Origin of the sequence: Fischerella major NIES-592, assembly GCF_001904645.1 — a bacterium.
Taxonomy (GTDB): domain Bacteria; phylum Cyanobacteriota; class Cyanobacteriia; order Cyanobacteriales; family Nostocaceae; genus Fischerella; species Fischerella thermalis.
Genome location: NZ_MRCA01000013.1, coordinates 1 through 57671, shown reverse-complemented (window position 1 = coordinate 57671; position 57671 = coordinate 1). Strand labels below are relative to the sequence as shown.

Here is a 57671-nt window from a genome sequence, read left to right as displayed (position 1 = left end):
GAGAGGTCGGGTGTGGGGGAGTGGGAGGTGGGGAGGTGGGGGGCTAGGGGTCCCCACTTTGTGGGGTTGGGGGGCAATGGGGAACTCGGGGCCCCCACGACCGACAGGGAGTGGGGATTAGGGGCAGTGGGGGGAGTGGGAGGAGTGTGAGGGGTAGGGGAGGTAAAAATACTTTCTATGTAATCTCCCTTGTCCCCCTTGTCTCCCTTGTCCTCCACTAACGCGGGGGTAAAAACTAACGATTGTAGATACTGGACGATTTGACCGATGGTACGTAGTTCCGCCAGTTCTTCTACATTACTTGGCTTGGGTAGGTCGGGGTATTTTTCTTGCAACGCACCCATGATTTCTACTCGTTTGATTGAGTCAATTCCCAAGTCTGCTTCCATGTCCATATCGAGTTCTAGCATCTCGATGGGATAACCAGTTTTTTCGCTGGTGATGGCTAGCAGAGTTTGATCTAAATCAGATAGATCAATGGTTGGTGCTGGTGTTGCTGGTGGTGTGCTGACGGTCGGTGTCGCAGAGGTGGGGGATTGGGAGGTGGGGAGGTGGGGGGCTAGGGGTCCCCACTTTGTGGGGTTGGGGGGCAATGGGGAACTCGGGGCCCCCACGACCGACAGGGAGTGGGGATTAGGGGCAGTGGGGGGAGTGTGGGGAGTGTGGGGAGTGTGGGAAGATAGATAGGTGTTTTCTTGTGTTGTTTCGTTGACTGGTTTGACTTCTGTTACTTGTGTGAATTCTTTGATAATTTTAACTTCTTCTGGTGTCCCTATTTTCCCATTTGTAGAAATTACTGGTTGAGTAGTCGCACCTTCGTTGATGAGTTGGGAGTATTCTTGCTGAACGAGTTGAAAGAAGTTTTTGGTGTATTCTACCTGTTCTCTGAGATATTGTTCATGAATACGTAGGGTTTCACCTTGTTGGGCGTGAAATTGCATCATGCTACGGTCTAAGCTTTCGATGACGCTTGGTTTCAGCTTACCTGCATCTGCTGAATGTTTGCCGTTAGCAAGCAGGGAATTCTGCTGCTGCATCAGTTGGAAAAAGGTTTTGGCATATTCCATCTGATGGCTGAGATAGTGGGAATGAACTTGTAAATTTTCGCTTTGATTTTGTTGAAATTGTGTCAGGACGTATTCTAAGCTTTCTAAAACTCTTTGGTAATTTACAAGTTTGTCTGGGATTTCTGACTGCATGGGGGAGTGGGGAGCGGGGAACTCGGGAATGGGGAGATGGGGAGTGTGGGGAGTGTGTAGACGCGTAGCGGCTTCCCGTAAGGGTGGAGTGGGGGGGGTGGGGGAGGTAGGGATTAGAGATTGGGAATTACCGTTACCGTTACTTTTTATTTCTTTCCCTTTAACCATCTGAACTGTGTCTTTTACTGAGTGCGGTTGTTTGCTGTGTCCGTTAGTGCCGTTAGTTTGTGGTAATGCGATCGCAGGAGTGGGAACAGGAGTAGAATTTACAATTATGGTTGTTTCACTGGGTTGCAATTTCACTGTTTGCCCATTCTGCAATGCTTGCTCAAATGCCATTTTCGTTTTGTCTGATACATAGTTACTACCGCATAATTTAACGTTCAAACTTTTGTTTTTCGGTGGTTCGGTAATTACTGGTGGTAGTTGGTAGGGATCGAGGTTTTTCAGTGACATACCCGCAACACGCAGTTGTACGGCGGCTTCGCGCAAAGAACGATCGCTGTTCTTTTGGGCGCTGGGGTTGAGTGCGATCGCCATATGGGGGCGATCGCCTAAGATATCTTTGATTAAGTTGGTAAGAATATTTCTTGGCCCAAATTCCACGAAGCAGTAACCCCCAGCTGCGTAGATATTTTCGATCTCCTGCTTAAATAGTACGGAGTTAGAGAGGTGGGTTTCGAGAGTTTTTTGAATTAATGCAGGTTCTTTGGGATATTCCTTACCTGTAACGTTGGTGTAAACAGGGATTTGGGGAATTTGGAAGGTAACATTTTTAATGGCGATCGCAAAAGATTTTTGCGCAAAGGCAATTAGCGGTGTATGGAAAGCTGCGGATACTGGTAGGGAAACGGCTGCATATCCTTGTTTGTGTAATGCATCCTTTACTTGGGTAATGGCATTGGTCGGACCTGCTAAGACGACTTGGCGGGGTGAATTAAAGTTAGCGATCGCCACCTGGGGATAATTCCTCAGTACTGCTTCTACCTTACTCAGGTCTTCTTTGACCGCCAGCATCGCTCCTGTATCATAATTCGGATCTTGGGGCGCTGCCATTGCCTGTCCCCGTGCTTTCACGAGCAAACAGTAATCTGTATCACTCAACACTCCTGCTGCCCACAAGGCTGTCAGTTCACCAAAACTATGTCCAGCGACGAAATCTGCCTTAAATCCAGATTGTTGCAGGATTTTATACATCCCTGCACTCAACATCCCGATGGCAGGTTGAGCGTATTGTGTCTTTTGTAATGCCGCAACTTGGGCATTCTTTTCTGTGTCTTCAAATACGGGATGGGGAAAAACGATCTCAGATAGTGGCTGTAAGTTATCTTTGCGTAACAAGCTATCCATATAGCCATAGAGATTCCGCATTTCCGGGAAATTCATGACTAATTCCCGACCCATATTTAAGTATTGCGAACCCTGCCCGGAAAATAAAGCTACTACTTTTCCGGCTAATTCCATACCAGAAGCGCGGTAGTAAACACCTTGGGGATGTTCCCAGGATGTCGCAGTCGGTTTGTTTTTGAGCCAGTCAATACTAATTTGCAGTAACTTGCAAGCTTCAGCACTATTCTCAGCTACAAAACCAACCCTAGCAGCACCTTGGGGAATTTCTTTGGTTTTGCAAGCTTCCACTAATTCGACATAATTCTTATTACCCGCCTCAGACTGCAATTGAGCTAAAGTTTCCTGACAACTGCTTAATAACTCTGCTGGAGTTTGAGCAAATAGTACTATTTCGCTAGGAGCAGCGTGCAAGCGGTAAGCTTGGTTGTGTTCACCTTCGTATTCTTCCAAGACGACATGGTAGTTTGTACCACCAAAGCCAAAGGAACTGACACCCGCCCGTCTTGGCGCTTCCCCTTCTGAGCGAATCCAAGGTCTTGTTTCCGTGTTCAAATAGAAGGGGGAATTCTTGATGTTAAGTTTGGGGTTGGGTTCAGTGACATTAATTGTGGCTGGTAGGATCTTGTGGTGGAGTGCCAAAGCTGTTTTGATTAAACTCGCCGCACCAGCCGCCGCTTTTGTATGCCCAATTTGGGATTTGACTGTACCAAGGGCGATGTGATGTCTTTTAGAGTTGTTTTCGGTGAAAAATTCTCGTAAAGAGCCAAATTCGGTTGGGTCACCCGCCATAGTCCCTGTACCGTGGGCTTCAATTAAACCGACAGTTTCTGGCGGAAACCCTGCATCTTCATAAGCACGACGCAATGCTTGTACTTGCCCTTCCTGGCGAGGAGCGTAAATACTTTTATAGCGTCCATCGCTGGATGTACCAATGCCCTTGATGACTGCATAGATTTTATCGTTGTCTCGGACTGCATCTTCTAAGCGTTTGAGAACAACTATACCGATACCTTCACCCAACATCATGCCATCGGATTGAGCATCGAAAGGTCTCACCGTCCCACTGGGAGTCACTGCTGGGGTTTTGCTAAAACTGATATAAGCTGTGATTGAGTTATCAGTGTCAACACCGCCAGTCAGCATCATGTCACAGCGATGCTCAACTAACTCGCTAATTGCCATTTTCAAGGCTGCAAAGGAACTAGCACAAGCAGCGTCAACTGTACAATTTATCCCACCTAAATTCAAACGGTTGGCAATACGTCCGGAAATGACGTTCGCTAACATACCGGGGAAAGCATTTTCATCCCACTTGACGTAAGCACTTTTGATTTTCTCAATGATTTTTTGGGTATCTTCATCAGACAAGCCACTGCTTTTGAGGGCTTTTTTCCAAATTGGATATTGTAGACGGGCAGAAAGAGGAATTCCTAATTTGAGGGCTGCTGATCCTAAGATGACACCGACAGTTTCGCGATTAAATTCCCGGCTTTCGCCGTAGCCAGCATCTTCCATTGCTTGTTTGGCAACTAGCAAGCTCAATAGTTGCGAAACATCTGTAACTTCCAAGATATTTGGCGGAATCCCAAAATCCATTGGGTTAAAATCAACATGGGGGAGAAATCCGCCTCTTTTGCAGTAGGTTTTGTCTTCTGGTGTTCTGGGGTTTGGGTCGTAGTAATCTTCCACACTCCAGTGTGTGGGTGGAATGTCGGTTATACAGTCCAATTTATTAACAATATTTTGCCAATATTCCCGCAAGTTTTTAGCTTGGGGAAACAAAGAAGCCATACCAATAATAGCAATAGGATTATACTGCAATTTTCTGTTCATTTTTTCGATTCCCATAGAATTATCCGACATCCTTTTTTTGACCTCAACAAACCTCGTCACTGCTTTTTCGCAATTGTTTATCTGTTCTTCCAATTGCGCTAAGGCAATCTCAATTGAATGAGCAGACATAGAAGATAGATTAATTTTTGGTAATGTGGATGATAGAACTGCTACTATTTCTGTAGCGAATTAATGCAGCAGTTATCCTATGCACAAAAGCTAAATACTTGTACGGACATCAGCACCCAATAGCAAATGTCACCCTGAGAATTTTGGATTTTGGATTTTGGATTTTGGATTAATAGTTTTCGGAACATCAATTCTAAAATCGCAAATCTAAAATCTCAAATCAGTTCGTTAAATGAAAATAATTTTGCTTGTGTCTGTTGCAATTAGATCAAAAATATTACACAACGCTCGACTCCTGAGATTGTGGTAATAAATCGATGACGTTGTTGTAACTAGTAAAGTAGTCTTGTAGCGCGTTAGCAGCCTGACCTGTGAACTCTATCCATTCATAATTATGGAGATTGGGGGAGATGCTCTCACACTGGAATAGTGGAAACTTCGGAGTAACTATGAGCACAGAAACGCTTTTTACTTCTGAGCTAGTTTGATTATCTAGCTTAACTGCGGCAATGTAATTTGTGTTAATAATAATGTTCTGAATCTTGATGAATGCCATAGCAGTTTCGACTTCCAAGATAATATATTCTATGAATTTAGTCAAACATTATTTGACAAATTTGTTACAGAAAAACACCTCTTTTCATCTGAATTAATAAGCCATTTGTACAAATGATTGAACTAAGTAGAAGGCAGTATCTCTGAAACAAGTTTCACCGCCAGGCATGAACAAAAACCTCACCTCCAGCCCCTCTGCTTAGCAAGGAGAGGGTTGTCCAATAAGCGGGTTGAGGTTACTTTTAAGTCAAAATACAGAAGAAAAAAGCTGCTTGTTGATTTGATTTCAATAGTTGGCATTTTACGTTTAATTATGTCCACTTACTGAATCATTAATGATGGCATTGAAGCTTTTTTTAGTGTTAGTTGTTTACTCTCAATAAATTAATTATTAACTCACTAATAAGCTTTATTGCCTAAAAGAATGACAATTAATACCAAGATTAGCATAAGCAGCATAAACTGGATTGTTCGTAGAAGGCAATTTTGCAAAAAATCTCATCTAAATTTGAAAATTTCTCAAAAAGTAACATTTATTACTATTGAAGAAACGAGGGAAGTAGAAAGCTGTTATGAGTTATTTATAAATTTCCTGAATAACTATTGGTTTGGGAATTAAATTAACAAGGTTATTAATTAATTTTTGTAGGTGATGAATATCAGTATATTTTTCATGACAAGCCGATGATTCAGCTAGACATGATGCTGTTTTTTTAATAAAAATCAACTAGACATATTAAGAGGTTATTTAAGTCAATATTTATTTACATTATTGGGATTGGTTAGTTGTTGGTTGGTTGTTGTAGAGACGTGGCATGGCACGTCTGTACAGTGATTAGTAGTTATTGCGTCACTACTCCTCACACTCCCCACTCACTGCACCCGCCTTCCCCACCGCCCCTAATCCCCAGAGGGGACCCCGAGTCCCCCACCTCTACTGGCTTTTTTCCCAGTCCACTTTTCCCAACGGATAATTTCGCGACTGACTAATTCTGGGTTTTGATCTCCGATAAAACAGATACGCCCCATCCTTTCACAGGCGTTTAGAATTTCACCATTGCCCATAAATGGCGCAATGACAAATTGATCTTTGTGACTTGTATAAAGATTGATGAGGTAATTGATTATTCCCTCTATACCTTCAATATGAATTGGTGTTTGTGGCTTAGATATTGATTGATGAGAAAAGATGCCAATATACATGTTACTAATGATCAATTCATACTGATATGGCATTCGAGTTTGGCTGCAAAACTCATAAATGTTATCTTGGGAACGTACTACTGCGACTATTCTTGCCTCATCGACCAAGTAATCATGGTTCCAAGTATGTGATAGAGTAGCGATCGCTAAAGCTGCATTTGAGGGTAAAAGTTGTCTAAAACTTTGACTACTGGTATCGCCACAATAAACTAAATGTCTACCCAGTATTAATTCATCACCAACTTTTACTTGTGCTTCTTTGAGAATAATGTTTGCTTTGTGATCTATCTGTTGTACCCGATTGGCTACTTTTTTCACAGCTGACTTCGCTTGTTTTTGGGCGATCGCACTTTTGAAAGCTAATAATTGTAACTCTTTTTGCTTGGCTCGTGCTTGCGCTGCTAATTGTGCTTGTCGTTCGGCTTCTTGTTCTTCTCCCTTGGCTTTGGCTAATAGTGCAGCTTCTTCCGCTTTTTCTGCTAAGGTACGTTCAGCAGTGGCAGTTCTGGCTATTTCTAGTTGTGCTGTAGTACTTTTAGCTAATGGTGTGTCTTTAATAAGCTGTTTTACATCCGGATGAATCGCCTTAGCGATTTGTAAACCTTGCTGCAAAGTACGTTCAGAGAAACCTGTTTGTTTTGCAATGTCCCGGGTAGTTTTGGCTGGTGGTGAAATGGTTGCACTACCTTTGAGAGTATATTGATTATCTCCTGGTTTCGCCCTCAGTCCCATACGTTGGAGAATCTGTTCCCGTTCTAACCACAACTCATTACGTTCTAAAGGTTCTAGCTCATTGCGAATCAAATTTTCGTCTATTTCCGCTAGACGAGATTGCTCAGCATCTTCATAACTAACAACATTGCACTCAATTTCCTCTAAACCCAGCATCTGGCACGCCGTCAAACGGTGCAGCCCAGCAATCAAGTTATGATTTTGATCTACTGTGATTGGGTTTAAAAGCCCATTTGCCTGAATCGATTCTTTTAAATCCTTAACTTTTTCGCCATTTAATGGACGACGATTCACACCAATTTTGATTTTTTCTATAGGTATCTTAGGCATAATTGCTATTTTTCTATGTCGTCAATGAGAACACCCGCAAGACGATAAACCCGATCTTATTCCACCAGTGTGATTAAAAACATGAATTTTGTGAGAACTGTGATGAGGATGTCTTATGATTCATGGATCTTCGATTTTGGATTGATTCCACAGATAAATTTGGGGGTTGTACCCTTCTTCTTACGACCTTATTGAAGCCAGTGATTCTAAAAAAGTTCCCTATGGCGACTTTTAGTTGATAAAGAAAACTGATAATGAAACGTGACGAGTGTGAGGAGTGTGTAGACGGGCTTTGCGCGGCTTCACGTAGGGTGGAGTGCGGGGAGTGTGCGGAGAGTAACATAGTAACTAATTCCCCTTGTCCTCCTTGTCTGCCTTATCCGATTTCTAATCCCAAATTAACAGCTTGACAAAATCAAACTTTTTTGCCATATTGGAAAGCGAGTTTTTTGATGCTTATATCATTGTCGCTTCGTTTTAGTCTCGATTTCTATTTGGACTTAAAGTTTTTTAGTTTAGTTCTGTATTGTTCAGGGGTTACTTTACCTGCTTTCTACCAAGAGTAAAATTGAGAAAATTTTGGTGCAAAGCTGCTGTTGATTGTGCGAACAATTACATTTATACCAAAACAGTATTTTTGTATTGTTGGGTTTCTGAATTAATTCAGTGAGCAGTGATCAATAACTAATAACTGATATTTCTCCCAGTCATTGTTAGTCTTTTTGATTAGTTGTTAGTTATTTGTAAAAACCATCAACAACCACGATCAACAGCCAACGATCAACAGCCAACGATCAACAATTAACTATCAACCAACAAAAATATGACAGCAGACAAGAAAAACTTGTTCTTCGCAAAACCTGTAACTAGGTGGGGAATTTTTTTGGCGGTTTCTATTGCTTTTGCTACTGGCTTGGTGTCTTTCTTTAGTTTGTTGTTACTTCGCTCTCAGGTTCAAACAGAACCAAAAAAGCTTGCCAAGGCTGCACCTGCAAGAGTTGCGGTGACTGCTTTAGGGCGGATAGTACCTGATGGCGAAATCACTCAGCTGTCTGCTCCGAGTTCATTAACTGGTGTACGAGTAGAAAAACTCTTAGTAAAAGAAGGAGACCAAGTAAAAGCAGGTCAAGTAGTAGCCTTGCTGGAAGGATATACACGTACTCTTGTAGCTGTACAACAAGCTTTAGACAATGTCACGGTTGCTCAAGCTAAATTAGCACAGGTCAAAGCAGGGGCAAAGAGTGGTGATATAGAAGCCCAAAAAGCAGCGATCGCTCGAATAGAATGGCAATTACAAGGAGAAGTAAACACCCAGCAAGCAGCTATAGCTAGTCTCCAAGCCCAAGTACAAAATGCTGAAACCGAAAACAACCGCTATCAACAACTATATAGAGAAGGTGCGATTTCCGCATCTACAGCAGAGAGCAAAGCTTTACAACTCAAGACCTTGCAACAACAGCTTGCTGAAAGTAAAGCAGCCCTAGCCCGCACTGTTGATACTCTCCAAGAACAACTCAGAGAGTCTAAAGCCAGACTAGGAAGTATAAAAGAGGTGCGTCCCACAGATGTGCGCCTAGCAGAAGCCGAACTCAAGAGTGCAATGTCTGCTGTGAAACAAGCACAAGCCCAACATGAACTAACTTACGTAAAATCTCCTGTAAGTGGTAAAGTTTTGAAAACTCACGCCAAATCAGGAGAAGTAGTCGCCACTAACGGTATTGTAGAGATAGGTAAAACTTCTCAAATGTGCGCGATCGCAGAAGTTTACCAAACAGATATTCAGAAAGTACGTATAGGTCAAAAAGCGACCATTACCAGCACCGCCTTCCCTGGTAGAAAATTGCAAGGAACCGTCAGCGAAATCGGTTTACTCGTTGACAGACAAAATATCTTAAGTATTAATCCAGGTGCAGATACAGACCGCAGAGTCGTGCAAGTAAAAATCCGCATCGATAACCCAGCAGATAGTCAACTAGTCTCTGGTTTAACCAATTTACAGGTAGATGTGGCTATTAAAATTTAGCTACTCCCAGCAGTTAAATCACCCACAAAACAAAGTAGTCAAGCTGGTTTTTTACCACTAACCACTAACCACTAACTACCAATTACCAATTACCAATTACCAAATCATGGTGTTTAAAATTCCTCTGGCATGGTTGCAACTAGTCAGAAACAGAATTCGTTCTCTAGTAGCTGTGGCTGGCATTGGTTTTATTGTGATTTTGATGTTTATGCAACTTGGATTTCAAGATGCTCTTTACTCCAGCGCTACCCAAGTGCATCGTAATCTCCAAGGCGATTTATTTTTAGTCAGTTCTCAATATAAATCTTTGACAGCAATCCAAAGCTTTTTTCGGACTAGATTATATCAAGCTTTGGGGTTTGATGGTGTAGAGTCAGTTAGCCCCATATATTTGGGATTTGCTAAATTTAAAAACCCCGAAAATGGTGAGAAATATTCAATTTATGTGATTGGTTTTGAACCAGGAAGACCAATCATGAACATGCCAGAGGTTGAAAAGAACATAGATAAAATTAAAGTGCCTGACGTTGTACTTTTTGATCGTAATTCCCGCCCAGAATTTGGGCCAGTTGCCCAGAAATTTATTCAGGAAAATGCCGAACAGATACTAGAAATATTTCCCTTTGATTCATTGAGAGGTTATAGAGTTAGAGTTGGTGGCTTATTCGGTTTAGGCCCATCCTTCGGTGTGGATGGAAACTTGATAGTCAGTGACACAACTTTTTTGAGGATATTTCCTAACAGCCGTCCCTCAGAAATGATTGATGTAGGCGTGATTTCACTGCAACCAGGTGCTAATCCCCAAAAGGTAAAAGCAGAATTGCAAAGTAATTTACCTGACGACGTGAAACTTTTTACTCACCAAGAGTTTATTGATTTTGAGAAAGAATATTGGGCGACAAGAACACCAATTGGTTTCATTCTTAATCTTATGCTTTCAATGGCTTCAGTTGTTGGTATTGTGATTGTTTATCAAATTCTTTACAGTAATATCTCCACTCAACTCGTCGCTTATGCAACCTTAAAAGCCATCGGCTATGAAAATAATTACTTATTGAATGTTGTATTTCAACAAGCTTTCATATTATCAGTACTGGGTTATATTCCAGGGTTTTTTATCTCCATCTTCTTATATGATTTTGCTATGGAAGCAACTAAACTACCCATTATGATGAGTACTCAAAATGCAGTAATTGTTTTCATCTCAACAATATTAATGTGTATGACATCTGGTGCATTAGCGATCAACAAACTCCGCTCCACAGACCCAGCAGATATTTTTTAATTAGTTGTTAGTTCATGGTTGCTTGTTGTTTGGATAAAAACAATCAACAATCAACAACCAACAATCAAAAACCAACAATCAACACAGGATTAACATGGATCTCAAGCATCAAGCTATCCTCATCACTGGAATTGGCGAATTTATTGGTTTGCGTACTGCTCAATTAGCGATCGCCAAAGAAATGAAAGTCTGTGGAATGCAAAGTTCCGCAGATAAAGCTAAAAAAGCACAGAATTTAGGTGCCAAAGTCATCATTGGTAATATCACCGATTCTGCTAGTGCTGAATTAGCTTGCCAGGGAGTAGATATAGTTGTACACACAGACGAAATTGCCAAAGAAGGTGGTTCACTAGAAGAATTTCGCAAAATCAATGTTGATGGTACTATCAACATAGCTAAAGCAGCTAAAAGTGCTGGTGTCAAAACCTTTGTTTATATCTCCAGTGCATTAGTTTATGGGTTTAATTATCCGAAAAACATCACAGAAGAAGGACCACTATCAGGCGACAATAATCCTTATTGTCAGACAAAAATAGAAGCTGAAAAAGCACTTTTGCAACTGAATAATCCACCCGATTTTGGCACCATTATTCTGAGAGCAGGTGATGTTTACGGTCCAGGTAGTATTCCTTGGATAGTCCGACCATTAATAATGATGCGGCAAAAATTATTTGCCTATGCTGGTGATGGCATGGGAATCATCAATCATGTATATATTGATAACCTAGTTACAGCCATATTTTTAGCAATTGAAAAAGAAGCCCACGGCGAAACTTTCAACATCACCGACGGACAAGAAACCACTTGGAAGGAATATTTTACTTGCTTGGCAGAAATGGCAGGTTTACCAGCACCTTTTTCACTACCAAAAGACGAACTTAAACTATTTCTGAAGCTACGCTATCAGGGACAAAAACTCTTTCGGAAGCAAGCCGATATCTTACCAGAAGCCGTAGATTTTATGACTCGTCCCTATGCTTATTCAATCGAAAAAGCGCGCAAAACATTAAGCTATGAACCAAAAATTAACTTAGAAGAAGGAATGCGCTTAACCCAAGAATGGCTGAAAAAGACAGACCTCAAGAAAATGGTTAATAGTTAGTAATTGTTAGTTAGTAGTTAATGGTTGGTTATTAGTCATTTGGCGTTGCTGAATTTGGTCATGAATTGTGTTTGTCTACATTTTGTAGAGACGTAGCAATCCTACGTCTGGTCACACCCGTAAATTGTAAATTCATATTTTGATTCAGCAACGCCTTATTTTTTCATATCTGCTAACCACTATCCACTAACAGTCATTACGAACAATATATTTATCATGGCACACACAATGTTAGCTAAAGCCTCTAATGTTTTGGCATGTTTACTTCCGAGTTTAGTCAGTATTGGTCTATCTAATACAGTACAAGCAGAACCTACAACTACACTGACTGTAGTAGTAAATGGTATCAAACACCAACAAGGTCAGATTTGCCTGAAAGTATATGCAAGTGAAAAAGGATTTCCTCTTGATGAAACTAGCGGAGTACAAAGTGGCTGTACAAAAATCACAGGAAGTTCTGTTAAAAAACAATTTTTTGGTTTGAAACCAGGAAATTATGCAGTTGCTGTAGTTGATGATCAAAATGGAGATTACAAACTCAACCGAGATTTTCTAGGCATTCCCCAGGAAGGTTTTGGAGTTTCCAATAATCCAACTATATCAGTCATAACCGGTACACCAAAATTTAATAAGGCGAGTTTTCCATTGCAGAAAAATACAACTATTAACATCGAAATGAAGTATGGACTAGATCCATAAAATATTTGTTGTTAGTTAGTGGTTAGTAGTTAGTAGTAATTCCTGGACTCCTCACACCCCCCCACTCCTCACACTCCCCACACCCCCCCACTCCTCACACTCCTCACACCCCCCCACTCCTCACACTCCCCACACCCCCCCACTCCTCACAAATGAAAGAATTGGCGATATCTCTGTCTAGAATGTTGCTAAGTTGGCTGGTCATTCAAACATTGGTTGCACTAGCTTTTTTATGGACATTAAAAACCCATCGCAGAAATTCCTTGCCAGATGAACAACTCCCCAAAACAGCTGTTATTCTTTGTTTGCGGGGAAGTGATCCGTTTCTACCCAATTGTTTAGAATCGCTGCTACAACAAAATTATCCAAGATATGATTTAAAGATAATTATTGATAACCCTGAAGATCCAGCTTGGAAAATTGCCAGCGAAACGATAGCTGCACTAGGTGCAACCAACGTCCAAATTAGCCCTTTGAGTATCAGACGATATAACTGTAGTCTCAAATGCAGTTCTATAGTGCAAGCTGTTTCAGAATTGGATGAATCCTACAAAGTAGTTGCATTAGTAGATGCTGATGCAGTGGTTCATCCTAGCTGGTTACGCGAATTAGTCAGTCCTCTGGCTGATCCAACAGTGGGAGCAACTACTGGTAACCGTTGGTACCTACCCACAGGTAAATACTGGGGTTCACTGGTACGGTATTTCTGGAACTCCTCTGCTGTGGTACAAATGAGTCTCTACCGCATTCCTTGGGGGGGTAGTTTAGCACTGAAAACTGATGTAATTTACGAAACCGAACTACTAGAAAGGTGGGCAAGATCCTATGCCGACGATACTATAATCCCCAAAGTTCTGGCAAATTATGGATTTCAGCTGAAGTTTGTACCATCTTTGTTGATTCTCAATTGTGAAGAATGCAACTTACCAAGACTATTTGACTGGATGAAACGTCAGATGTTATCGTCGCGCCTGTACCATCCCCAGTGGTGGGCGGTAATTGCTGACGCATTGCAAACAGTTCTACTGCCAAATCTACTGTTGGTGTTGTCTATAGCTGCATTATGGACGCAACAATGGGATACTGCAACTCTAGCTTTTGCTAGCTATGGTGGCTACATAGTAGCATTGCTGTTGTTGGCGATCGCTCTTGAAATTGGCGCAAAACCCATAATTCAACACAACGCCAAGGTCAAAACCAAACTATCACCAGCCAAGATCATCAGAATGCTATTTGGCATACCTCTAACACACTGGTTTTATGGGTTGGCATTATTATTATCTTTTTGGATGCCAAAAGTTACCTGGCGCGGCGTCACCTACCAAATTAAAGGGCCTTGGCACATCCGCCTCATCCAATACCGCCCCTATCAAAAATTAGATCAACCCATTGATAGAAAAGTATCTCTTTGAACATCTAACTGGTTAGTGGTTAGTGGTTAGTTGTTAGTGGTTAGTGGTTAGTTGTTACCTATTCTTTAAACTATTTACTCCCCACCTCCCCATCACCCCATTGCCCCCCAACCCCACAAAGTGGGGACCCCTAGCCCCCCATCACCCCACCTCCCCATTACCCTTCGGGTTCGCTACTTTACCATCTCGGCATAAGCCAAGACGGCAAGTAGTCTCACCAATTACCCATTACCGACCTCAACGAATAATACAAGTGTTCAAGCGGACATGATATTAACTATGAAAAAACAACCTCTTCGCATTGCACTCATTACAGGATTGTATGCGCCATTTTTGACAGGGGTTTCCATCGCTGTACACCAACGGGTGCGCTGGTTACTACAACAAGGACACGAAGTATTTCTTATCCACCCAGAAATCAACGACCAGTATCCCGAAGAGGTTGGTAGTCGTCCGATGGCGGGACTCAAAGAACTCCAATCTTTCCCCAAATTTTCTTCCTATGCATTTCCCACCCAACCACTGATATTTTATAAATCTCTTCCCCAACCATTACATTATCGCCATTGGAGCGATACCAAATTATTGGGGAATTTTAAACCAGACATCGTGGTAGTTGAAGAAGCACCACAAATGCGAGGATTTTACTCACTTTATTTACAAGGTTACGGTCGCCCTGTAGGTATTGAATACGCTAAAAAAACTGGCACACCCATCATATCCCTATTCCATACCGATATCGTTGCTTACATCCGCTATTACATGGGTAATCAGTTTTTTAGTTTTATTCGTCCCATGTTACCGATGTTAATCAAGCAATTCAGCGAAGCTTACGACTATAATTTTTTTTCTTCCCGGGAACAGCTTGAGAAATACAAAAGCTTGAAATCCCAACGCAGCGAATATCTACCCTATCAAGGTATAGATTGCCAGAAATTTAATCCTGCCAATATCAGCTACAATCCCATCCCCGACGACCATCGTCCCACTCTTTTGTTCGTTGGACGTATAGCCCCTGAAAAGAGTGTGATTCAACTTCTAGATATATACCCAATCATTGCTGCTAAGATACCTGATGCCCATCTAGTTATCGTCGGTAGTGGTCCCCAACAAGAAGAAATCCGTCAACGTGCAACCAAATTTGGCAAAGGTGTCACCGTCTGGGGAGAATCCCATGGTACAGAACTATTAGGATGGTATGCACGAGCCGATGTTTTTGTCAATCCTTCAGCTACCGAAAACTTCTGCACCTCCACCAACGAAGCCTTAGCCTCGGGAACTCCCGTAGTTGCAGTCAAAGCACCCTCAACCTCAGAACAAGTAGTCCCTGGGCGCAACGGCTTTTTAGCTCAACCAAATAATCCTGGGGATTTTGCCAACAAGGTAATTAGAATTTTAGAAAATCCTCAACTCAAAGAAGAAATGTCCCTCCATGCTCGTTTTTCGGTTCTCGAATATGATTGGTCTGTATGTATGCAAAAGTTTGAACAGAAACTTTATCAAATAGTAGAAAAATCAAGCAATTTAGCAGCAACACCTATTATCTAATAGCGAAATACCGCAGCTAATGGTGTATTGTCTGGCATATCTGCCGACTCAACTGCATACACGGTGCCACCGTTCAAGATAGTCTGAGTTGCAGCCAAATCTAGTAAATCCTCGTCGTTGAGTTCTGCATGCGGATGCACTTCAACCGTTTGAGTATCTGGATAAAAAGTACCCCACAATTGCCGATCAACGGCAACAATTAACTTATCAACTCGTCCCTGATAAGCTGCTGGAATAGTCTCCCTAATTTGGCTGGAAGCTTTTCCCGTTCCCAGCAGTTCTTTGTATTGATTCATTGCTTCTTGTTGTGACTGTAAAAATAATGGTTCTACTATTTCCCAGGCTTGGGCGTGTAATTCTTCTGGTGCCAGCAGTTTTGGGTTGCCTATTATACTAGCATCCAGGAGATAAGCATAAGTATTGGCTTGTCGGTAAATTGGTAAAAGATATTCCACCCCAGCCAGTACCAAAGGGGCGTGTTCTTCTTTTAAGAACTCTCGCAACGCCTGATTGACACGATGGAAGTATTGGCTGAGATTCTCTTTTTCATCCTCATCACCAGCACCATGACCGTGAAATACCGTGACCCCACCAGGAACAGCACTTCGTCCACCTGTTGCCCCTGGAGTACCTATATGGGAAGGGGTTTGACGTTCTGGCTCTTCAAACCGTAGTACTTCTGCTAAACTTGGCAATACGCCAGTTAAATCAATTTCCTCAATATGATAACGAGTGCCTTTTAATAGCCTAATTACATCATGACTGAGAGCCAGAATATAGAAGTGTCCATCGCCATGAAAGAGAGGAAATAGGGGTTTGAGGTAAAAATGGTTACTAACAATCACTAATTCTGCAAAATCTAAAGGTAAAGAGTAATACTGCAAAAAGTCCTGGGAGCGGAAGATGGCTAAACCATAACTCTGATGTTGCCAAAATTCATTATGATTTAGCGCTCTCACTGGTTCTAGTAAGTTTTTTGCATCTTCAGAGCGACAACCATGCTCTATCAGGAGTTCTTCTGCTTTTCTGATTAAATTCCGAAAGCGGATGGGATTTTGTTGAGTCTCTGCTCCTGCATGGTAAGTTGGTAAAAAAATTGATACACATACTTCTCTAGGTCGTTTCGCTAGTGTTTCGAGCTGTGCAATGGAAATTAATTTCATTTGTTTGCCTCCTGTGTTTACAGGCGTTTTCCCAGTTTATAATTTGACTTCTAATCCCTCTGATGTTTGTCTGAGATTAGTATTAAAAGCTGCACAAAGAGATTGCATACGGTCACAGATAGTGTTCAATTCTGTGCCTTTAGCTAGATTAACCTGTGCATAACTTAAATGTACTGGTATTAAACGCAACTTATGCAAACCGCGATCGCCAACCTCCACCAAAAACACAAAAGACCAATCATGGAGTTGTAGCCTGACTGATATCCCGACCTGCGCCAACATGATGAATACCCGCAGCATCCAGGTATTTTAAGGTATCTAGTAATCCCTGGTCATCGAAGTCGAGGCTATGGTTATTGGCAAGACTGACACATTGAATATTAGCAACACGAAGAACTTGTACTGCGACAGGATCGGCGCGAAAATAAAACACCTTTGGTGTTCTACTACACTCCTGAGTATATTGAGTAATTGCACATTCCAAATTAGCGATGACTGCGTCCGCACCGCGCAAAATTGGTAAGACATCTCCCCAAAAGGACTCTGGTAATCTCCGGGGAATCTCTTCGTTGATTCCTCGACCTAGCATGACATCACCGATAAATGCTAAAGTGACGGACTTTACCATAAAATCTTTTGGGTGCATCTATTTAGATAAGAGTTGCACAAAGCAGCAGAGAGGATATTTCACCCCCTCTGTGCTAATTTGTTTTTACAACAATAGATTAAGCCACGTTAATCTTGACGGCTTTTTTCTTCTCGCTTTCTACTTTCGGTATGGTGAGAGTCAGAATACCATTTTTGTATTCAGCCTGTGCTTTATCGTTTTGAACGTGAGCAGGTAGTGGAATGACTCGCTCAAATCTCCCGTAACGGAATTCAGAGCGCATCATACCCTTTTCTTCTGTCTTGGTCTCAGATTTGCGTTCGCCACTGATTGCAACAGATTCTTCTGTCACCTCTATATTCAAATCTTTAGATTCCAGTCCTGGAATTTCTAGTTTGAGACGAATGTCCTCAGCAGTTTCCTCCATTTCGACGGAAGGTATAAAAGCAAGTGCTGAAACTCCCCCATCGCCACTGGGGAACATCCGCTCAAATAAGCGGTTCATCCGTCTTTGCAGATCCTCAATTTCCCGTAAAGGCTCCCAATAGAAAGGTTCCCAACGTTCAATTCCTTGGAAAGGTTCCCAACGAGTAATCGCCATAATCGTTGCCTCCACTATTCTTGATTTCAATCTTGAAGTTAGAGACTTTCCTACTATCTTCAGGTTACAAGAAAAATTTGAGGAACTTGTGAAGAAATAATTAGTATTTCAGATTCACAAAATCACTAGCTTGAAAATTAGGCAGATGATGAGGTAGACTCGTCTTGGCGGTTTCCGGTGATGGCGGATGGCGGAAGAAGAACTGCAAACACAAGTAGATCAGATTGTATGCGTAGTCATGCCAAAAGAATAAACGGAAGTTGAGTCAATGAATAAGACATTCACACAGAACCCTCAAGAAATATTCAACCACTAAAGTGCTTACTACTAACCACCCATCCTTGCCAACAAATGTTCTCCCACTCGCAATGCATTTGCCATAATCGTCAGTGATGGATTCACAGCAGAACTTGAGGGGAAAAAGCTACCATCAACAACATAAAGATTATCGACATCGTGGGTGCGACAATTAAGATCAAGTACAGAATTTCTAGGGTGTTCACCAAAACGACAAGTCCCACATTGATGTCCAACTTCTTTCAAAGTCATTTTTTGAGGGAAGACAACAGAAATATGTCCTTGATGAGATGGTAATTTTATTGATTGTAAAACTTCTAACCAGCGTTTCATGAAACGATTAAAGGTTTGTTCATTATTCTTGGTATAGTCAATATAGATTTGCTCCCCTTTAACATATACACGGTTATTAGGATTTGGTAAATCTTCAGTAATTAGTAACCAAGAAACAGAATGGTTTGCTATTGCTTCTGCAATAAATTTGGGTGTCAAAGGTGGTGCATAAGCAGCAACTCTATTTGTGGTGACATTCCCTAGTAATTGCACGCTTCCCATAGGGAAAGGGAAACCTTTTTCACCCCAATAAAAATCATTGACAGCTATTGTTTTGGGAAAAACTGTTGAATTAAATTTTGTAGATAAGGCCATGACTACCCCAAATTTATGAGCCATGTAATTTCGCCCTACCAGATTAGAGCTATTGGCTAATCCATTGGGATGTTGATCATTCGCAGATTGCAGTAATAATACTGCTGAGTTAACTGCACCACAAGCAAGAACAACAATATCTCCCGAAAAAATATGTCGTTTACCTGCAATTTCTGCTACTACCCCGGTAACTTCTCGACCTGATACACTGGTATGCAGACGTAGGACTTTAGCTTGAGTAATTAAAGTCACGTTTTGATTAGCTATGGCTGGACGCACACAGTTAACATCAGCATCAGATTTAGCATTTATAAAACATGGAAAACCATCACAAGTATCACAACGAATACAAGTACTTAAAAAACGATTAGTTTCATTGAGCTTAATACCAAGTGGTAGATAAAATGGATGTAAGCCTTTGTCTTTTAAACCATCATTAATTTCTTGAATATATGGTTCGTGGCTAATAGGAGGAAAGGGGTAATCTTCAGAAGTTTGAGGTTCAGTAGGATCTAAATTTCGCTGACCATGTACTTCATAGAGTTTTTCAGCTTCTGTATAATATGGGGCAAAATCTTGATATTTTAATGGCCATTCGGGAGAGATACCATCTTGATGAAAAACTCTATTAAAGTCCTGTTCACGAAATCTAAATAATGCTCCACCATAAAATTTAGTGTTACCACCAACATAATAATGTGTGACTGGACGAATTACTTTACCACATTTGTCATACCAAACTTCCTGGGGGCGATAACATTCTTTTTGAAAAATTAGTCGAGAATCCCAATTTGCTTTTTCTTTAGGTATGAAAGAGCCTCTTTCTAGCAGCAAAATTTTCTTCCCGCTTGCTGCTAATTTATATGCTAGCGTTCCACCACCAGCACCCGTACCAATGATGATGACATCATAATGACTATCAGCCATTTTTTCTCCGTCGGTTGAGTTTGTGGTAATGCATCAGGTGTGAAGAGAGAAGAAAATAATTATAAACAACACTAAATAAGAAAACATAATGACAAGTATAAATAGCAGCTATATAAAGTACTTACACATCCTTATCAAGATGACACACTGCTAAAGATGTTTGTCAAGTGTAATCTATCAAGCGAAGTAAATTTATAAAAAATCAAATAATCAGAATTTTCAGTGATGAATTTTGCAGTTTTAATGTAATAAATATGATGTTTTGTTCAATTTTTATTAAATACGCTGCTCAAGAAATTAAAAACTTGATATCAAATGTATGTAAGGGTTTGTAGCCAGCACTAAATTGCTGACTACAAACTATTGAAAGTAGGTGTAAAAGACTACTACTGATGTGAACGTCTTTCAGCTAGCATTTGATTTTCTGCACAGGTTTGATTGAGATTAGTTAAACCAATCCAACGGTAAATAGCATCTCCAAATTCTGGAAAAAGTTGTACATTAGAAAATAGAAGTCTTGTGAGTAACCCGTCAAGGATTACTTCTGCTTTGTTGTTTTTGATGGCATCTATAACTGCGATCGCTACAGTTTTTGGTTCAGAAACACGCGCTAATTTGGGTGCTGGTAAGCCAAATTTCAAATACATCCCTGCTTTTGTATATCCTGGACAAATCACAGAAACGCCTAAGTTAGTATCAATTAATTCCTGCCGCATCGCGTCTGTCCACATAATTAAACCAGCTTTACTGGCAGAATAAATACTGTTATAAGGCGCTCCCTTTTTTCCAGAACCAGAGGAAATATTGACAATGTGACCACTATTACGTTCTAACATACTCGGCAATACTAACCGAGTTAATTCCATTCCTGCTAGTAGATTAGTTATTAGTATTGACTGGATATCTTGGAGAGAGTAATTTTGAAAAGGTCGGTATTTTTCAATCGCAGCATTATTAATCAAAACATCAATTCGACCTGCATGTTGATTAATTTGCTGGACAAGTAATGGTAATTCTTCTAATTTGCTGATATCAAAGGGAATGCTGATGTATGTACCACCAGCAACTTCTACTTCAGCACGGATATTTTCTAATTTTTCTGGGGAACGAGAAACACCAACTACAGTTGCTTTTTCTTTCGCTAGCGCCCGAGCAATAAATACTCCTATACCACCCGCAGCACCAGTTAAAACTACTGTCTTCCCTGCAAGATTTTTCATGATTAGTTGATAATTGTTGATTGTTGATTGTTGGTTGTTGATTGTTGGTTGTTGGTTGTTTTTATCTTGAAATCTTGCACCAACCTAATCTTCCGCTAAGAAATAAATTTCTTGGCTCAGAGTTCAAGTCCACTCAAGTAGGCTCAAATCCATCCAACAAAAGACAAGAAATAACTCTGCCCTACTTCACTTCAGTAGAACATTCATAATCACTAATGATCTACACTCTGAGAGCATATGCAATTAACAACAAATTTAGTGTCTTATTACGCTTACTTCCCCTAAACGCTCTCAGCACACTTTTTGAAGTTGACACTGTTTTAGTTATTAATTGGTAATTTAATTAAAACACAAATCTAAAATTTTTTTTACACTTTTTTGATACAAATTTTTAAAATATTATGCTTTGCTTTTGGTCATTAGTTTTTCCCATTACCAATTACCAATCACCAATTACCTATTACCTATTACCAGCCTACGCGACAGTATAAGTATTCAAGCAAACATGATATAAAGATTTGTAGTGAGGACTTTAGTCCTCAAAAAAATGCTAAAACCCTTACTACAAAATTATTGTGGAATTTGTCCCGAAAGTTTTTGAATTTGTCCAGAAAAGTAATCTTCCTCGTACTTTAATTGTTGGGCTACTTCCAACCCTTTTTGGAAAGCATTTAGTGCTTGCGGATACTCTTTGCGTTCCAAGTGCATTTTTCCGATTAGATCATAAGCATTCATCAAACCATAAAAATTCGAGGCTAATTGTTGAGTCTGTACAAGAATTTCGCTAGCTTGTAACGCATCTTGTATTTGTCCTTGGGAACGGTAGAGCGCGATTAATTTTTGTAAAGCTTCACCTGCACGCACATATTGTTGTGATTGCCAAGCAATTGTGTAAGCTTGTTGATAGTTATTGAAAGCTTCTTGGAGAAGATTAGGATTTTCCTTTGCCAAGGATTCATAATCTGAACCGATCGCTAGTTTTAAAGCTGGTAGTTGAGTCAGATTATTCTGTCTTTGGTATATTTCCGTGAGTCGGTTGTGTATTTCTATTGCTTGCTGGGGTTGTTTCCCTTGTTCGTAAATATAAGCTAATTTTTGCAAGTATACTAGCTCATTGACACCATCACCCCCAGCAGTAGCTAATTTTAACAACTCCCGATAAGTTGTTGCTGCTTTGCTGTAATCAAACCAACTCAGATGTACTTCCCCGATAGTCTGTAAAATTTGTACTTCTTTAGCTATATCTTGCTGCTGGCGCACCACAGCTAAAACTTGCTCATAAACTTCCACAGCATTTTGAGGCGATCGCACTTGTTGGTAAGCTAGTCCTAGTGCTTGCAATAACTCTAAATCATTAGTTTTTTGAGACTGTGCCTGCTTTTGGATTGCTTGTAATCGCTGAGTAATGTATTGTACCTCTGGGCGATTGCTTTTTTGATAAGCTACAGCACCCACCCTTCCTAGTGCTTGCACCTCTTTCACAGCACCCAAATATCGACGCAACCGCAGTTCCTGGTTCCAGATATCAAATGCTCCCACCTCATCACCTGCTTGCAATTTCGCCGTAGCTTGTTGATTCAACTTATCCAACTCCACCTCCAACTGTTGCTGTTCATTCACAGATAACGGCTGTTTGTCTTTGTCTGGATTCCGTGGCAACAGTGGATCGGGTGTGGTAATTTCTAAAGGTGATGGCGGAAACTCATCTGGTGGTTGAGGCTTTTTAGTAGCCGCCATAGTTAAGGAAGTGCCAAATAACCACAAAGCAGCAGTAGCACTAATTGTCACACTTAAGCGTTTGAGCATAGTAGTTAATATTTGATAATTGATAGTTGATCTTTGGTTATTAACCATTTCCTTGTTTCCCTAGTCCTCCTTGTCCTATTTGAACCCATCAGTTCAAAGTTAGCGGATTACTAGCCATTAACAATTAGCCCTACAGACGAAAAGTCATGCAAAAATTCTCCTGCAAAACCAGCCCCTTCAAGATGTAACTTGGTGTCTTAGTGTTTCAGAAATTATTTTTCACCACAAAGAGTAAACATCCACTGACAAATTACTTTTCAACAAACCACTTCACATGTAAAGTAATAAAAAAGGCGATGGAGCTCGCCATAACCGCCTTCTAGTGATATTTAACACTTAATTAAAAGGCTGATGGCTCCTACTTCTCCGGCTTGCTACGGAAGAGTAGGGCTATTTGTCTTTATCTTCCGTCAGCAAGTCACGCTTGCTCCTGATATTGTTCTCAAGCTGCGTGATGTTAGAAAGTATTCTGTGGATCTTGCTGTTGGGCTTTTTCGTGGGGCAAATTGCCCGACGGTTGCAAGCCCCTGCACTAGTAGGTATGGTTTTAGTAGGAATTGTACTGGGGCCTCAAGTTGCCGATGCTATTAGCCCTAATGTACTGGCTGCTTCTGCTCCCTTACGAGCGATCGCTGTCATGGTAATTTTGATGAAGGCTGGGTTGGGGTTAGACCGAGAAAAATTGATACAGCAAGGAACAGTAGCATTACGATTAGGCTTTTTGCCTGCGGCGTGTGAAGCTTTGCTCATTGCCCTAGCTGCTATGTGGGTTTTCAAGTTTGATTTTCCTACGGGACTGTTGTTAGGTTGCATTATTGGGGCAGAGTCACCCGCAGTAATTGTACCGGGAATGCTGCGGCTAAAAAGCTTGGGTTGGGGAGTTACTAAGGGGATTCCTGATGCAATTCTTACTGGCAGCGCTCTGTCAGATGTGTTACTACTGCTAGTGTTTAGTTTGTTGCTGAGCTTTTTAGTACAGGGGGCAACTTCCGGGGTGACATTGCCTTTTGGCTTCAGCTTCAGTGTGGTTCAACTGCTTCCGATTCAGATTGTTTGTCAGATTGTTTTTGGAGTTGTGCTGGGTTTCGTGACAGCGCGTCTTGTGGTTTTATTGCTGGCGAAGCAGAACTGGACTCAAAATGCAGTGCAGGATACTTTGGTTACAGCAAGTTTGGCGTTGTTACTGGTGGTGCTAGCAGAGAAGTTCCCCTTTTTCTCTGGCTATCTAGCAGTGATGGCGACGGGATTTTTCTTGATTGAATTGGATGCTCCTTTAGCACGACGGTTGCGTTCTGGCTTCGACAGCTTGTGGACTGTAGCAGAAATCTTTTTGTTTGTGTTGCTAGGGGCAAGTATTCAACTACAAGTGTTAGAAAAAACTCTGCTTCCAGGATTGGTGATTTTGGCAATTGGGACGCTGATTGGACGCGCTCTCGGATGGTATTTATCTACATTGGGGAGTAACTGGAATTGGCGAGAGCGGCTGTTTTTGCTACCAGGGAATTCTGCTAAAGCCACCGTTCAAGCAGCAATTGGGGCGATTCCCTTGACACAGGGTATTCAGGGTGGAGAGACGATTCTAGCGATCGCTGCTTTATCTATCCTAGTCACTGCGCCTTTGGGAGCCTGGGCAATCCCCACCTTTGCACCCAAATTGCTAGAACGAGGCGAAGTTGATCCAACCAAGGTAGCGATCGCTCGTCGCCTTGTGCTGCTAGCCGCCGTTGATACCTCCCCTTTAGCTAGTCAGGTGTTGACTAAAGCTGCTGATCTTGCTCGTCGTAGTGATGGTGAGGTGATTGTATTACACGTGATCCGCACAAATGATCTCAGGGGAGTAGAGCATCTGCGAGAAAAATCTCAACGACTTCTAGCAGACATTCGCCATAAGTTCATCACCATCACAGGCTCGGTTCCAGAGGAAATAGTTCGTATTGCTCAGGAATATCGAGTTGCTGATATTGTCATTGGCAAGCGAGGACATCAACCTTGGAATGAGGTTTTAGTGGGTTCTGTATCCCAGGCAGTCCTGGAATCAAGTCCAATTCCTGTTATCTTAGTTGAAGATGGGCGTATCCGTAAATAACCTAATTTCAGCGTTGCTGAATTTGGTCATGAATTGTGTTTGTTTGTCTAANATTTTGTAGAGACGTAGCATTGCTACGTCTGTAGGCATTGCTACGTCTGTAGGCATTGCTACGTCTGTAGGCATTGCTACGTCTGTAGGCATTGCTACGTCTGTAGGCATTGCTACGTCTGTAGGCATTGCTACGTCTGTAGGCATTGCTACGTCCGGTCACAGCCGTAAATTGTAAATTCATATTTTGATTCAGCAACGCCCTAATTTCCTTGAACTACTTACCATGCTGCAAAATCCTGCGTTTCGTACCCCTGTTGGTATCAGTATCGGTGCAATTGCTGGCGCGCTCTCGCGTTACTATCTCGGTTTGTGGTTTACTCAGCTTTTTGGTACAGAGTTTCCCTACAGCACACTGATTATTAATGTTAGTGGATGTTTTGTCATGGGTTTTTTTACGACGCTGGTACTGGGACGATTTATCGGGATTCATCCTGATATCCGGCTATTAGTAACCACAGGTTTTTTAGGATCTTATACCACTTTCTCGACTTATGAGTTAGATACAGCCAAGTTGTTCCAACAACGCAACTTAGAAGTTGATTTGGTTTACTGGTTGAGTAGTGCTGTTTTGGCACTGTTCAGCCTGCTGTTAGGAAATACTTTGGCGGAATTTATCCGGATCAAAGAGGAATCATAACAATCACCAGAAGCAACTCAATATTTACTTAACTCCTAACTTGCACCTCGCCCTGAGTAAGCCTTGAACTGAAGTTCAACCCTCATAGCCCAAGTCCGTTAAAACGGACTCAAATGTATATCCAGTAAACTTTAGCTTACTTGAGCTTTGAGCCCAGACATTTATTTCTTGGCGGACGAAAAAGTAGGTGCAAGATATAAATTAACAAACAGCGATCGCTAGTGTCACTTGGAGATAGTTACAGGCGCATGATGAACCACTTTCACTGTATCTTGAATAACAATGCCTCCAGCTACCATTTGTTGTACTATTGGCAAAAAAGAAGCGATCGCCTCTGCTGTATCGATCATTGTCACTACCATTGGCAAATCAGACGATAATTCCAAAATTCTGGCAGTATGCAGTTGTTGATTTTTTCCGAAACCTGCTACTCCAGCAGTCACAGTAGCCCCAGCCATACCTCTACGTCGGGCTTCTTCTACTAAAGCAATATAAACAGGTTTTCCATGCCAGTGATCCGACTCGCCAACATAAATTGTCAAACGCTCTAGGGTATTCATGTTCATCCCTCGCTCAATCAATTTTGAATTTTTTAGGAGAAAAATACTGAGTTAAAATTTTAAGGCTTTACAGATATTCACAAATTAAAACATCTTTGCTAAGAATATTCCCAACTCTATACTAATAAACCCTAAGAGCGGGCTACCAAACCAGTAAAGTAGTGCTGCTTGATAGTCTCTTGTCCGTAATAAATTTGAGGTGTCTAAGGCATAGGTTGAAAAAGTGGTGTATGAACCCAAAAAGCCTACTGAAACTAACATTTGTACTGCTATAGGAATAGATAGCTTTGATGCGATGGTAGTAAACAAACCCATCAAAAAAGCACCTGTAATATTGATGAATAAAGTTCCATAAGGAAATCCAATCCCCAACCAACGTCCAAAAAATAAGGTGAGGTAATAGCGACTCAAAGCGCCTGGAACTGCTCCCAAACTAATGATAAGGGGAACATAAGTTGCAGAGTGCATAGAAGTTTGTGAACTATCAATTATATGGATTAATTATATATATTGGACTTGATTCCTATTTGAGAATGAGATTGCTTGTAGAATTACTATCTAAATCTGGTGTTGCAGAGAAAGCGGGATGATTTTATTTTCTCTTTTAGTTGAAAAACTTAATTCTTGGCGCTCTTGGCGTCTACCCTACGGGAAGCCGCATTTTGATACTAGCTACAAGACACTTTGCGTAATTTCACTAAGACAAAAATTTTCGGAACAATTGCCTTTATTGGTGCATCTCAATATAAAAGTATCAAGTTAAGCTTAAAAACAGGCTTGAAATCAAAATGATCGGTTTTGGAATATCAAACGATGATGTATTCCATTGGGCTGATGTCGGTTATCCCTTTGATAAGTTGGGTAATTTGGGGTTGTAAAAAGAGTGATTGCTGGAATTAATTATTGGTTAAATCTTTGATAAAATACCCATAAATATACAAAATACCAACCCAAGATAGATGATTTTTAACAGCTTTAATTAGTTATGATGTAAATAGTCAAAGAATGATATACAGCTATATTATTCGAGTTGGATAAATGAACCTTTTTCACAAACCACAAACAACACAAAGAACACAAACTAAGGAAGATTTTTCTCGTTTACCTAAAAAATTAAATAAAGGTCTTTCTTTGATACTGGGTTTAGGAACTGCTGCCAGTATAGGATTATCTGCTCCGAAACCTGCGGAGGCGCTTCCATTTCAGGATTTAATTGTTCCGGGAATCCAATATTTTCAACTTTCTAATTTATCAACCAAGCAAAAGGTTGAATTGGGCAGTAATATACATCAACAGGTACGCAGAAATTATAGAATTGGTACGAATGCAAATGTTACCAGAATTGGTCAAAGATTAGCGCGAGTTAGTAGCTGCTCTCAAACTCCTTTTAAATTTTATGTAGTTCAGGATGCAAGCATTAACGCTTTTGCAACTACTGGTGGTTACGTTTATGTCCACACTGGTTTGATCAATGCGACGGATAATGAAGACCAGTTGGCGTCGGTGATCGCCCACGAAATTGCTCACATTTGTAATGACGATTTGGTTAAAAGACTTAGACAAACACAGTTAGTTCAAGGTGCAGCTTCACTTGCTGGTTTAGATAGAAGTAAGTTGGCTGCTGTAGCTTATCGGCTGGCTATAGACTTACCTAATAGCCGTGAGGCTGAGTTTAACGCTGATGCTAAGGGATTGCAGTATCTGCAACAGGCTGGTTATGATCCTAATGCTATGCCTGCTTTTTTAAAGAAATTAGCGTCTCGTCCTTCTCCACCAGCGTTTTTTAGTACACACCCAAACCCACGGGAACGGATTGCAGTTTTAGAGAGAAAAATTGCTGATAATCGTTAAGTTGCTGCCGATTAGCGATCGCCTGCTCAGCGTGATGCATTATCTTCATTCTGTAGGATGAGCAATCAGAGCGATCGCTGTTTGATAGAGTTGTTACATAAACATTTCTGGGTGCGAAAAGACTATTAGATTTTTCTCTACATGTATGAAACTACCCTGGCTACATTCTCATAGGGAAGGGTTAGGGGGGTTAGGTTGCAAATCTTTATAATGTTACAGAAAATACTTCAACAGAGATCCTCTTAACCAGAAGCATATAAGTAACATTTTTACAATGTTTCTGCTTACTGACTATCAACAACGAATTTGTATATGCTGAATCAAATTATTCCTCATTCATAATTGTTTATGAGAAAGCGGAGTTACTATTTTTGCATAGCTAGTTTAGTTTCCCTATGCTTTTTTGTTAAAACCGATTTGATTCAGGCACAAGTTACCTCAGATGGAACTTTATCAACCCAGGTTACAACCACCGATAACTTAGACTTCACAATTACCAACGGCAACAAAGTTGGCAGCAACCTTTTTCATAGCTTTAGAGTATTTTCTGTCCCTACAGGAGGTTCAGCTTCCTTCGCCAATGACTTAGATGTTAAGAACATCATTAACCGCGTGACAGGAGGCTCAATCTCAAATATTGATGGACAGATTAAAACCAACGGTTCTGCCAACCTTTTTCTGATTAATCCCAATGGTATTGTCTTTGGCCCAAATGCCTCGTTAAACATCAACGGCTCTTTTGTCGCGAGTACAGCCAATAGTATCAACTTTGCTGATGGCACTCAATTCAGTGCTACCAATCCGCAGACACCACCATTATTAACAGTCAATCTCCCCATAGGTTTACAGTTTGGGCAAGCTGCTCAACCAATCCGAGTAGAAGGGTCGAATTTACAAGTTCTGCCTGGTCAAACTTTAGCAATTTTGGGTGGTGATGTATCAGTCAAAGGTAGCAGGCTGTTTGCACCCGCAGGACGAATTGATATAGGAAGTGTTGCCCCTAATAGTCTTGTCAACCTGACTCCAATAGTTGAAGGTTGGGCTTTGGGATACGATGGCGTGCAAAACTTTCAAGATATGCAAATATCCCAAGCAGCGAAAATTCTTACTGACGGTAAAAGTGGTGGAACTATTCAGCTACATGGCAGAAACGTTGCAATCACAGGTGCTTCATTAGTGCGGGGGGTAAATCTAGGAGAAAAACCAGGTCAATCTTTGATTGTTAAAGCCTCTGAATCTTTAGAAATAAGTGGTTTCAGCCAGGATTCTACCAGTCAGTTAATTACTTTGGCTTTGGGTAATGGCTCAGCAGGTGACATAATAATTGCAACGAAGCGATTGATTGTTCGTGATGGTGGACTCATAGAAACCTCTACTATTGGTTCTGGTTCCGGAGGAGATTTAGCTGTTGATGCCTCTGAATCTGTGGAGGTAGTAGGAGGTGTTGGAAGTTTTTCTAGCTTAAGTGTTCGTACTATCAGTCTGGACAAAAATGCTGGAGATGCGGGAACAGTACACATTTCTACCAAAAACTTGATTCTCCGTGATGGTGGACAGATATCAACTTCTACCCTTGGTGCTGGCAATGGGGGGACTGTGAAAATAGATGCCTCTGAATCTGTAGAAGCAAGTGGTTTAATATCTGTGGTAGGTAATGATCTGATAAATACCATTAATTTCCCCAGTGGCTTAGTTTCTGAGACTAGAAATTCGCGACCATTCTTCACTGCACCTACAGGCAAAGGCGGGGACATAATCATCAACACCCAGCGTTTAATTGTCAAAGACGGTGCTAGCATCTCAGTTGCTGCTGTTAATGGTAGTCGAGGTCAGGCAGGAACCTTAGATATCAATGCTTCAGATTTTGTATCAGTGAGTGGTTCTGCTATTGATCGTAACAACCAACTAGTTCCCAGCACCTTACTAGCTAGAAGTGAGGGGCCTGGTAGTGCGGGCGACTTGAGAATTAATACAGAAAAGTTGACTGTCCAAAATGGGGCAGAAATTAATGCCAATAGCCAAGGTTCAGGCAGGGCAGGCAACCTTAATATTACAGCTGATAAGTTGTTGCTAGACAACCAAGGCAAACTCACTGCTAACACTACAGGGGGACAGGGAAATATCAACCTAGACTCTGGGACTTTAATTTTACGTCGTGGCAGTAGCATCACCACCAACGCCACAGGAAATAATGTTACTGGTGGCAACATCAATATTGATACAGACAATTTAGTTGCAGTTCCCCAAGAAAATAGTGATATCACTGCCAATTCTCAGGACTTCCGGGGGGGTAATGTCACCATCAATGCTCAAGCTATATTTGGCACGCAGTTTCGCCAGCAATCCACGCCTTTAAGTGATATCACTGCTACTGGGGCAAATTCTCAGTTAAATGGCAACGTCCAAATCAACATCCCGGATGTTGACCCCAGTTCCGGCTTAGTGGAATTATCAAATATTCCTATTGATCGCACTCAACAAATAGCACAAGCTTGTCCGGCTGATCAAGGCAATAAATTTATCATTACCGGACGTGGCGGCTTGCCATATTTACCAAATGAAGCGCTCCGCACTCAGAATACAGTACCACTACCTTGGGTGAGGCTCGACCATCGGCAGGTGACGACAAGGGGAGAGTCATTACCCAAGTCATCAATTCCTAATCAAATTGTTGAGGCTACAGGTTGGGTAGTTAATAAGTCTGGGGAGGTGGTATTGGTAGCAGCAAATACTACGCCTGTGAGTTCTTGGTCAACTCCCGCAGTTTGTGCGAGGCGTTAAGGATTATGCGTTGGTGTCAATCGGTGTTCATCTGTGTCCATCTGTGTTCGTTTTTTCTCTACAGGAGTTGAGCGCAAACTACTGTATTTTGAATAAATCGACCACCGATACACACCGATGCACACAGATAAATTAGGCGTTGCTGAATTTGGTCATGAATTATGTTTGTATACATTTTTGTAGAGACGTAGCATTGCTACGTCTCTACATATCCGTGAATTGTAAATTCATATCTTGATTCAGCAACGCCATAAATTATGCATCGGCTTTGGGAGTGTCAAATCATCTATTTGGTATACTCCTGTTTGTACAACCTTCCCAAAAATTTTTTGCTGTGTCTTTTCACCGACGCCGTTATGACGCCAGCAGATGGCTAAGAAGTATCTTGCTAGCTTTAGTGACTGCACTTTTGGTTATCTTTGAGTTTAATCTCAACCCAGCTATACAAATTGCTGTTCCTTTGGCTCAGGCAAAGAGTAACTCTAACCAACTAAACGCCCAATCTTTAGTTGCACAGGGTCAAAAACTCTACGAGGCTGGAGATTATACTCAAGCGGTGAAAATTTTACAACAGGCAATAGAGGCTTTTCAAGCTAGTGGAGATCAACTAGGGCAAGCTATGGCGTTGGGCAATCTTGCTTTAGTCGTGAGGCAACTAGGACAGATACAAACATCTTACAATTACATTACCAAAAGTCTGGAAATTCTTCAGGCTAAACGTAATGTAGAGACGCAAAATTTCGCGTCTTTACAAGTTCTTGCCCAAACCCTGGAAATTCAGGGAAGTCTGCTGTTGGAATTAGGTAGAACTCAGCAAGCTTTGGATAGTTGGAAACAAGCTGTTCGTATTTACACGCAATTAGGTGATGAAGTTGGTAGAATTCGTAGTTCTATTAATCTTGCCCAAGCTGAGCAAACTTTGGGACTTTACCGTCAAGCCCAAACGAATTTAGAGCAACTGGTTGACTCTGTGGACAAACAACCAGACTCTGTGATCAAAATTACTCTCCTCCGCAGCCTTGGTGATGTTCTACAATTAGTCGGTGAGTTAGATAAGTCTACAAAAGTTTTGCAAAAAAGTCGTGATCTTGCTCAAAAATTGCGATCGCCTGACCAATTAGCAGCAACATTACTGAGTATAGGTAATATCTACCGTGCTTCAGGTAATAGAGCTAGCGAGCAGCTAAATACTTTTAGTGAAGCAAGGTTGACGCCTTTACACTGTAGAACCTCGAATGCACAACAACCCATCTCTCAGGAAGCTTCTCAAGCCTATCAACAAGCTGTGCAATATTATGAGCAGGCGGCTACTCTATCTAAATCACCAGTTGGGCAAATTCAAGCAAAACTCAACCAATTGAGTGTATTACTAGAAATGCACGATTGGTCACAAGCACGGCTGTTATCTGCTGATATCCAACCCCGGTTAAGCCAAATTCCTGTTAGCCAAACAGCAATTTTTACCCGGATTAACTTGGCTCAAAGTTTAGTTTGTTTCAAACAAGCCACAAACGCAGATATACCTGAATGGCGAGAAATTGCTCAAGATTTCGCAACCGCAATTAAACAGGCTAGAAGTATTGGTGATCAACGTTCAGAAGCATATGCTTTGGGTGCTTTGGGGGCATTATATCTAGAAACGAAAGACTTAGACAATGCCCAAAAGCTGACCGAGGAAGCTTTCAAAATCGCTCAGACTATGCAATTAGGAGATATTGCTTATTTATGGCAATGGCAACTAGGATACATACTCAGGATTAAAGGCGATATTCCAGGTGCGATCGCATTCTACGACCAAGCATATGATACCCTCCAATCTCTTCGCAACGATTTAGTAGCCCTCAACCCAGATATCCAATTTTCCTTTCGTGATAATGTCGAACCTGTCTATCGGCAATATGTGGATTTACTCTTACTACCAGAAAATAGGGCATCAGGAATAGTTAACAATAAACAACCAAAAACTAACCAAAAAAAATTACAGCAAGCCCGTAAAATAATTGAAGCTTTGCAGTTCACAGAATTAGAGAACTTTTTTCGGGAAGCCTGTTTGCAACCTGTACCAAAACAGATTGATGAGGTGGTTGATAAAACTGACACTACAGCAGCAGTCATTTACCCAATTATTTTAAAAGACCGTCTTGAAATCATTCTCAAGTTACCAACAGAGAGTGAACTTTATCACTACACAACCAATCAACAGACAAACGAAATTGAAAAAAATTTAGAAAGACTACAGCAATTACTTACACAACCCGACCGTATTAATGATGTCAAGAAATTATCAGGAAAAGTATATAACTGGTTGATTCAACCACTGGAAAATAAACTAGCAAACACGAACGTTAAAACCTTGGTATTTGTTCTGGATGGTTCTTTGCGAAATATCCCAATGGCAGTTCTTTATGATCAGCAAAACCAAAAATTTTTAATCCAAAAGTATGCTATTGCTCTCGCTCCAGGTTTGCAGTTAATTGACCCCAAACCGTTGCAGAAAAGGACATTTAATGCTTTAACTGCTGGAGTCAGCAAAGAACGTGAAATTGAAAATCGCACCTTTTCTCCTCTGACATATGTAGAAGATGAATTGCGGACAATTCAGTCAGCAATTCCTAAAACAGAAGAACTTCTCAATCAAAATTTTACTAGAAAAAATGTGCAGAATCAGATGCAAGCAGCACCCTACACTGTTGTTCACATCGCAACTCACGGTGAGTTTAGTTCCAATGCCGAAAAAACTTTTATTTTGACTTGGAATCAACTTTTGAAAGTCAAGGATTTTGATAAAATATTGCGCTTAGGTAACTCTAGTAAATCTCGTGCTATTGAATTACTTGTTTTGAGCGCTTGTCAAACTGCTTTAGGAGATAAACGAGCGACCTTAGGACTTGCTGGGATCGCAGTCCGAGCAGGCGCACGTAGCACCCTAGCAACTTTGTGGTCTGTTGACGATGAGTCAACAGCTGTGCTGATGAGTAAATTTTATGATGAGTTAGAAAATCCTACGCTTACTAAAGCTGATGCTCTTCGTCGCGCTCAGATCTCTCTATTAGAGAGTAACGAAATTCCTTATCTGTGGGCCCCCTATGTTTTGGTGGGGAATTGGTTGTAGGGAGTGGGGAGATGGGGAGATGGGGGGAGTAGTAAACTACAACTAACCACTAAAAACTAACAACAACCACTAACCTACAATCACCAACCTACAACCAACAATCCTAAGTTCTATCATGGAGAATAAATAAGCTCTGTTTGAGATTGCTGTATTCTCGAATCCAGGCTGAAAGGCTGGTAAATTGGAGAAAGGCAAGCAACTTCACAGCTGACCAAACGGATAAGGACTGCTATATGAAAAGCAAGCATCAATTTGTCTACGCATTTCTGTTGCAAGGCGCTGTAGTATTTTTTACTAACTTGCTATCCGTTGGTGATGTTATAGCTCAAGTTACACCATCTCCCGCAGTTACTCAACAGCCTCAACAGCAACAGGTTAGAGAACTAGTCCAAACAGAAGTAGACCGGGCTTTTGGTCGAACACGCAATTTACTAAACATCTGGGTAGTTATACTGACTGTATTTCCTGTTGCTGTCATTGCTTCTTTTTGGCTGTTGCGGCGGGCTGTGGTACGGGAAATCGTAGATAGAGCTACACAGCAGTTTAAGGAATTAGAGGAATTACAAAATCAACTGATCAGTGTGAGACAAGCTGCTCAAAACAGTATTCAACAAGCCAAAAATATTACTGCTGACTTAGAACAAGAAGCAAAAGCGGTACGAGAACAAATCATATCTGTAATTCCGTCGGAAATATCACAGTCAAAATTACAAGCATTAACAGAATTAGAAAGACAAATTGACGCATCAAAACAGGAATTAAAAAATTTAGAAACAGAATTTTGTTCTCGTTTGTCTGAATTAGAAATAGACGCTCAACATCAGAAAAATATCACGCTTGATACTTTGGGTAAATTAAAATCAGAGTTAATATCAGAAATTTCTGGATTACAGTACGAGCATCAAAAACAAAGAGAACAAACTTTTGCTGATTTACAATCATTGCGACAAGAATTTACTTCTCAGCTAACTGCTTGGCAGTCAGAAATCAAGCAAAAAAATGAACAGATTTACGAAAATTTACATCAAACACAGTTAGAATTTACGGCTCAATTATCTGACATTCAAACAGAAACTCAACAGCAGAAAGAACAAGCTTTTCTGCTATTAGAAAAATCAATTACAGAGTTGACAATCAAACTGACTGAGATCCAGTCTAATGCTCAGCAACAAAAGCAGCAAATTCAAGAAAACATGGAAAGTTTACAAACAGAATTTACTGCTAAATTAACAGAATATCAATTAGCTAATCAACAGAATCAGGAACATACGACTGCCGATTTAGAAAAATCACGACAAGAATTCACATCTCAATTAGCAAAATGGCAATCGGAACTTGAGCAGCAACAGCAGCAAGTATTGGCTACCGTAACTAATTGGCAATCGGAATTCGCCACACAGCTTGCTAATTTAAATCTCATCACTCAGCAGCAAAGAGAAGAAGCCTTGGCAAATTTAGAAGCTTCCAAGCAAGAATTAATATCGCAATTTGCCTCTCACCTGGCTGGTTCGGAGTTGGAAGTACAGCAACAAAAGCAACAAATTCTGGCACATTTGCAAGCATTACAGTCAGAATTTACCTCACAATTGTCAGAATTCCAAACAGGAACGCAACAACGCCAAGAACAAGCTTTAGTTCAATTAGACATATCAATATCTGAATTAACATCTCAACTGAAGAATGTACAATCAGAGACTGAGGAACAAAAGCAACAAGTCCTGAAAAGATTGGAGAAATCACAAGCAGATTTTACAGCCCAACTGACACTATGGCAAGTTGGAACTCAACAACAAAAAGAACAAGCTTTAGCAGAATTAAATAAAACAGTATCTGAGATTAAATTTCAACTTAGTGATGTGCAAACAGAAGCTGTACAGCAGAAACAGCGCATTACTAAAAGGTTGGAGAAATTACAAACTGAAATTGCTTCGCAAATATCTAAGCTGTTGGCAGATGTGAAACGTAGTAAGGAATTAGTAATTGAAAATCTAGAAAAATCAGGTTCAGAATTTGCGTCTCAGTATTTAGAATTACAGTCAAATGCACAATCACAAAAGTTGGAAATTATCGCAAAGCTAGAAAAAATCAAGTCAGATTTTATCTCGCAACTTGCCCAGATACAAACAGAAGCGCAACAACAAAAAGCAGAAACTCTCAAACAACTTGCAGAAATTACATCTCCAGCTAATTTGGAAGTAGTAGCAGCAGAAGTTCAGGAAATATTCAAGCCAGAACCCCAACAAACACAAGACTCAGAAACTGGTGAACAAGAAAATATATTGACTGCTGATGATTACCTCAAACAGGGAGATGTGCTGCTTGCAGAAAAACGTTATGAAGATGCGATCGCTCTCTATAAAAAAGCAATAAAACTTAACCCAGACGAACCAGTAATCTGGTTAAAGCGCGGAATTGCCTTAGCAAGATTAAAACAATACCAAGATGCGATCGCCTGTTACGATCAAGCCTTACAAATCAACCCTGAATATCATCAAGCTTGGTGTGACAAAGGCGTAGCACTGGGATTCCTACAGCGACAAAAAGAAGCTTTTCAATGTTTTGACAAAGCCGTCAAAATCAAACCAGACGATGCTGTAGCTTGGTTAAACCGGGGACTAGCCTTAGAAGAATTGGAAGAATACGAAGAAGCGATCGCATCTTTTGATACAGCACTCCAATTAAACCCCGACTCTTACAAAGCTTGGAATAACCGGGGTTACGCCCTCGTGATGCTTGGTGATGACGATGAAGCAATTCAAAGCTTTGATCAGGCATTGAAAATTAAACCAGATTACGCCAACGCCTATTACAATAAAGCCGCCTGTTATGCTTTACAGCCCCAGCTAGAATTAGCCTTAGAAAATCTCCAACAAGCAATAAATCTCAATCCCAGGTATAGACAACAAGCAGAAACCGATATAGATTTTGAGTTAATTGCCAAAGACAAGCGCTTTCGGCAGTTAATTGCAGGTACTAAAGTGCAAAAATAGCTAACAACAATTAACAACTACTGGTATAGTAACCTAACTTAGAAGGGTAAATAACGAACCACAAAGAACACAAAGGACACCAAGACAGAGGTTTAACAGAGTTGTCCAAATTGCTCTACCCAATAAAGTAGCCTTGCCAACTCACTAGCCACCAACGCATAATCTATCCCTGTACCCTGTGGGAAGCCGCCCTTAGGGGTGTCTACATCGCCTTGCATCGGTAGTCGATTCCCATAACATAAATTTTGTCGTGGTTTCAATTCTATTACTATGCCCATATCAACTATTGACACTCAAGACAAAGCAGCCATCCAAGCAGCCCAAACTACAGTTGCAATATGCGATCGCTCACATTGGGGACGAATTAAAGTTACTGATGGCGATCGTCTGCGCTTTTTGCATAATCAAAGCACCAACAATTTTCAAAAACTACAACCAGGACAAGGCTGTGATACGGTTTTTGTGACATCCACCGCCCGCACTATTGACTTAGCAACAGCCTATGTCATGGAGGATGCTGTACTGCTTTTGGTTTCGCCTAACCGTCGGGAATATCTGTTGCAATGGTTGGACCGATATATCTTTTTTGCTGACAAAGTACAACTAACTGATATCACTGATGAAACTGCTACTTTGAGTCTCATCGGCCCAGACAGTGATACCATTGTGGAAAAGTTGGGCGCTGCTGCCATTATTGGTCAACCCTACGGTAATCACCAAATGTTTGATGGTATACATGTAGCCGTTGGTAGTGGTCTTGCTTCTCCCGGATACACCCTGATTTTGCCAACTGCCATCAAAGAAACCGTCTGGAATAAAATAGTGGAGTTAGGCGCAGTACCCATGAGCGATCGCGCTTGGGAAATGTTACGAATTACCCAAGGTCGCCCGGTTCCAGATCAAGAACTGACTGATGATTACAATCCTTTGGAAGTAGGCTTGTGGCAAACCGTTTCCTTTAACAAAGGTTGTTATATTGGTCAAGAAACTATTGCCCGTTTAAATACTTATAAAGGTGTAAAACAACATCTCTGGGGTATAAATCTGAGTGCTGCTGCACAACCAGGAACAACCATTACAATAGGGGATGAAAAAGTCGGTAAATTAACCAGTTGTATTGAAACTGTAGATGGATATCGTGGTTTAGGCTACATCCGTACTAAAGCTGGTGGTGCAGGTTTACAAGTCAAAGTCGGGGAGGTTACAGGCGAAATTGTACAAATTCCTTTTGTTTCTCACGAATACCCAGAGTAAATTAGTGGAAATCAATATAACGGAAGTGACAAAAGACAACACGCCTATAAGGGCAAAGCATTTATATATATCTCGACATCAAAACTGAATCTAGTAGTACAAATGCTTTGTCCCTACCCGCTGTGAAACAAAGCAATTCCCAATTCAAAATCTAAAATTCAAAATCGAACACTGATGAACACCGATGAACACCGATGTAGACTCCCATAGGGTACATGGATAGATTCATGCATTGGTGGCGAGAGAGAAGCATCCCTCACAGCATGACGCGGGAGCATCCTAAACTTAACACTCTGCGCCCCTTTGCGTAAACCTCTGTGCGACTGTGCGTTTAAAAATAAACCTTTGCGCCTACCCAAACGCCTTACAGTGTACGGGAAGCCAATGTAGCTTTTTAGTATGACTATTCCACAACCTCATTGACTGGGAACCGATCAATCAACTGAATAGCACGTAAAGCATTACGCCGCAAAGATTCTGACATATAAGGTACGTGGGGAATTTGGGATAATAAATCCAGCGTCCGCCTTAAAATTCGCACGACATCACCTTCATCTAAAGTGGTATTGTCACACAGTTCAACCCAATCCATCCCTAATGCCCATTGTTCAACTAAGGCGATTAACTCAAATTCCAACCAGATGGGTAAAGCGACGTTATATCGGCGTTGTAGTTGGAACATCTTACGGCGAATTCCGCGTAATTTCGCTAAGGCTTCTGCAACTTGATCACTGAGATCAAAGCGCACTTTACTATCCGGACGTGGGGTTTCTGTCACTAAAGCAGCAGCTGCTGCTGCTAAACAGTGGGGATCAAGGTTATCTAGCTCTCCACTAGCCAGGGCTAAACCAAGCCACAATTCATTTTCACCCCGAATTGCTGCTGCAATTTGTCCTAATTGTGTAGGTAATAAGTTATCTAAACATTCAAAGTATTGCAAAATTTCAATCAGGTTAAGAAACTCTTCCCAATGCCGTTGGGATTGTTGCTCTACCTGTGCTTGCAACTCTTGAATTTCTGCTTCTAGTTCGGCGGCGCGTAGCTTACGTTTGAAAATAGTACCAATATTGCCAGTTTGATGCAGTGGGTGAGCTTCTATTTGCTCCCGCAAGGCTGCAATCACCCGGAGTTGTTCTGCTACTTCGGGCGGCATATGTAAAGACTCCTCTGGTTCGGGAATTTGGCTAGCAATGGCCATACTTTCTTCATCCCCACGACAGGACTGTCCCGGTTTTAAAGACATCTGTGCAGGTGGTAGCAAGTCAGGGGGTACATCAATTCGTGGTAATTCTGCATATAAATTGACTACATCTGCTGTAGTTGCCACATACCAACGGTTATCTCTGCCTAAACAAACTAAATAAGGTGTTTGGCTAGCACCTTGGGTTTTGCCTATTAATACTGCGGTTATTGGTAGAGACATTGTTAAGTATTTACCCTTAAGGCAAAGTAATGTCCCTGACACGGCAAAACTGAGCATCATTGTTAATTCGTCTTGTCGCCCTTCATCTGCTTGCTCTTGCAGTGTGTTTAATAGCTTTTGTTCTACTTTCAGGCGTTGTCGCAGTTTTTCATAACTAGCTATTTCGCTTTCTTCCACCGTGGCAATTTGCGTTTTTATTTGCTCTAATTCTGCTTGCAACTGAGCAATATATTTTTGCCTTGGTTGGAGATGCACATTTGCTAAATATTGACCAAAGCTGCGCTCAATGAGTTCTCTGGCTTCATCAAGAGTATGGATTTGCAGCAAGTTCAGTACCATACCATAACTGGGCGTAAAATGGCTAACCAACGGGTCTGGTTTTTTGATTGCCAAAGCTGCTGCGTGTTCTGCTCCCTCAAAGGGAGTTTGTAATGTCACCACATGACCAACTTTATCCATCCCTCGACGTCCAGCCCTTCCTGCCATTTGCAGAAACTCAGAAGCTGTCAACATCCGGTGTCCGGTGTCAGTGCGTTTGGATATGGTAGAAATAACTGTTGTCCGAGCAGGCATGTTAATTCCCGCTGCCAGTGTTTCTGTGGCAAATACTACTTTAATTAGTCCTTGCTGAAATAGTTCTTCTACTAGTACTTTCCAGACGGGTAAAATCCCAGCGTGATGGGCGGCGATACCTCTGTAAAGGGGAGCAATGTGGCCAGAACGCCCCGCCTCTGGGTTACGAGTTAAAAATTCGTCAATCTGTCGCCGTAACTGCTGCGCCTCTTGCTCGTTCACCAGCCACATGTCACCGACTTCTGCCACTGCTTTATCGCAGCCGCGACGGCTGAAGATAAAGTAGATTGCTGGCAGCATATCTCGTTCCTGGAGGTGACTGAGAATGAAATTTATACTAGGTGCTTCTGGTCTGCGATTACCTTTGCCCTTTTCTAGCTCTTTTTTTTTGCCTCGCTTGAGCAGACGGGGGTTAATTTGGGTTTTATCGTCGTTCAGTAGTGGAAATACCCCTTTGAGATTACCAAAGTGAAATTCCAAAGGAACAGGACGAAAATCGGAGTAGATGAGATCAGTCGGACCGTGGACTTGATTGAGCCAGTCGGTAAGTTGTTCGCTATTGGCAACTGTTGCTGAGAGAGCGATCAGTTGAATTTCGCGGGGGCAATAAATAATCGATTCTTCCCAAACTGTTCCCCGTTGGCGATCGTTCATGTAGTGGCACTCATCTAACACCACTGCTTCTACGTCTGTTAAGGAAATACCAACTTGCCCAATGGGTGTGCCGTAGAGCATGTTACGGAAAATTTCTGTAGTCATGACTACAATAGGCGCATCCCGATTGATGGAGGCATCTCCTGTTAACAATCCAACTGCATCAAAGCCAAATTGTTCACGAAAGTCACGTAATTTTTGGTTAGAAAGTGCCTTCAGGGGGGTTGTGTAAAATACCCGTTTTCCTCGCGCTAAGGCACGATAAATGCCATATTCTCCAACCAAGGTTTTACCTGAACCTGTTGGCGCACAAACCACTACAGAGCGTCCAGCATTTAGAGAGGCGATCGCATCTAGCTGGAATTTGTCCAGTTCAAAAGGAAATACAGAACTGGGATCTACTTCTGAAGACAGTGCAGAATAATTCACTCAATCACAATTGCAACCAGACTTTTTACTATATTATATGAACCCTTGGCAAGTAGGGAATTAAGGATCGGGGACAAAAAGGGCAAGGAAGACAAGGAAGAGAAAATACTTTTCACACCCCTCACACCCCTCACTTCCCCAACTCCTGAGAACGAATGGTAGCAGCTTTAACCGCCTCAATGAGAGCAGAGCGGAATGCTGAGCGCTCTAATTGAGCAACACCAGTAATTGTGGTTCCACCGGGACTCATCACACGATCCTTGAGTTCTGCCGGGTGGAGTTTGGTTTCATGTAATAACTGAGCAGTTCCCAAGACTGTTTGCAAAGCGAGTTGATAAGCAATAGCTCTGGGTAAACCAGCAGCAACTCCTCCATCTGCAAGTGCTTCTACCATTAACGCTACGTAAGCTGGGCCACTACCAGATAAACCAGTTACCGCATCCATCAACGATTCCGGAACTTCTACTACTTGCCCCACTGCTGAAAACAACTGCCGTGCTGTTTCCAGATGTTTGCTATGGGTGTAAGCACCAGGAGCGATCGCAGTTATACCCGCACCTACAGTTGCTGGTGTGTTAGGCATGGCTCGAATGACTGGCAGTTGGGGAAAAGCTGCTTCTAATTTAGATAAAGTTACACCTGCCAACACAGAAATTACTAGTGGTGAATGCCCTTGCTGGAGAACATCCGCCAATTCTTGAGCGATCGCACTGAAAACTTGCGGTTTGACAGCCAAGCATATCACATCGGTTGTTTGGCTGAAAACCAGACGATTATCATCTGTCACAGCCACATTGTACTGATGCGCTAAAAATTTTTGGCGTGTGGGCTGTGGTTCACTAACTATCACTTCTGATGGGTGATAAATCGAGCGAGCAATAAGGCGGGACAATAAAGCTTCTCCCATTACCCCGCCACCAATTAATCCAAATTTATAAGTCATTAGTCATTAAGTCATTAGTCATTGGTCAATAACCAAGAGCGTTAGCTTGAAGACTATGTACTCTTGACTATTGACATGAGACTAAATTTAGTTTATTGTACCATGCGATTAGGTTCATTGCCCCAGGTTTGATTACCTGGTGCAGGGCGGGAGTTACGGACTGGTGGTTGAGGTACTTCGTGTAGAACTCCGCCTTGAGTACTGACTTGCACACAACTGGGTGTAAACAAAAAGATGCTTTCGCCAATACGTTCTTGGTGTCCATCCAATGCGTAAGTGCCACCCGCAACAAAATCAACAGCTCGCTGTGCTTGATCCGGATCCATGATTGTCAAGTTCAATACCACAGACTTTCGTTCTCGTAAAGCTTGAATCGCTTGTGGCATTTCTTCAAAAGTACGTGGTTCTAGTACTAAAACTTCTGAAATACCGTTAATAGCACCGGGCATACCAATAACATTATTCATCGTTTTTGCAGAAGCAGTTGCTACATCTGGATTTCCATTCATTGTGGGCATTGGCTCACGCCAACGTCGATTTGCAGAGGTCGTTTCTTGGGTTACGGGCTGTTGATTTTGTTCCTGATATAGATTCTGATAGCTTTCTGCTTCAGGTTCTTCCTCATAATACTCGTATTCTACTGGCTCGTTTAAACCAACAAAGTCTCTCAGTTTGGAGAAAATATTGTTCATAGTGTTACGCTCCTGGTGCAAATCACCTTCAAAGGATGTGGCAGCAACTAATGCTGCCAATCTACGCCGCTATACATAAGGCGGACTATTTTGCAATTCTATAAGTTGTTTGTAGCATATACTACAGCACAAACCATCAGACGGACGCCCCCTAGAACGTCTGTATTTAGTTTGTACGCAATAATGAGTCAAGATTATAGCCTAACTATTTTTGAATGCAAAGTTGCTGCGACCCCGAATTTCTTATGTGTTTGCTTCTGTTTATACTATATCCTGGGTTATTTGCTAGACCAGTATCTTTGAGAATTTTTTTGCAACAATTTCAACAAGGGCAAACGTTAGCATTTGCTCTTGTTGAAATTAAAGAAAACAAGGCTAAAAGTTTCATTTATTTACAATCAGAATGAAAGTGGCAAAGTCGAAAAAAATCGTAGGGACAGGCTGAAAAACTATCCCTACAGATTTTACAGTCATCAGTTTGATTACTGGGTGCGAGTCCTCCGCTAATTAGAAGGTGTTTTTAGTGCGGACTCTGACTAATAATTCGGATTAGGAAGTTCAAAGTTCATATGTGGAATCAATCCAAAATTGTTTAATCCCTACGATAGGTCTGATGACTGTTCATTGAATTCTATATCCCAATCCCTACTCCAATCTAATTACCACGCTCTCCAAACAAGATTGTTCCCAAACGCACCATCGTTGCACCTGCTTCTACGGCTAGTTGATAATCACCTGACATTCCCATCGATAGATGATGCATTTGAATATAGGGCCAGTTTTGTTCCCGGATTTCTTGTGCTAGTTCGCGTGTGCGATTAAACACTGCCATAATTTCTTGGTCATTTAATCCTAGAGGCGGAATTGTCATCAAACCTTGAATTTGTAAATTTTTGTATTGATTCAATGTTGGTAGGTCAGCTAAAAGTTGAGGCACACTCCAACCCGACTTATTAGGATCAGGAAGGATTTTGACTTGCAGACACACATAGGGACTAATACCTATTTGCTGCGCTAATTCGTTCAAGCGCTGTGCCAGCTTCAAATTATCTACTGAGTGAATCCACTGAAAATTTTCTAAGGCTTTTTTGGCTTTATTGCTTTGCAAGTGTCCGATAAAATGCCAAGTGATATCAGATAAGTCTTGTAACTCAGCTTGTTTTGCGATCGCTTCTTGAATGCGATTTTCACCAAAATCTCGAATTCCCGCAGTATAGGCAGCACGAATTACATCACTTGGGACTTGCTTGGTGACAGCTATCAACCGGACTGAAGGTGGTAGTTGTGTGCGCACAGTATTAATACGTTCACTAATCGAGCCGCTCATTGGAAGGTGCGTTGGAAGATACTCTGCAACTGATCGTACTCCTGGGTTTGTCCAGCACGACGTAGGTTACGCAGGCGATTTTCTAGCAGCATTCTCGCTTCAGTACGTCCTATCGGCTGAAATTTGACACCTTTAGCATCGGATATTACTAAAAAAAATAGGCGCTGAGCATACAGTGTAGTGAATAACTCTTGGTTTTCATCCACCATACAGATCCTAAAGAGCAAACCCCAAGTTGGATGATTTATGTAAGTTTCTGAGTTTTCTAGGTTCATTTAATACTTGAAGGTAAGAATAGATAGTATGTTTTCGCAGTTGAATGCCAAGATTGGTAAGGCTAACGGTTTCATTTGCATGAATTAAAGGTAAAGGGGAAAGAGCAAAGGGAGTTGAGAAGCCTTTACCCTTTAGCATTTAACAGTTATCAGTTATCAGTCATCAGTTATCAGCATTTATCACTGAGTATAAGTCCCCCAATAATGGGTGTTAGGCGTTGGTTGCGGGTAACATACCCCTACCATACGCCTGATAACTGTACCCTACAACAAGCCTATGAGCGCGTCTACACTGTTCACTGTTCACTGATTTAACCTTTTACCAAACCGATAGTAATGCGTAGCTAAGGCATATTGCCGTTGTCACTAAATGGCATTAGCTTTTGGGGTAAAGTTCACAGAGGTTTTGGCGAAGTAGAGACACGAAAGGAAAATTTGCCCATTCCTTCCTGTTTTGCTCTCATCCTCTGTTTGTTTCCCCTTTACCAATGCTGCCATAATTGCCGTCTTTTTGTTATACAAATTCGCCAACAACCTTAAGAATAGACTTTCTGTAGAACTGGGATCGAAAAGAACAAGGTTCGTTGGTTGTTGATTGTTGGTTGTTGGTTGTTAGTGGTTTTTTTTTATTTACTCCTCATACTCCTCATACTTCTCATACTTCTCATACTCCTCATACTCCCCCATTCCCCGATCCCCAAAAACGGTTGCTAGCGCCTGTAGTTGTGCCTGAGCTTTATGTAAAGATTCGTGCCATTCTCGTTCGGGATCGCTGTCTGCGACAACTCCCGCTCCCACTTGTCCCCAGACGGTGTTGAGTGATGGGGTGGAGGAAGTGTGGAAAGTATCAGGAGTGTGGGGAGTGTGAGAAGTATTTTCTTCTACTCCCCATACTTCCCCTACTCCCTCTACTCCTGAGTTCGAGGGAACCAACAGCAGGGTGCGAATCAAGATGTTTAAATCCAAGTTACCCTGCCAATCCAAGTAACCGCAGGAACCATAGAACAAGCTACGCCGTACAGGTTCTAGTTCTTCGATGATTTCCATACAGCGGACTTTGGGACAGCCTGTGATTGTACCACCGGGAAATACGGCACGAATCAAGTCAACAGAACTAATATCATCTCTGAGAATACCTGTAATGTTGCTGACGAGATGCATAACGTGGCTATATCGCTCAATAGTCAATAATTCATCAACCTTCACACTTCCCCATTCACACACCCGTCCTAAATCATTGCGTTCTAAATCTACCAACATGATATGTTCGGCACGCTCTTTGGTGTTATTGAGTAAATCTTCTGCTAATTTTTGATCTTGTTCTGGAATGATTCCACGCGATCGCGTCCCTGCGATCGGCCTGGTGGAAACGTGAAATGTCGTGTCTGTATGTCTTTGTGACTTCACTAATCTCTCTGGTGAACAGCTAATCACTTCCCCCCAAGGGGTTTGGAAATAGCAAGCAAAGGGAGAAGGATTGATCTGCTGCAAAGCACGATATATTTCCCAACCAGAAGCTGTTGTTTGCGTTTCAAACCGCAACGACAAATTAGTCTGAAAGATGTCTCCAGCCTGAATGTATTTTTTGGCACTGTTAACTGCTGCTTCGTATTCTTCTTGTGAACTGTGGAAGCGGAGGGTGGGGAGGATGGGTTGGTGGGGTGGTGGGGTGGTGGGGTGGATTTTCTCCATCTCCCCATCATCTTCCTGTTCGAGTTTCCTCTCTAACTCATCCAACCCATCGGAACTACTGGCGGCTAACCATAAGATTTGATCCCAATGATCCAAAACAGCAAAACTGTCTGGTTCGTACCAAAAAGCAACTGGAAATGGCAATGAATCAGATTTAGTGTAGGGTAACTGCTCAATTTCTCTGGCGATATCATATCCCAACCAACCGAGCCAACCACCCCTGAAGGGAAGGTGGGGTGGTGGGCAGGTGGGGGGAGTGGGGCGAGTGTGAGGGGTGTGAGGGGTGTGAAAAGTATTTTCTCCCCCTTGTCCTCCTTGTCTTCTTACTCTACCTACTTTTTCTTGCAATAACTGTTCCAAAAATGGTAAAACATTTCCCAGCGTAGGAGTCCACATTTGGAGGTGTCCATCCACGTACCGAGGAGTACCTGCACAAATAGAATAACGCGCTAATTGAGGGTTATCTGTGGGTGTTGGGTATGGGCTTTCTAATAAAGTTGCTATTCCTGATGTCTGTGTAGAACCAAATAAAGCGGTAAAAATATGAGAACCAGTGCGATTTTCTAAAGGAAGCGATCGCCAATACCAAGGTTGTGTCATAAATTTGACTAGCTCAACTAGCTGCAATCTAGAGGATAATTGAAAATTAATTTTGAGTGTGTTGTTACTATATTTTGTTCATTCATTTTATAGTAAATTTATATACTATCTAACCCAATATATTTTCTACTATCATAAAGATTATTCGTACTGAAATTCCTGATATTCTCATCATTGAACCTCAAGTCTTCCAAGATGATAGTGGCTTTTGGGAAAGCTACAATTGCCAAAAATTTCCTGAAGCAAATGGTAATTTATTTAACTTTGTTCCAGACAACAATTCTTACTCCAAACAAAACGTTTTGCGTCGTTTACATTACCAAATTCGACAACCACAGGAAAAGTTAGTCAGAGTCGTAATCTGTAGTATATTGGACTTTTCTGTAGGTATCAGAAAAAGATCGTCGGCTTTTGGTAAGTGGATAGGTTGTTAACTTAGTAACGAGAACAAACGCCAACTCTGGATACCACCAGGCTTTGCTCACAGATTTGTTGTATTTTCAAAAGTTGCTAAAGTCTTCTATAAAACCACAGACTCTTACGCACCCAATATAGGCGATGCATCCTTTGGAATGATCCCGACTTGCGATAGATTGGTGTCTCACCACATCACCCATCTTATCTACTAAAGACAAAGCAGGTAAACCTTTGAAAGAGTCCGAAGTTTATACGCAATCAGCAATTTTGGCTATGAAGTAGATGATTTTTATCGTAGCGAACCTGTAGCATGTTTTCCTAAAATTTGAGGCTAGAAAACACTTAATCAACTGCCTATTTCACTGTAATAATGGCAAAGTAGTTCTACAGTGTTGGTATTTAAATATCAAACAACAAACAAGACTATAAAAAACAGTAATTTTTGTAGCTGAGGTCTAACAAAATATAAAAAGGGAACACACGGACATGATTATATCAATAAAACATAACAAGATGTGTAACATAGTGTAAAAAATAGAATAAATAAAACACAAGGTTGCAGCAGTACGACTGGATTTTTGTACTAATCATGAAAAAGGCGATCGCTATCCGCTTATATCCTTGTTCATTGTTCACATCATGATATCCGCTGACTGAAGATTAAAAAAACCTTAAAAATCAACAATTTTTCAAAATCATGAGAGCGTAAGTATTAATGTAAACATCAATTTATAAGTAAATTAATTCTACTAATCGGTAGTAATGATCAATAAGGCAAAGAACTGCAACAAAGTTTATCAACCTACGTAAATGTAATTTCAATTGCACGTCCTACTGTAGATATTACTCAGCAGATACTGTGTGTAATTTAATTAGAGAAAAGCAACCACAAATCATTATCAATGCTGCTGCTTATGCTGCTATTGATAAAGTTGAAAGTGAACTAGAATTAGCAAAATCTATTAATAGATCAGTCAAATTGAATTAACGTGATTTATTTTTTAACAGTCAACTATTATTCAACAAATCTTATTGCTAAATTAATCAGTTCTCTACCCAGTGAGAAAAATTTAGATTTCAAAGTAATTATTATCAACAACTCTTCTGATGATAATTCTATTTCTAATCTCAAAGATGAGAACGTAATTATCTTGAATGCTGCCAAGAATTTGGGGTTTGGTAACGCCTGTAATCTTGGTCTGAAATTTATATACGCTGAAGAACCACAGGCAATTGTTTGGATAATTAATCCGGACGCATATTTCATAGAAACTGATTTAGAGAAAGTTCAATCATTTTTTACATCCCATCCTGAAATTTCTATTCTTGGCACAATGATTCATACTCCTACTGGTGAAGTTTGGTTTACAGGAGGTTATTTTAATGTTAAAACGGGTGAAATTTCAAGTCGAAATATATTCACAGAGCAAGACCAAGATTATGTTCAATGTGATTGGGTAACAGGTTGTAGCTTCATAATTAATCTGTGCAAATTTAGGGAATGCCCTTTATTTGACCCTAATTACTTTCTTTATTATGAAGACTTTGATTTTTGCCAACGTTACGCTCAACAAGGACATTTAATCGCAGTCACTCAGAAATTTGGAGTCATACATCAACCGTCTTCTATAACTAATAAATACGTCTTCCGCAAAATCAAAAATAGTACTTATGGTTATTTGTTAAGTTTAGATAGATATACAAATCAACTAGTTTTTAGCTTGAGATTAATCAGACTGGTTTTTTATGCGTTAGTTTTGATGTTCATCAAGCCTGAGATAGGATTGGGAAAAATATATGGAGTTTTGATTTATTGGTGGAAAAGAGTTAATCAGTGAACATTTATGGAGTTTTCACTCTATTTTCAGTAAACTGTCAAATAACATATCATGAAATTTATGAGCGAAGTAAGTTTGGATAAATGAGCAATTTATTAATTAATTTATCTGTGGTATTTTCTCGGCCTACAGGTATAAGTAACTATGCCAAAAATATTTTTCCTTATTTAAAACCTCTTGATCCCACCTTATTAACAGCCCTAAATTATCCAGAATTTAAATGTTACTCAATTCCTGGTAATCTTACCCCTGCGGATGGGACAAAAGGACATTTTGATCGCTTGCTATGGACACAGTTTAAATTACCAAAAATATATAAAAATTTAAAATCTCAACTGATTTTTTCCCCTCTTCCAGAAGCACCGCTTTATTCTAATTGTCGTTTTGTTGTGATGGTTCACGACTTAATTCCATTGCGTTTTCCTAAGCGCTTTTCGCCCCTGACACCCTACTTTCGCCACTATATTCCCCAAGTTCTTCAGCAGGCGCAACATATTATTTGTAATTCCCAAGCTACAGCCAAAGATATTACCGATTTTTACCAGGTTTCTGCTAGGAAAATTACGCCTATTCTCTTGGCATATGATGTTAATCATTTTCGACCTGTTAGGGAAGATATGGGAACATGGGGACAAGGAGGACAAGGAAGTTGTCTTTCTTCTTTGTCTTCTCATATCTCGTGTGTTTCCATAGCCGCGTCATCAAAATCTTGCCCTTACTTTCTCTACATTGGTAGACATGATCCCCATAAGAACCTATATAGACTGATTGCTGCTTTTGCAGGTTTACCAAATCATTTTGATTACCAATTGTGGTTAGCGGGGCCACAGGATAAACGTTATACTCCCCTGTTGCAAGCGCAAATAGAGGAATTGGGTATAGGTAAGCAAGTCAAATTTTTGGACTACGTTCCCTATGGCGAATTACCAAAAATTATCAGTGGGGCGATCGCACTCGTATTTCCTAGTCTCTGGGAGGGTTTTGGTTTCCCAGTTCTAGAAGCAATGGCCTGCGGTACTCCTGTGATTACCTCTAATATTTCCTCTCTCCCAGAAGTTGCTGGTGATGCTGCGATTCTCATCGACCCCTACAATATCAGAGAAATTACAGAAACAATGGCTAAAATTGCTACTAATACTCAACTTCGCGATCGCCTATCTATGGCTAGCATCACCAGGGCAAATCAATTTAGCTGGGAAAAGACAGGACTAGCAACAGTAGAAGTACTCAAAAAATTTTTATAAACAATGAATTAAGGCTAAGTGGTGAGGTTTACTCGCAACTAAATCTTCATAGACTATTTTGTGATTTTGCTGAGGTTGCCTATAGAGTTTGTCGTGCAAGCTGAATAAATAGTGTAGCACTTCTGCTGAGTTTTTAGATATGAAAAGAGGCATCTTAAGTTTAAGCCTTACTTTGGCAACTCTTACGCCTACTACTGCTTTGGCACAGGTAGTAATAATGGCACAAGATAGAACTTTTTTGGGTATTGTAAGTCCTAACCGCTATGACTCAGATTCAATCTGTAACAGATATGGTGATTATGGCAGTCGTTACGGCAATGGAATTTTTAATCGGTACGGAAAATATGGTGATAGATATTCTGAGCAAAGTGCATATAATCCTCGCGCCGAACACCCACCATTACTAATTAAAAATCAACAAATAATAGGCTTTGTCTCCAAAAATCCTAAAATTGCTAACAGATATGATCCTGATATGTTACAAATTGAGATTTGTCAAGAACGATAATAACTGAAGCATTCTTAATATAAAGCAAAAAGGATGAAGGACAAAAATTTTGATAGCTTTAGCACTTCATCCTTCATCCTTTCTATGGAGTTCCCACTGCCCCAGAGTAAACTAAACCCCGTTGCATATCCATTGTCAGAATCGATCCATCTCGAATTACCTGTGTTGCTTTCTTGACGCCAACGATCACAGGAACACCGAGACGCAAACCAATCACTGCGGCGTGACAAGTGAGACTCTCTTCCTCAGTAATAATACCTGCGGATTTGCGAATTACTTCGACAAAATCGGCACTAGTCCGGGGTGCAACCAAAATATCACCAGGATTAAAGTTACTCACATCCATGCTAGTGTGTGCTACCCTGGCACGACCACTGACTGAACCTTGTCCAAGTCCAATTCCCCGTCCCAATACAGCTGTCACAACTTCTACTTTAATCAAATCCGTGGAGCCAGAAACGCCTTGGAGTGTACCGGCGGTCATGACTACCAAATCTCCCTCAAAAACCAGATTATTTTCTAAGGCTACGTTAATTGCTGCTTGGAACGTTTGACCAGTGGAGGGCAATTCTAGCACCAATAACGGCTTGACTCCCCATACTAGTTGCAGTTGTCTAGCGACATTAACATGGGGTGTGATAGCCAAGATTGGTGTCGAAGGACGGAATTTGGAAACATTGCGAGCTGTAGAGCCTGTTTGAGTCAAGCTCATAATGGCTGCGGCTCCCAATTGTTGAGCGATTTGTCCTACTGCTTGGCTAATCGCGTTAGGAATAGAACGTTTGCGGTCTCTAACTTGGCTAGCGTTGTTGTTTTGGATGTTTTCTTGCTCGATTTTTTCCGCAATCCGTGCCATAGTCGCCACAGCTTCGACTGGGAATTTGCCCACAGCAGTTTCATTGGAGAGCATCACCGCATCCGTACCATCTAAAATCGCATTGGCCACATCCGACACTTCGGCACGGGTAGGACGGGGATTATTGACCATGCTGTCTAACATCTGGGTGGCAGTAATGATGGGAATTCCCAAACGATTAGCAGTAGCAATTAATCGCTTTTGCAGCATGGGAACATCTTCTGCTGGCAGTTCTACCCCTAAATCGCCTCTAGCAACCATTACGCCATCACACAAAGCCAAAATAGCTTCCATTTGTTCGATGGCTTCGTGCTTTTCGATTTTGGCAATCACTGGAACATTTTTGCCTGTGCTAGAAATTAGTTCCTTAATTTCCATCACATCCTGGGGATTGCGAACAAAGGAAAGTGCCACCCAGTCCACACCTTGATCTAGACCAAACATTAGATCTTCACGGTCTTTGTCGGTCAAGGCTTTGATCGAAAGGTAGACTCCAGGAAAGTTTACGCCCTTGTTATTGGAAAGAGTCCCAGGGACGGTAACACGACAGTGGAGATCGCCTTTTTCTTTTTCAATATCCTCTACGATCATTTCGACGCGCCCGTCATCAAGGAGAATCCTTGCTCCTACAGGCACTTCCTCTGCTAAATAATCATAGGTAACGCAGCTAATTTCTTGTGTACCAACTACTGGACGATTAGTTAATGTAAAGCGATCGCCCTTTGCTAGCACTATCGACCCATTCTCAAACTTGCCCAAGCGAATTTTCGGTCCTTGCAAGTCTTGGAGAATTCCCACTGGTTGATTAAGCTCAAAGGCTGTTTGTCTAATTAGGCGAATGTTGCGCTGATGGTCAGCATGAGAACCGTGGGAAAAGTTCAATCGCAACGTTGTTGCACCAGCTTCAATAATAGCTTTGAGCATTTCTGGACTGCTGGTAGCAGGGCCAATGGTGGCAACAATTTTGGTTCGGCGTAAAGAGTCTTTTAATTGCATAGAGGCTGACAAATTCAGTTATCAGTTATCAGTTATCAGTTGTCAGTTTTATCAATGTTCACTGATAACTGTTCACTGTTCACTGATTTAATGGCGGGAACTCATAGCAGCTTAAGGGTCAAAGCCAGAAGCTTTGACTCGAATCATACCGTTATTTTGCCCATAATATGCGAAGATTATCGATAAATCTTGCTACACAAAACTTTAAAACTTTATTATTTTTTAGAGCGGATTTAGTGCTATCACTTTTCCTCTGGAGGAAAAATGAAGGGGAATGTTTTTTACTTTACCCCTTTAGCCTTCCCCCTTGCCCTATAAAAAATGAAATCTCTTGACCAACAGCCAATTGCCAAGGAGGATGAATTATGAATTATGAATTATGAATTCTCAAGGGTGAAGAAGTCATTTATCCTTCAGCATAGCTGCCTTCAGCATAGCTGTCTTTATTTACTAGCAAAATTTGATTAATTAAGGAGTTCACGATGCTGACGTCGGAGGCAAACAAGCCACTGACAGTCCCCCCCAAAGAAGTGTTAGCGCCTCCCGGTGGTCTTAATCCGACGCTGCTGATGTTTTTGGCAGCTGTGGCGATTGTTGTGTTATCTTGCCTTGGTTACTGGGTTTGGCACTGGCCGCACTGGATATCATTTGTCATGAACATCATTGCCCTACATATTTCCGGTACGGTAATTCATGATGCCTGTCACCAGTCTGCCCATCGCAACAAGATAATTAATGCGATGTTGGGGCATGGTAGCGCTTTGATGCTAGCTTTTGCTTTTCCAGTATTTACACGGGTACATTTGCAGCATCATGCTCATGTCAACGATCCAAAAAACGACCCGGATCATTTTGTTTCTACAGGTGGCCCCCTGTGGTTAATCGCAGTGCGTTTTTTCTACCACGAGGTGTTTTTCTTTAAACGACGTCTCTGGCGCAAGTATGAACTTCTTGAATGGTTTCTCAGTCGTTTATTTGTGGTGGCAATTGTCTTTGCCTCAGTTCATTACCATTTTTTAGGTTACATTCTCAACTTTTGGTTTGTACCTTCTGGCATCGTCGGGTTAGCTTTGGGATTGTTTTTTGATTATTTGCCCCATCGTCCTTTTGCTGAACGCGATCGCTGGAAAAATGCTCGTGTCTACGCTAACCCAATTCTCAACATTTTGATTCTCGGACAGAACTACCACTTAATTCATCATTTGTGGCCTTCTATTCCTTGGTACAATTATCAGCCTACATACTATCTCATGAAACCTCTGTTAGATCAAAAAGGTTGTTATCAATCTTTAGGATTACTCCAAAAAAAAGATTTTTTTGATTTCCTTTACGACATTTTTTTAGGAATTCGTTTTCATCGAAAAAAACCGACGGAGTAGGAGCGTAGTCTTGTAACATGTATCTTTAGATTAAACAAAAATTTTTTCGTACAAATTCTTCTTCCGTACAACAGTTAATAGTTGGTAGTGGGCTTATCACCACTAACCACTATTCACTAGCTAAAGTCAGCATCGGTGATGAAGATGAAAATTTGGATGTGGAGTACTATAGTACTGCTCATTACTAACTTAGTTGTGGTTGCAATTGTAGCGTTTTTGATTTATAGAGATAGTGTCCAACCAAACCAGAATCGATCGCTCGACGAACATAAATTAGTGATGCTCAAAACCTAGTACAAAATTGCCAAACTCTGCGATCCTTTGCGTTCCCTTTGCGAAACTTTGCGTTTAAAAACGTTAAAATTTCCACTCCATGCTTAGGGAGAGACATGTTTGTGTAATTGCAAGTCTTGCACTTTCGGAGTAGGAGCCACCATCTGTACAGACCAATAGCTGACAACCACCAGATCCAAGACATTCGCCCGGAACTACAATTAGGTTATGTAGACCCCATCAGCAGCAGTCCCGGTTCTGGGTCGGGAATTCAAATGTTACTAGATGGGGAATTGGACTTTGTGGAATCTTCTCGTCCCCCCACCACCGCAGAAGAGGAAATTGCTCGACAGCGAGGTTTCACGCTTGCATCACTGCAAGTTTCAGGTATAACGGTGGAACAATTACAGCAGATTTATTCCGGAAAAATCAATAATTGGCAGCAAGTAGGTGGTCCCGATCTAGCAATTACCGCCTTTGCTGGGCGTTCAGAGAGTGCAGATACAGTCATCTCTGCTGACAAGCAAATATTAAATATTAGACCCGCAAACTTTTGCTTCTAATATCCAGTACGTCTACTCTCCTACAAAAGCGCTGGGCCGAGTTAATCAAACTCCTGGCAGTATTTATTACGCTGTGGCTCGGACAATAGTACCTCAATGTACGGTCAAACTTCTAGATGTGGGTTTAGTTCCCACAAAATTAGCTTCACCCTACGTTAAACCATTAGTAGCAAAAAATCAGTGTCCGCAACAGCGCAATCAAGTAAATACGGAGATTATTAATAACGGCACTTATCCAATAACTACCAAATTGTACGTGATTACTAAACAGAACAATGGTCAACAACAGCAAGCAGGAGAAGCTTATACAAATCTTTTGTTGACCGATCAAGGACAAAGGGTTATAGAGGAGGCTGGTTTAATCCCGGTGCGCTAGGGGTATAACCCAATCAGGACGCAAGTTTTGGGCATGACGTAAATAGATATGAGACACTGAGGCAGATTCTGGTAAATAAGCATGGACTAAAAACCGAATGCAGCGTGTCAAACTGCCTTTGACATGCATTTGTTGGACATCTAACATAGCGACAGTATCCCAGTGAGGGCGTTGGCGTGCTATAGCAGCAGGAAAAATTGCATTCAAATCCTGTGTGACTGTAAAAGTAATGCTAATGATATCTGAAGGATGCAGCTGATTGCGTTTTTCCAACTCATCTAATAGTTCCATTACTGATTCTCGCATTGCCTCAACCGTATTTTCTGAAACGGTTGTTGCGCCGCGAATAGCACGCGTTCGCCACTCTACCATTTATCCTCCTTAATTTAGTCAGTTGTCAATTGTCAATCGTCAAGGGTCAATCGTCAAAACTTTATGCTATGGACATTTGACAATGGATACTTGACTTTTTTATGGTCTATACAACCACAAAGGTAGACCACTTGTAGACATTTCAAATTCTAGCCAGCTAATTCCAGATGCAGCCTGGCTGTTCCCTGGAAGTAAGCGACTCAGCAGAGGTTTGCGTTCTTCTAGGGTAAAGACTGGTGTTTTTTCTGGATCAAGACCAACTAGTTCAGCTGCCCAGCGACGAGCATCTTCCTCTGTTCCTAATCTGTCTACAATACCCAATTCTAAGGCTTGCTGACCAGTAAAAATCCGACCATCGGCAAAACTTCTCACAGTTTCTACTGCTAAATTCCTGGCTTCAGCAACTGTTTGCACAAACTGTTGATAACTAGTATCAATCAATTCTTGCAAAATATTTTGTTCTGGTTCAGTCAGTTCTCGGTCAAATGCCAAAATATCTTTGTAAGGACCAGACTTAATTACTTTGAAGGAAACACCGATTTTTTGTAGCAAGCGTTCTAAGTTGTTACCGCGCAAAATCACGCCAATGCTACCCGTAATTGTTCCTGGGTTAGCCATGATATGTTCAGCCCCCATACCAATGTACACACCGCCAGACGCGGAAATATTGCCAAAACTAGCTACGATTTTGACTTTTTCACGTAAGCGTTTGAGGGCGCTGTAGATTTCCTGGGAATCACCGACTGTACCGCCAGGACTATCAATGCGTAGCAGCAATGCTGGGAATTTTTTCTCTTCTACGGTTTCTAGGGCTTCTAGTACCCGTTTGCGAGTGTTGCTAGCGATTGCACCAGTAATTTCAATTCGAGCTATTTGTTTACGAAATCTAGGCTTAAAAGGCCAAACCATGTGCAGTCAATAATACTTCTAAAAGTCAATAAAAGGCAAAAGTGCTAATCCGAATTTTAATGGAATTTTTATGGTTTGCGTGTGTCTTATTGAAGTTTAATCTGTTTCACACACGATTAAGGGTGTAGACACAAAAGTCTACAAAAGTCTTGTAGGCTTTGTACCATAAAAAATTTAGTTTGGTTCTAATTCAATTTACCCAGTTGCAGAGATAAACAATTTTTTCACTTAAAAATCTCAATTACAGAAAATTTTTATCTATAAAAATTTTGCTGGATTTGATGACGACTTAAGTATATGTCACAGCTAAAATTAATAAGACTATTTAAATTATATCTAAAAGTTGGACTATATTAAACTTGTTGTCTTCCACTGATCTCAAGCTAACTGTACTCTCATTACGAAGTGGAAACAGTAGGGGAAGTCAGCTACGGGAATGCCTTTGGCGTAGAGAAAAAAGCTGGGAGTCCACGCCCACATACAGCAGAGGTATCTTCTTTTACTGGCTGCATCTTTATCCTCAACGATAAGTTGTTGGACAAAATTAAATTCATTCGTGGAGACAGGCAATAGGCACTATTGCAATAGAGAAATAATCTGTGTAATTAATTTTGTTTAAGTACTTATTACCTTGAACCACGCAGATCAAGAGGGAATTAACGTAAGATTTGACACCGATAATAAGCATAAGTATCAAACAGTCCCCCAACAAAGCTACAGGTCAAACTAATAGTAAATAATCCTCCGATCACGTTGCCACTACCAAAAATAGCGAGAAACTGCATTATGGGAGTAGCGATCGCTTCAGTCACAGTTTGTAAGACGGGGATATGACCCATTAGCGATACAGTTAACAGTATGCTGCCGACCAAGAACATAGGTGCGACAAAACTAAAAATGATCGTCAGCAATAGCGATCGCAGAAAGTTCATCCAAATCGTCATGAAACTCCAGCTCCTTGAATTAACGAAGACAATAGCTGTTTTCCTAAGTAGTCACTTTCTACAATAAGTGCGATCGCTCTTCAATGGGCGAGATTTCAAAAATCTTAAGTTTTCATTAAAATACCTACACACAAATTTTCAGGTGTATTGTCAAGCTAAACAAAGCACCAAATCTAGATAATCCGCAAAAATAAAGCCTGACGCGACTAGCTACAAACATACCCATAGACGAAGCAATGTTAATTTCTGAGATGAGATTTAAAGTTAGTTAACCGAGGTGGGGAGGTGGGGAACTCACCGGTCCCCTCTGGGGATTAGGGGCGAAGGGGAGTGTGAGGGGTGTGTAGACGCGGTAGCGGTGAGGGGGTCGCAGTCTTGGACGCCAGGTGCTTTA

The 57671-nt window shown here is 41.2% G+C and carries 42 protein-coding genes, 2 pseudogenes and 1 riboswitch (1 of these 45 running past the window's edge); of the genes and pseudogenes, 21 read left to right on the top strand and 23 right to left on the bottom strand.

The annotated features are described in order from the left end of the window. The 3 genes from NIES592_RS19260 to NIES592_RS19250 all read right to left on the bottom strand — a co-directional run. Positions 1–4511 carry the 5' portion of a type I polyketide synthase gene (locus tag NIES592_RS19260; protein WP_073556605.1) on the bottom strand. The gene continues 1141 nt to the left of window position 1, outside the view, so 4511 of the gene's 5652 nt are visible here — the first part of the coding sequence; the start codon lies at positions 4509–4511; the stop codon falls past the left edge of the window. 277 nt (positions 4512–4788) lie between these two features. Continuing rightward, entirely contained in the window at positions 4789–5067 is a 279-nt protein-coding gene (locus NIES592_RS19255; protein ID WP_009756810.1) for a hypothetical protein, read from the bottom strand. Positions 5068–5966: 899 nt separating this feature from the next. Continuing rightward, a complete protein-coding gene (locus NIES592_RS19250; protein ID WP_073556604.1) occupies positions 5967–7331 on the bottom strand; it encodes a ParB/RepB/Spo0J family partition protein in 1365 nt (454 codons plus the stop codon). Positions 7332–8154: 823 nt separating this feature from the next. Here NIES592_RS19250 and NIES592_RS19245 point away from each other — a divergent pair. The 6 genes from NIES592_RS19245 (at position 8155) to NIES592_RS19220 (ending at position 15400) form a co-directional block, all read left to right on the top strand. Continuing rightward, positions 8155–9354, top strand: coding sequence for an ABC exporter membrane fusion protein (locus NIES592_RS19245; RefSeq protein WP_062248000.1), 1200 nt, complete (start codon positions 8155–8157; stop codon positions 9352–9354). Between the two features lie 106 nt (positions 9355–9460). Beyond that, complete coding sequence (gene devC, locus NIES592_RS19240) at positions 9461–10639, top strand: ABC transporter permease DevC (protein ID WP_009756813.1); 1179 nt, start codon at positions 9461–9463, stop codon at positions 10637–10639. A gap of 94 nt (positions 10640–10733) precedes the next feature. Beyond that, positions 10734–11741, top strand: coding sequence for an NAD-dependent epimerase/dehydratase family protein (locus NIES592_RS19235; RefSeq protein ID WP_073556603.1), 1008 nt, complete (start codon positions 10734–10736; stop codon positions 11739–11741). A 228-nt stretch (positions 11742–11969) separates the two neighbouring features. Then, positions 11970–12440, top strand: coding sequence for a DUF2141 domain-containing protein (locus tag NIES592_RS19230; protein WP_062250679.1), 471 nt, complete (start codon positions 11970–11972; stop codon positions 12438–12440). 182 nt (positions 12441–12622) lie between these two features. After that, a complete protein-coding gene (locus tag NIES592_RS19225; RefSeq protein ID WP_073556602.1) occupies positions 12623–13852 on the top strand; it encodes a glycosyltransferase in 1230 nt (409 codons plus the stop codon). Between the two features lie 279 nt (positions 13853–14131). Continuing rightward, on the top strand, positions 14132–15400 hold the full coding sequence (locus NIES592_RS19220) for a glycosyltransferase (protein ID WP_062248006.1): 1269 nt from the start codon (positions 14132–14134) through the stop codon (positions 15398–15400). Here NIES592_RS19220 and NIES592_RS19215 read toward each other — a convergent pair. The 7 genes from NIES592_RS19215 to NIES592_RS19190 all read right to left on the bottom strand — a co-directional run bounded on the left by NIES592_RS19215 (position 15397) and on the right by NIES592_RS19190 (position 22669). Further along, the gene (locus tag NIES592_RS19215) at positions 15397–16563 is read right to left on the bottom strand and encodes a baeRF3 domain-containing protein (RefSeq protein ID WP_073556601.1); all 1167 of its coding nucleotides are present in this window, start codon (positions 16561–16563) and stop codon (positions 15397–15399) included. The two genes, NIES592_RS19220 and NIES592_RS19215, sit on opposite strands and share 4 nt — an antisense overlap. A 36-nt stretch (positions 16564–16599) precedes the next feature. After that, positions 16600–16845 (bottom strand): hypothetical protein, encoded by a 246-nt coding sequence (locus tag NIES592_RS26010; protein WP_231936178.1) that lies wholly within the window; start codon positions 16843–16845, stop codon positions 16600–16602. Next, entirely contained in the window at positions 16802–17191 is a 390-nt protein-coding gene (locus NIES592_RS19210) for a CapA family protein (protein WP_231936180.1), read from the bottom strand. Before NIES592_RS19210 ends, NIES592_RS26010 begins: the two co-directional genes overlap by 44 nt. A gap of 97 nt (positions 17192–17288) precedes the next feature. Further along, complete coding sequence (locus NIES592_RS19205; protein ID WP_062248012.1) at positions 17289–17771, bottom strand: Hsp20/alpha crystallin family protein; 483 nt, start codon at positions 17769–17771, stop codon at positions 17289–17291. A gap of 327 nt (positions 17772–18098) precedes the next feature. Beyond that, on the bottom strand, positions 18099–19643 hold the full coding sequence (locus NIES592_RS19200; RefSeq protein WP_073556600.1) for a GMC oxidoreductase: 1545 nt from the start codon (positions 19641–19643) through the stop codon (positions 18099–18101). Positions 19644–20029: 386 nt separating this feature from the next. After that, entirely contained in the window at positions 20030–20863 is an 834-nt protein-coding gene (locus tag NIES592_RS19195) for an SDR family NAD(P)-dependent oxidoreductase (RefSeq protein WP_073556599.1), read from the bottom strand. A 570-nt stretch (positions 20864–21433) separates the two neighbouring features. Continuing rightward, positions 21434–22669: a tetratricopeptide repeat protein gene (locus NIES592_RS19190; protein ID WP_073556645.1), complete on the bottom strand. Its 1236-nt coding sequence runs from the start codon at positions 22667–22669 to the stop codon at positions 21434–21436. 283 nt (positions 22670–22952) lie between these two features. Further along, positions 22953–23037, top strand: a riboswitch (Fluoride riboswitch). An 86-nt stretch (positions 23038–23123) separates the two neighbouring features. On the opposite strand from NIES592_RS19190, the gene NIES592_RS19185 reads away from it, so the two are divergent. Both NIES592_RS19185 and crcB (NIES592_RS19175) read left to right on the top strand, forming a co-directional pair. Then, positions 23124–24755: a cation:proton antiporter gene (locus tag NIES592_RS19185; protein ID WP_073556598.1), complete on the top strand. Its 1632-nt coding sequence runs from the start codon at positions 23124–23126 to the stop codon at positions 24753–24755. Between the two features lie 277 nt (positions 24756–25032). Further along, on the top strand, positions 25033–25446 hold the full coding sequence (gene crcB / locus NIES592_RS19175) for a fluoride efflux transporter CrcB (RefSeq protein WP_073556596.1): 414 nt from the start codon (positions 25033–25035) through the stop codon (positions 25444–25446). A 224-nt stretch (positions 25447–25670) separates the two neighbouring features. Here crcB (NIES592_RS19175) and NIES592_RS19170 read toward each other — a convergent pair whose 3' ends face one another. Together NIES592_RS19170 and crcB (NIES592_RS19165) are read right to left on the bottom strand one after the other, a co-directional pair. Beyond that, positions 25671–26006 carry a DUF190 domain-containing protein gene (locus NIES592_RS19170; RefSeq protein ID WP_073556595.1) on the bottom strand — a complete coding sequence of 112 codons (336 nt, stop codon included), beginning with the start codon at positions 26004–26006 and terminating at the stop codon, positions 25671–25673. Positions 26007–26090: 84 nt separating this feature from the next. Further along, positions 26091–26474, bottom strand: a complete 384-nt coding sequence (crcB, locus tag NIES592_RS19165; RefSeq protein ID WP_062248022.1) for a fluoride efflux transporter CrcB — start codon at positions 26472–26474, stop codon at positions 26091–26093. 570 nt (positions 26475–27044) lie between these two features. On the opposite strand from crcB (NIES592_RS19165), the gene NIES592_RS19160 reads away from it, so the two are divergent. The 4 genes from NIES592_RS19160 (at position 27045) to NIES592_RS19145 (ending at position 36740) form a co-directional block, all read left to right on the top strand. Further along, complete coding sequence (locus NIES592_RS19160; RefSeq protein ID WP_178379587.1) at positions 27045–27857, top strand: M48 family metallopeptidase; 813 nt, start codon at positions 27045–27047, stop codon at positions 27855–27857. A gap of 348 nt (positions 27858–28205) precedes the next feature. Then, positions 28206–30638 carry a beta strand repeat-containing protein gene (locus NIES592_RS19155; RefSeq protein ID WP_073556594.1) on the top strand — a complete coding sequence of 811 codons (2433 nt, stop codon included), beginning with the start codon at positions 28206–28208 and terminating at the stop codon, positions 30636–30638. Between the two features lie 274 nt (positions 30639–30912). Further along, a complete protein-coding gene (locus NIES592_RS19150) occupies positions 30913–33750 on the top strand; it encodes a CHAT domain-containing protein (protein WP_256678174.1) in 2838 nt (945 codons plus the stop codon). Positions 33751–33983: 233 nt separating this feature from the next. After that, entirely contained in the window at positions 33984–36740 is a 2757-nt protein-coding gene (locus NIES592_RS19145) for a tetratricopeptide repeat protein (protein ID WP_073556593.1), read from the top strand. A gap of 92 nt (positions 36741–36832) precedes the next feature. On the opposite strand, the gene NIES592_RS25605 is transcribed toward NIES592_RS19145, so the two are convergent. After that, positions 36833–37018, bottom strand: coding sequence for a hypothetical protein (locus NIES592_RS25605; protein WP_073556592.1), 186 nt, complete (start codon positions 37016–37018; stop codon positions 36833–36835). Here NIES592_RS25605 and ygfZ point away from each other — a divergent pair. Further along, positions 37011–37994, top strand: a complete 984-nt coding sequence (gene ygfZ, locus NIES592_RS19135) for a CAF17-like 4Fe-4S cluster assembly/insertion protein YgfZ (protein WP_073556591.1) — start codon at positions 37011–37013, stop codon at positions 37992–37994. The two genes, NIES592_RS25605 and ygfZ, sit on opposite strands and share 8 nt — an antisense overlap. 403 nt (positions 37995–38397) lie before the next feature. Here ygfZ and NIES592_RS19130 read toward each other — a convergent pair whose 3' ends face one another. The 6 genes from NIES592_RS19130 to NIES592_RS19100 all read right to left on the bottom strand — a co-directional run bounded on the left by NIES592_RS19130 (position 38398) and on the right by NIES592_RS19100 (position 46602). Then, positions 38398–41073 carry a DEAD/DEAH box helicase gene (locus tag NIES592_RS19130; RefSeq protein ID WP_073556590.1) on the bottom strand — a complete coding sequence of 892 codons (2676 nt, stop codon included), beginning with the start codon at positions 41071–41073 and terminating at the stop codon, positions 38398–38400. A gap of 130 nt (positions 41074–41203) precedes the next feature. After that, complete coding sequence (proC, locus tag NIES592_RS19125; RefSeq protein ID WP_073556589.1) at positions 41204–42016, bottom strand: pyrroline-5-carboxylate reductase; 813 nt, start codon at positions 42014–42016, stop codon at positions 41204–41206. A gap of 92 nt (positions 42017–42108) precedes the next feature. Beyond that, a complete protein-coding gene (locus NIES592_RS19120) occupies positions 42109–42708 on the bottom strand; it encodes a cell division protein SepF (protein ID WP_073556642.1) in 600 nt (199 codons plus the stop codon). 655 nt (positions 42709–43363) lie between these two features. Beyond that, the gene (locus NIES592_RS19115) at positions 43364–44035 is read right to left on the bottom strand and encodes a YggS family pyridoxal phosphate-dependent enzyme (protein ID WP_073556588.1); all 672 of its coding nucleotides are present in this window, start codon (positions 44033–44035) and stop codon (positions 43364–43366) included. After that, positions 44032–44310: a transcriptional coactivator PipX gene (gene pipX / locus NIES592_RS19110; protein ID WP_073556587.1), complete on the bottom strand. Its 279-nt coding sequence runs from the start codon at positions 44308–44310 to the stop codon at positions 44032–44034. The genes NIES592_RS19115 and pipX overlap by 4 nt, the downstream gene beginning before the upstream one ends. A gap of 630 nt (positions 44311–44940) precedes the next feature. Beyond that, complete coding sequence (locus NIES592_RS19100; RefSeq protein WP_073556586.1) at positions 44941–46602, bottom strand: anthranilate synthase component I; 1662 nt, start codon at positions 46600–46602, stop codon at positions 44941–44943. Between the two features lie 134 nt (positions 46603–46736). On the opposite strand from NIES592_RS19100, the pseudogene rfbC reads away from it, so the two are divergent. The 5 genes and pseudogenes from rfbC (at position 46737) to NIES592_RS19075 (ending at position 50609) form a co-directional block, all read left to right on the top strand. Continuing rightward, positions 46737–47301: pseudogene (rfbC, locus tag NIES592_RS25375) on the top strand (dTDP-4-dehydrorhamnose 3,5-epimerase). Positions 47302–47878: 577 nt separating this feature from the next. Continuing rightward, complete coding sequence (locus tag NIES592_RS26335; RefSeq protein ID WP_371915111.1) at positions 47879–48007, top strand: sugar nucleotide-binding protein; 129 nt, start codon at positions 47879–47881, stop codon at positions 48005–48007. A 1-nt stretch (position 48008) separates the two neighbouring features. Further along, the gene (locus NIES592_RS19085) at positions 48009–48857 is read left to right on the top strand and encodes a glycosyltransferase (protein WP_073556585.1); all 849 of its coding nucleotides are present in this window, start codon (positions 48009–48011) and stop codon (positions 48855–48857) included. 83 nt (positions 48858–48940) lie between these two features. Beyond that, positions 48941–50101 (top strand): glycosyltransferase family 4 protein, encoded by a 1161-nt coding sequence (locus NIES592_RS19080; RefSeq protein WP_073556584.1) that lies wholly within the window; start codon positions 48941–48943, stop codon positions 50099–50101. A gap of 139 nt (positions 50102–50240) precedes the next feature. After that, complete coding sequence (locus tag NIES592_RS19075) at positions 50241–50609, top strand: hypothetical protein (RefSeq protein WP_084552350.1); 369 nt, start codon at positions 50241–50243, stop codon at positions 50607–50609. 82 nt (positions 50610–50691) lie between these two features. Here NIES592_RS19075 and pyk read toward each other — a convergent pair whose 3' ends face one another. After that, a complete protein-coding gene (pyk, locus tag NIES592_RS19070; protein ID WP_009756846.1) occupies positions 50692–52461 on the bottom strand; it encodes a pyruvate kinase in 1770 nt (589 codons plus the stop codon). Positions 52462–52943: 482 nt separating this feature from the next. Here pyk and crtR point away from each other — a divergent pair, with 482 nt between their 5' ends. The 3 genes and pseudogenes from crtR to NIES592_RS26330 all read left to right on the top strand — a co-directional run. Further along, on the top strand, positions 52944–53840 hold the full coding sequence (crtR, locus tag NIES592_RS19065) for a beta-carotene hydroxylase (RefSeq protein ID WP_073556583.1): 897 nt from the start codon (positions 52944–52946) through the stop codon (positions 53838–53840). A 144-nt stretch (positions 53841–53984) separates the two neighbouring features. Next, positions 53985–54134, top strand: coding sequence for a hypothetical protein (locus tag NIES592_RS25370; RefSeq protein ID WP_218600604.1), 150 nt, complete (start codon positions 53985–53987; stop codon positions 54132–54134). 149 nt (positions 54135–54283) lie between these two features. Further along, a pseudogene (locus NIES592_RS26330) lies at positions 54284–55052 on the top strand (PstS family phosphate ABC transporter substrate-binding protein); the annotation flags it as partial. Here NIES592_RS26330 and aroH read toward each other — a convergent pair. The 3 genes from aroH to NIES592_RS19045 all read right to left on the bottom strand — a co-directional run bounded on the left by aroH (position 55035) and on the right by NIES592_RS19045 (position 57277). Beyond that, entirely contained in the window at positions 55035–55424 is a 390-nt protein-coding gene (gene aroH / locus NIES592_RS19055) for a chorismate mutase (RefSeq protein ID WP_009756851.1), read from the bottom strand. The pseudogene NIES592_RS26330 and the gene aroH sit on opposite strands and share 18 nt — an antisense overlap. A 99-nt stretch (positions 55425–55523) precedes the next feature. Beyond that, on the bottom strand, positions 55524–56333 hold the full coding sequence (gene sppA, locus NIES592_RS19050; protein ID WP_009756852.1) for a signal peptide peptidase SppA: 810 nt from the start codon (positions 56331–56333) through the stop codon (positions 55524–55526). A gap of 656 nt (positions 56334–56989) precedes the next feature. Continuing rightward, the gene (locus NIES592_RS19045) at positions 56990–57277 is read right to left on the bottom strand and encodes a hypothetical protein (RefSeq protein ID WP_009756853.1); all 288 of its coding nucleotides are present in this window, start codon (positions 57275–57277) and stop codon (positions 56990–56992) included. Between the last annotated feature and the right edge of the window lie 394 nt (positions 57278–57671).

What these genes read in the sequence shown, in the direction of transcription:
- NIES592_RS19225 (WP_073556602.1), top strand. Translation starts at nt 12,623, where the DNA reads ATGTTGCTAAGTTGGCTGGTCATTCAAACATTGGTTGCACTAGCTTTT.
- pyk (WP_009756846.1), bottom strand. Translation starts at nt 52,461, where the DNA reads ATGCAATTAAAAGACTCTTTACGCCGAACCAAAATTGTTGCCACCATT.
- NIES592_RS19220 (WP_062248006.1), top strand. Translation starts at nt 14,132, where the DNA reads ATGAAAAAACAACCTCTTCGCATTGCACTCATTACAGGATTGTATGCG.
- NIES592_RS19185 (WP_073556598.1), top strand. Translation starts at nt 23,124, where the DNA reads ATGTTAGAAAGTATTCTGTGGATCTTGCTGTTGGGCTTTTTCGTGGGG.
- NIES592_RS19145 (WP_073556593.1), top strand. Translation starts at nt 33,984, where the DNA reads ATGAAAAGCAAGCATCAATTTGTCTACGCATTTCTGTTGCAAGGCGCT.
- NIES592_RS19190 (WP_073556645.1), bottom strand. Translation starts at nt 22,669, where the DNA reads ATGCTCAAACGCTTAAGTGTGACAATTAGTGCTACTGCTGCTTTGTGG.
- NIES592_RS19195 (WP_073556599.1), bottom strand. Translation starts at nt 20,863, where the DNA reads ATGAAAAATCTTGCAGGGAAGACAGTAGTTTTAACTGGTGCTGCGGGT.
- NIES592_RS25605 (WP_073556592.1), bottom strand. Translation starts at nt 37,018, where the DNA reads ATGGGCATAGTAATAGAATTGAAACCACGACAAAATTTATGTTATGGG.
- NIES592_RS19160 (WP_178379587.1), top strand. Translation starts at nt 27,045, where the DNA reads ATGAACCTTTTTCACAAACCACAAACAACACAAAGAACACAAACTAAG.
- NIES592_RS19100 (WP_073556586.1), bottom strand. Translation starts at nt 46,602, where the DNA reads ATGACACAACCTTGGTATTGGCGATCGCTTCCTTTAGAAAATCGCACT.
- NIES592_RS19115 (WP_073556588.1), bottom strand. Translation starts at nt 44,035, where the DNA reads ATGAGCGGCTCGATTAGTGAACGTATTAATACTGTGCGCACACAACTA.
- NIES592_RS19170 (WP_073556595.1), bottom strand. Translation starts at nt 26,006, where the DNA reads ATGAATACCCTAGAGCGTTTGACAATTTATGTTGGCGAGTCGGATCAC.
- NIES592_RS19045 (WP_009756853.1), bottom strand. Translation starts at nt 57,277, where the DNA reads ATGACGATTTGGATGAACTTTCTGCGATCGCTATTGCTGACGATCATT.
- NIES592_RS19235 (WP_073556603.1), top strand. Translation starts at nt 10,734, where the DNA reads ATGGATCTCAAGCATCAAGCTATCCTCATCACTGGAATTGGCGAATTT.
- NIES592_RS19080 (WP_073556584.1), top strand. Translation starts at nt 48,941, where the DNA reads ATGAGCAATTTATTAATTAATTTATCTGTGGTATTTTCTCGGCCTACA.
- crcB (WP_062248022.1), bottom strand. Translation starts at nt 26,474, where the DNA reads ATGCACTCTGCAACTTATGTTCCCCTTATCATTAGTTTGGGAGCAGTT.
- NIES592_RS19215 (WP_073556601.1), bottom strand. Translation starts at nt 16,563, where the DNA reads ATGAAATTAATTTCCATTGCACAGCTCGAAACACTAGCGAAACGACCT.
- NIES592_RS19205 (WP_062248012.1), bottom strand. Translation starts at nt 17,771, where the DNA reads ATGGCGATTACTCGTTGGGAACCTTTCCAAGGAATTGAACGTTGGGAA.
- proC (WP_073556589.1), bottom strand. Translation starts at nt 42,016, where the DNA reads ATGACTTATAAATTTGGATTAATTGGTGGCGGGGTAATGGGAGAAGCT.
- NIES592_RS26010 (WP_231936178.1), bottom strand. Translation starts at nt 16,845, where the DNA reads ATGTTGGCGCAGGTCGGGATATCAGTCAGGCTACAACTCCATGATTGG.
- NIES592_RS19245 (WP_062248000.1), top strand. Translation starts at nt 8,155, where the DNA reads ATGACAGCAGACAAGAAAAACTTGTTCTTCGCAAAACCTGTAACTAGG.
- devC (WP_009756813.1), top strand. Translation starts at nt 9,461, where the DNA reads ATGGTGTTTAAAATTCCTCTGGCATGGTTGCAACTAGTCAGAAACAGA.
- NIES592_RS19250 (WP_073556604.1), bottom strand. Translation starts at nt 7,331, where the DNA reads ATGCCTAAGATACCTATAGAAAAAATCAAAATTGGTGTGAATCGTCGT.
- NIES592_RS19200 (WP_073556600.1), bottom strand. Translation starts at nt 19,643, where the DNA reads ATGGCTGATAGTCATTATGATGTCATCATCATTGGTACGGGTGCTGGT.
- aroH (WP_009756851.1), bottom strand. Translation starts at nt 55,424, where the DNA reads ATGGTAGAGTGGCGAACGCGTGCTATTCGCGGCGCAACAACCGTTTCA.
- NIES592_RS19230 (WP_062250679.1), top strand. Translation starts at nt 11,970, where the DNA reads ATGTTAGCTAAAGCCTCTAATGTTTTGGCATGTTTACTTCCGAGTTTA.
- sppA (WP_009756852.1), bottom strand. Translation starts at nt 56,333, where the DNA reads ATGGTTTGGCCTTTTAAGCCTAGATTTCGTAAACAAATAGCTCGAATT.
- crtR (WP_073556583.1), top strand. Translation starts at nt 52,944, where the DNA reads ATGCTGACGTCGGAGGCAAACAAGCCACTGACAGTCCCCCCCAAAGAA.
- NIES592_RS25370 (WP_218600604.1), top strand. Translation starts at nt 53,985, where the DNA reads ATGAAAATTTGGATGTGGAGTACTATAGTACTGCTCATTACTAACTTA.
- crcB (WP_073556596.1), top strand. Translation starts at nt 25,033, where the DNA reads ATGCTGCAAAATCCTGCGTTTCGTACCCCTGTTGGTATCAGTATCGGT.
- NIES592_RS19155 (WP_073556594.1), top strand. Translation starts at nt 28,206, where the DNA reads ATGAGAAAGCGGAGTTACTATTTTTGCATAGCTAGTTTAGTTTCCCTA.
- NIES592_RS19210 (WP_231936180.1), bottom strand. Translation starts at nt 17,191, where the DNA reads ATGGTAAAGTCCGTCACTTTAGCATTTATCGGTGATGTCATGCTAGGT.
- NIES592_RS19255 (WP_009756810.1), bottom strand. Translation starts at nt 5,067, where the DNA reads ATGGCATTCATCAAGATTCAGAACATTATTATTAACACAAATTACATT.
- pipX (WP_073556587.1), bottom strand. Translation starts at nt 44,310, where the DNA reads ATGAACCTAGAAAACTCAGAAACTTACATAAATCATCCAACTTGGGGT.
- NIES592_RS19075 (WP_084552350.1), top strand. Translation starts at nt 50,241, where the DNA reads ATGAAAAGAGGCATCTTAAGTTTAAGCCTTACTTTGGCAACTCTTACG.
- NIES592_RS19120 (WP_073556642.1), bottom strand. Translation starts at nt 42,708, where the DNA reads ATGAACAATATTTTCTCCAAACTGAGAGACTTTGTTGGTTTAAACGAG.
- ygfZ (WP_073556591.1), top strand. Translation starts at nt 37,011, where the DNA reads ATGCCCATATCAACTATTGACACTCAAGACAAAGCAGCCATCCAAGCA.